Source organism: Pseudomonas sp. Cab53, from assembly GCF_018325965.1.
Taxonomy (GTDB): domain Bacteria; phylum Pseudomonadota; class Gammaproteobacteria; order Pseudomonadales; family Pseudomonadaceae; genus Aquipseudomonas; species Aquipseudomonas chlororaphis_E.
Genome location: NZ_AP021902.1, coordinates 2,323,550 through 2,379,296, shown reverse-complemented (window position 1 = coordinate 2,379,296; position 55,747 = coordinate 2,323,550). Strand labels below are relative to the sequence as shown.

59 protein-coding genes and 1 pseudogene (2 of these 60 cut by a window edge) are annotated in these 55,747 nt (G+C 62.2%); 38 read left to right on the top strand and 22 right to left on the bottom strand.

What is annotated here, in order from left to right; genetic code table 11:
- From KI241_RS10545 to KI241_RS10510, 8 genes are all read left to right on the top strand, one after another.
- On the top strand, positions 1-709 hold the 3' portion of the coding sequence (locus tag KI241_RS10545) for an anthranilate synthase component I family protein (RefSeq protein ID WP_244868269.1). It extends 707 nt beyond the left edge of the window; the window shows 709 of its 1,416 coding nt (coding positions 708-1,416); the start codon falls outside the window, past its left edge; it ends in the stop codon at positions 707-709.
- Positions 706-1,290 carry an aminodeoxychorismate/anthranilate synthase component II gene (locus tag KI241_RS10540; RefSeq protein WP_042728858.1) on the top strand — a complete coding sequence of 195 codons (585 nt, stop codon included), beginning with the start codon at positions 706-708 and terminating at the stop codon, positions 1,288-1,290. The genes KI241_RS10545 and KI241_RS10540 overlap by 4 nt, the downstream gene beginning before the upstream one ends.
- Before the next feature lie 77 nt (positions 1,291-1,367).
- Positions 1,368-2,168, top strand: a complete 801-nt coding sequence (locus KI241_RS10535; protein ID WP_212803660.1) for a LuxR family transcriptional regulator — start codon at positions 1,368-1,370, stop codon at positions 2,166-2,168.
- A 179-nt stretch (positions 2,169-2,347) separates the two neighbouring features.
- The gene (locus KI241_RS10530) at positions 2,348-3,763 is read left to right on the top strand and encodes an ATPase domain-containing protein (protein WP_042728860.1); all 1,416 of its coding nucleotides are present in this window, start codon (positions 2,348-2,350) and stop codon (positions 3,761-3,763) included.
- Between the two features lie 83 nt (positions 3,764-3,846).
- On the top strand, positions 3,847-4,209 hold the full coding sequence (locus KI241_RS10525; RefSeq protein WP_047735571.1) for a response regulator: 363 nt from the start codon (positions 3,847-3,849) through the stop codon (positions 4,207-4,209).
- Positions 4,206-4,877: a hypothetical protein gene (locus KI241_RS10520; protein WP_123578832.1), complete on the top strand. Its 672-nt coding sequence runs from the start codon at positions 4,206-4,208 to the stop codon at positions 4,875-4,877. The genes KI241_RS10525 and KI241_RS10520 overlap by 4 nt, the downstream gene beginning before the upstream one ends.
- A gap of 467 nt (positions 4,878-5,344) precedes the next feature.
- Entirely contained in the window at positions 5,345-5,842 is a 498-nt protein-coding gene (locus KI241_RS10515; protein WP_080922032.1) for a hypothetical protein, read from the top strand.
- Between the two features lie 259 nt (positions 5,843-6,101).
- On the top strand, positions 6,102-7,727 hold the full coding sequence (locus KI241_RS10510; protein WP_042728863.1) for a hybrid sensor histidine kinase/response regulator: 1,626 nt from the start codon (positions 6,102-6,104) through the stop codon (positions 7,725-7,727).
- 64 nt (positions 7,728-7,791) lie between these two features.
- Here the strand turns inward: KI241_RS10510 and KI241_RS10505 are convergent, their stop codons facing one another.
- The 4 genes from KI241_RS10505 to KI241_RS10490 all read right to left on the bottom strand — a co-directional run bounded on the left by KI241_RS10505 (position 7,792) and on the right by KI241_RS10490 (position 10,901).
- Entirely contained in the window at positions 7,792-8,424 is a 633-nt protein-coding gene (locus KI241_RS10505) for a response regulator transcription factor (RefSeq protein WP_042728864.1), read from the bottom strand.
- 318 nt (positions 8,425-8,742) lie between these two features.
- Positions 8,743-9,558 (bottom strand): hypothetical protein, encoded by an 816-nt coding sequence (locus tag KI241_RS10500; RefSeq protein ID WP_237614131.1) that lies wholly within the window; start codon positions 9,556-9,558, stop codon positions 8,743-8,745.
- Positions 9,525-9,740, bottom strand: coding sequence for a hypothetical protein (locus KI241_RS10495; protein WP_202595564.1), 216 nt, complete (start codon positions 9,738-9,740; stop codon positions 9,525-9,527). Before KI241_RS10495 ends, KI241_RS10500 begins: the two co-directional genes overlap by 34 nt.
- Before the next feature lie 156 nt (positions 9,741-9,896).
- Positions 9,897-10,901: a hypothetical protein gene (locus tag KI241_RS10490; RefSeq protein ID WP_042728865.1), complete on the bottom strand. Its 1,005-nt coding sequence runs from the start codon at positions 10,899-10,901 to the stop codon at positions 9,897-9,899.
- A 109-nt stretch (positions 10,902-11,010) separates the two neighbouring features.
- On the opposite strand from KI241_RS10490, the gene KI241_RS10485 reads away from it, so the two are divergent.
- Positions 11,011-11,622 (top strand): TetR/AcrR family transcriptional regulator, encoded by a 612-nt coding sequence (locus tag KI241_RS10485; protein WP_234407960.1) that lies wholly within the window; start codon positions 11,011-11,013, stop codon positions 11,620-11,622.
- A 42-nt stretch (positions 11,623-11,664) separates the two neighbouring features.
- Here the strand turns inward: KI241_RS10485 and KI241_RS10480 are convergent, their stop codons facing one another.
- The 4 genes from KI241_RS10480 to KI241_RS10465 form a co-directional block, all read right to left on the bottom strand.
- Complete coding sequence (locus tag KI241_RS10480; protein ID WP_042728866.1) at positions 11,665-12,918, bottom strand: OprD family porin; 1,254 nt, start codon at positions 12,916-12,918, stop codon at positions 11,665-11,667.
- An 88-nt stretch (positions 12,919-13,006) separates the two neighbouring features.
- A complete protein-coding gene (locus KI241_RS10475; RefSeq protein ID WP_047735584.1) occupies positions 13,007-14,311 on the bottom strand; it encodes a citrate:proton symporter in 1,305 nt (434 codons plus the stop codon).
- 131 nt (positions 14,312-14,442) lie between these two features.
- A complete protein-coding gene (dctA, locus tag KI241_RS10470; protein ID WP_212803659.1) occupies positions 14,443-15,768 on the bottom strand; it encodes a C4-dicarboxylate transporter DctA in 1,326 nt (441 codons plus the stop codon).
- A 44-nt stretch (positions 15,769-15,812) separates the two neighbouring features.
- Positions 15,813-16,895: a 4-oxalomesaconate tautomerase gene (locus KI241_RS10465; protein ID WP_123578827.1), complete on the bottom strand. Its 1,083-nt coding sequence runs from the start codon at positions 16,893-16,895 to the stop codon at positions 15,813-15,815.
- Positions 16,896-17,062: 167 nt separating this feature from the next.
- Between KI241_RS10465 and KI241_RS10460 the strand changes: the two genes are divergently transcribed.
- Complete coding sequence (locus KI241_RS10460; RefSeq protein WP_042732875.1) at positions 17,063-17,953, top strand: LysR family transcriptional regulator; 891 nt, start codon at positions 17,063-17,065, stop codon at positions 17,951-17,953.
- Positions 17,954-17,968: 15 nt separating this feature from the next.
- Here KI241_RS10460 and KI241_RS10455 read toward each other — a convergent pair whose 3' ends face one another.
- Both KI241_RS10455 and KI241_RS10450 read right to left on the bottom strand, forming a co-directional pair.
- Positions 17,969-18,634: an HAD family hydrolase gene (locus tag KI241_RS10455; protein WP_042732876.1), complete on the bottom strand. Its 666-nt coding sequence runs from the start codon at positions 18,632-18,634 to the stop codon at positions 17,969-17,971.
- Between the two features lie 67 nt (positions 18,635-18,701).
- Complete coding sequence (locus KI241_RS10450) at positions 18,702-20,051, bottom strand: MATE family efflux transporter (protein WP_123578826.1); 1,350 nt, start codon at positions 20,049-20,051, stop codon at positions 18,702-18,704.
- 396 nt (positions 20,052-20,447) lie between these two features.
- Between KI241_RS10450 and KI241_RS10445 the strand changes: the two genes are divergently transcribed.
- The 9 genes from KI241_RS10445 to KI241_RS10405 are packed head-to-tail and all read left to right on the top strand — an operon-like array spanning position 20,448 to position 29,152.
- Positions 20,448-21,665, top strand: coding sequence for a methyl-accepting chemotaxis protein (locus KI241_RS10445; RefSeq protein ID WP_042730628.1), 1,218 nt, complete (start codon positions 20,448-20,450; stop codon positions 21,663-21,665).
- A gap of 11 nt (positions 21,666-21,676) precedes the next feature.
- Positions 21,677-22,045, top strand: a complete 369-nt coding sequence (locus KI241_RS10440) for a response regulator (protein WP_042730627.1) — start codon at positions 21,677-21,679, stop codon at positions 22,043-22,045.
- 15 nt (positions 22,046-22,060) lie between these two features.
- A complete protein-coding gene (locus tag KI241_RS10435; RefSeq protein ID WP_042730626.1) occupies positions 22,061-22,345 on the top strand; it encodes an STAS domain-containing protein in 285 nt (94 codons plus the stop codon).
- A 39-nt stretch (positions 22,346-22,384) separates the two neighbouring features.
- Positions 22,385-24,481 (top strand): chemotaxis protein CheA, encoded by a 2,097-nt coding sequence (locus KI241_RS10430; RefSeq protein WP_042730630.1) that lies wholly within the window; start codon positions 22,385-22,387, stop codon positions 24,479-24,481.
- A 33-nt stretch (positions 24,482-24,514) separates the two neighbouring features.
- Positions 24,515-26,173, top strand: a complete 1,659-nt coding sequence (locus KI241_RS10425; protein WP_212803658.1) for a methyl-accepting chemotaxis protein — start codon at positions 24,515-24,517, stop codon at positions 26,171-26,173.
- A gap of 39 nt (positions 26,174-26,212) precedes the next feature.
- Positions 26,213-26,749: a chemotaxis protein CheW gene (locus KI241_RS10420; protein ID WP_212803657.1), complete on the top strand. Its 537-nt coding sequence runs from the start codon at positions 26,213-26,215 to the stop codon at positions 26,747-26,749.
- Positions 26,746-27,582 carry a protein-glutamate O-methyltransferase CheR gene (locus tag KI241_RS10415; RefSeq protein WP_042730623.1) on the top strand — a complete coding sequence of 279 codons (837 nt, stop codon included), beginning with the start codon at positions 26,746-26,748 and terminating at the stop codon, positions 27,580-27,582. Before KI241_RS10420 ends, KI241_RS10415 begins: the two co-directional genes overlap by 4 nt.
- The gene (cheD, locus tag KI241_RS10410) at positions 27,579-28,076 is read left to right on the top strand and encodes a chemoreceptor glutamine deamidase CheD (protein ID WP_080922096.1); all 498 of its coding nucleotides are present in this window, start codon (positions 27,579-27,581) and stop codon (positions 28,074-28,076) included. The genes KI241_RS10415 and cheD overlap by 4 nt, the downstream gene beginning before the upstream one ends.
- A 2-nt stretch (positions 28,077-28,078) precedes the next feature.
- The gene (locus tag KI241_RS10405; protein ID WP_042730621.1) at positions 28,079-29,152 is read left to right on the top strand and encodes a chemotaxis response regulator protein-glutamate methylesterase; all 1,074 of its coding nucleotides are present in this window, start codon (positions 28,079-28,081) and stop codon (positions 29,150-29,152) included.
- Positions 29,153-29,178: 26 nt separating this feature from the next.
- Here KI241_RS10405 and KI241_RS10400 read toward each other — a convergent pair whose 3' ends face one another.
- Positions 29,179-29,349 carry a hypothetical protein gene (locus KI241_RS10400; protein ID WP_160310715.1) on the bottom strand — a complete coding sequence of 57 codons (171 nt, stop codon included), beginning with the start codon at positions 29,347-29,349 and terminating at the stop codon, positions 29,179-29,181.
- Between the two features lie 159 nt (positions 29,350-29,508).
- Between KI241_RS10400 and KI241_RS10395 the strand changes: the two genes are divergently transcribed.
- The 5 genes from KI241_RS10395 to KI241_RS10375 all read left to right on the top strand — a co-directional run bounded on the left by KI241_RS10395 (position 29,509) and on the right by KI241_RS10375 (position 34,931).
- The gene (locus tag KI241_RS10395) at positions 29,509-31,251 is read left to right on the top strand and encodes an ABC transporter permease subunit (protein ID WP_212803656.1); all 1,743 of its coding nucleotides are present in this window, start codon (positions 29,509-29,511) and stop codon (positions 31,249-31,251) included.
- Between the two features lie 10 nt (positions 31,252-31,261).
- A complete protein-coding gene (locus KI241_RS10390; protein ID WP_212803655.1) occupies positions 31,262-32,566 on the top strand; it encodes a nitrate/sulfonate/bicarbonate ABC transporter ATP-binding protein in 1,305 nt (434 codons plus the stop codon).
- Between the two features lie 70 nt (positions 32,567-32,636).
- The gene (locus tag KI241_RS10385; RefSeq protein ID WP_047735605.1) at positions 32,637-33,695 is read left to right on the top strand and encodes a HAMP domain-containing sensor histidine kinase; all 1,059 of its coding nucleotides are present in this window, start codon (positions 32,637-32,639) and stop codon (positions 33,693-33,695) included.
- Entirely contained in the window at positions 33,682-34,320 is a 639-nt protein-coding gene (locus tag KI241_RS10380; RefSeq protein WP_212803654.1) for a response regulator, read from the top strand. Before KI241_RS10385 ends, KI241_RS10380 begins: the two co-directional genes overlap by 14 nt.
- 71 nt (positions 34,321-34,391) lie before the next feature.
- The gene (locus KI241_RS10375) at positions 34,392-34,931 is read left to right on the top strand and encodes a hypothetical protein (protein ID WP_047735609.1); all 540 of its coding nucleotides are present in this window, start codon (positions 34,392-34,394) and stop codon (positions 34,929-34,931) included.
- A 39-nt stretch (positions 34,932-34,970) separates the two neighbouring features.
- Here the strand turns inward: KI241_RS10375 and KI241_RS10370 are convergent, their stop codons facing one another.
- The 3 genes from KI241_RS10370 to KI241_RS10360 all read right to left on the bottom strand — a co-directional run bounded on the left by KI241_RS10370 (position 34,971) and on the right by KI241_RS10360 (position 37,071).
- Positions 34,971-35,459 (bottom strand): RES family NAD+ phosphorylase, encoded by a 489-nt coding sequence (locus KI241_RS10370; protein WP_047735610.1) that lies wholly within the window; start codon positions 35,457-35,459, stop codon positions 34,971-34,973.
- On the bottom strand, positions 35,456-35,947 hold the full coding sequence (locus tag KI241_RS10365) for an antitoxin Xre/MbcA/ParS toxin-binding domain-containing protein (protein ID WP_047735612.1): 492 nt from the start codon (positions 35,945-35,947) through the stop codon (positions 35,456-35,458). The genes KI241_RS10370 and KI241_RS10365 overlap by 4 nt, the downstream gene beginning before the upstream one ends.
- Before the next feature lie 194 nt (positions 35,948-36,141).
- Positions 36,142-37,071 carry a DMT family transporter gene (locus tag KI241_RS10360; protein ID WP_212803653.1) on the bottom strand — a complete coding sequence of 310 codons (930 nt, stop codon included), beginning with the start codon at positions 37,069-37,071 and terminating at the stop codon, positions 36,142-36,144.
- 102 nt (positions 37,072-37,173) lie between these two features.
- Here KI241_RS10360 and KI241_RS10355 point away from each other — a divergent pair, with 102 nt between their 5' ends.
- Positions 37,174-38,040 carry a LysR substrate-binding domain-containing protein gene (locus KI241_RS10355; protein WP_212803652.1) on the top strand — a complete coding sequence of 289 codons (867 nt, stop codon included), beginning with the start codon at positions 37,174-37,176 and terminating at the stop codon, positions 38,038-38,040.
- Positions 38,041-38,086: 46 nt separating this feature from the next.
- On the opposite strand, the gene KI241_RS10350 is transcribed toward KI241_RS10355, so the two are convergent.
- From KI241_RS10350 to KI241_RS10335, 4 genes and pseudogenes are all read right to left on the bottom strand, one after another.
- A complete protein-coding gene (locus KI241_RS10350) occupies positions 38,087-38,767 on the bottom strand; it encodes a phytanoyl-CoA dioxygenase family protein (RefSeq protein ID WP_212803651.1) in 681 nt (226 codons plus the stop codon).
- 230 nt (positions 38,768-38,997) lie between these two features.
- Positions 38,998-39,453 carry a hypothetical protein gene (locus KI241_RS10345; RefSeq protein WP_212803650.1) on the bottom strand — a complete coding sequence of 152 codons (456 nt, stop codon included), beginning with the start codon at positions 39,451-39,453 and terminating at the stop codon, positions 38,998-39,000.
- Between the two features lie 330 nt (positions 39,454-39,783).
- Positions 39,784-41,015, bottom strand: a pseudogene (locus tag KI241_RS10340) (NADH:flavin oxidoreductase/NADH oxidase family protein).
- Between the two features lie 76 nt (positions 41,016-41,091).
- A complete protein-coding gene (locus tag KI241_RS10335; protein ID WP_042728491.1) occupies positions 41,092-41,562 on the bottom strand; it encodes a MerR family transcriptional regulator in 471 nt (156 codons plus the stop codon).
- Positions 41,563-41,764: 202 nt separating this feature from the next.
- Between KI241_RS10335 and KI241_RS10330 the strand changes: the two genes are divergently transcribed.
- Positions 41,765-42,430 (top strand): M24 family metallopeptidase, encoded by a 666-nt coding sequence (locus tag KI241_RS10330; protein WP_042728490.1) that lies wholly within the window; start codon positions 41,765-41,767, stop codon positions 42,428-42,430.
- Between the two features lie 48 nt (positions 42,431-42,478).
- Here the strand turns inward: KI241_RS10330 and KI241_RS10325 are convergent, their stop codons facing one another.
- Together KI241_RS10325 and KI241_RS10320 are read right to left on the bottom strand one after the other, a co-directional pair.
- Positions 42,479-43,894 (bottom strand): ATP-binding protein, encoded by a 1,416-nt coding sequence (locus tag KI241_RS10325; RefSeq protein ID WP_042728489.1) that lies wholly within the window; start codon positions 43,892-43,894, stop codon positions 42,479-42,481.
- Positions 43,891-44,553, bottom strand: coding sequence for a response regulator (locus tag KI241_RS10320; protein WP_047735622.1), 663 nt, complete (start codon positions 44,551-44,553; stop codon positions 43,891-43,893). Before KI241_RS10320 ends, KI241_RS10325 begins: the two co-directional genes overlap by 4 nt.
- A gap of 148 nt (positions 44,554-44,701) precedes the next feature.
- On the opposite strand from KI241_RS10320, the gene KI241_RS10315 reads away from it, so the two are divergent.
- The 8 genes from KI241_RS10315 to KI241_RS10280 all read left to right on the top strand — a co-directional run bounded on the left by KI241_RS10315 (position 44,702) and on the right by KI241_RS10280 (position 51,735).
- Positions 44,702-44,968 carry a PepSY domain-containing protein gene (locus KI241_RS10315; protein ID WP_042728488.1) on the top strand — a complete coding sequence of 89 codons (267 nt, stop codon included), beginning with the start codon at positions 44,702-44,704 and terminating at the stop codon, positions 44,966-44,968.
- The gene (locus KI241_RS10310; protein WP_042728487.1) at positions 44,968-45,513 is read left to right on the top strand and encodes a cytochrome b/b6 domain-containing protein; all 546 of its coding nucleotides are present in this window, start codon (positions 44,968-44,970) and stop codon (positions 45,511-45,513) included. Before KI241_RS10315 ends, KI241_RS10310 begins: the two co-directional genes overlap by 1 nt.
- Before the next feature lie 22 nt (positions 45,514-45,535).
- A complete protein-coding gene (locus tag KI241_RS10305; protein WP_042728486.1) occupies positions 45,536-46,804 on the top strand; it encodes a sialidase family protein in 1,269 nt (422 codons plus the stop codon).
- Entirely contained in the window at positions 46,804-47,403 is a 600-nt protein-coding gene (locus KI241_RS10300) for a hypothetical protein (protein ID WP_042728485.1), read from the top strand. Before KI241_RS10305 ends, KI241_RS10300 begins: the two co-directional genes overlap by 1 nt.
- A complete protein-coding gene (locus KI241_RS10295; RefSeq protein WP_042728484.1) occupies positions 47,403-49,421 on the top strand; it encodes an alkaline phosphatase family protein in 2,019 nt (672 codons plus the stop codon). Before KI241_RS10300 ends, KI241_RS10295 begins: the two co-directional genes overlap by 1 nt.
- A gap of 327 nt (positions 49,422-49,748) precedes the next feature.
- On the top strand, positions 49,749-50,168 hold the full coding sequence (locus KI241_RS10290; protein WP_042728483.1) for an organic hydroperoxide resistance protein: 420 nt from the start codon (positions 49,749-49,751) through the stop codon (positions 50,166-50,168).
- A gap of 76 nt (positions 50,169-50,244) precedes the next feature.
- Positions 50,245-51,015 carry an alpha/beta hydrolase gene (locus KI241_RS10285; RefSeq protein WP_042728482.1) on the top strand — a complete coding sequence of 257 codons (771 nt, stop codon included), beginning with the start codon at positions 50,245-50,247 and terminating at the stop codon, positions 51,013-51,015.
- A gap of 174 nt (positions 51,016-51,189) precedes the next feature.
- Positions 51,190-51,735 carry a hypothetical protein gene (locus KI241_RS10280; RefSeq protein WP_042728481.1) on the top strand — a complete coding sequence of 182 codons (546 nt, stop codon included), beginning with the start codon at positions 51,190-51,192 and terminating at the stop codon, positions 51,733-51,735.
- A gap of 44 nt (positions 51,736-51,779) precedes the next feature.
- Here the strand turns inward: KI241_RS10280 and KI241_RS10275 are convergent, their stop codons facing one another.
- The gene (locus KI241_RS10275) at positions 51,780-52,415 is read right to left on the bottom strand and encodes a hypothetical protein (protein ID WP_042728480.1); all 636 of its coding nucleotides are present in this window, start codon (positions 52,413-52,415) and stop codon (positions 51,780-51,782) included.
- Between the two features lie 132 nt (positions 52,416-52,547).
- The gene (locus KI241_RS10270) at positions 52,548-53,435 is read right to left on the bottom strand and encodes a MerR family transcriptional regulator (protein ID WP_042728479.1); all 888 of its coding nucleotides are present in this window, start codon (positions 53,433-53,435) and stop codon (positions 52,548-52,550) included.
- A gap of 147 nt (positions 53,436-53,582) precedes the next feature.
- Here KI241_RS10270 and KI241_RS10265 point away from each other — a divergent pair, with 147 nt between their 5' ends.
- The 4 genes from KI241_RS10265 to KI241_RS10250 form a co-directional block, all read left to right on the top strand.
- Complete coding sequence (locus tag KI241_RS10265) at positions 53,583-54,029, top strand: PAS domain S-box protein (protein WP_042728478.1); 447 nt, start codon at positions 53,583-53,585, stop codon at positions 54,027-54,029.
- Positions 54,030-54,132: 103 nt separating this feature from the next.
- On the top strand, positions 54,133-54,555 hold the full coding sequence (locus tag KI241_RS10260) for a nuclear transport factor 2 family protein (RefSeq protein ID WP_042728477.1): 423 nt from the start codon (positions 54,133-54,135) through the stop codon (positions 54,553-54,555).
- A complete protein-coding gene (locus KI241_RS10255; RefSeq protein ID WP_047735633.1) occupies positions 54,552-55,304 on the top strand; it encodes an SDR family NAD(P)-dependent oxidoreductase in 753 nt (250 codons plus the stop codon). Before KI241_RS10260 ends, KI241_RS10255 begins: the two co-directional genes overlap by 4 nt.
- A 6-nt stretch (positions 55,305-55,310) precedes the next feature.
- Positions 55,311-55,747: the 5' portion of an FAD-dependent oxidoreductase gene (locus KI241_RS10250; RefSeq protein WP_042728475.1), read on the top strand. It continues 811 nt past the right edge of the window; the window shows 437 of its 1,248 coding nt (coding positions 1-437); the start codon lies at positions 55,311-55,313; its stop codon lies off the right edge, out of view.

Sequence of the window (55,747 nt, the reverse complement as noted above, 5' to 3'; positions counted from 1 at the left end):
GCAGGTCACGCCGTTCGAGGTGTACCAGAACCTGAGGCTTCGCAACCCCTCGCCCTACATGTACCTGGCCCACGTGGGCGGTATCGACCTGATCGGCGCCAGCCCCGAGCTGTTCGTCCGGATCAGGGACGACCTGATCGAGATGCGCCCGATCGCCGGCACCGTCGGCAAGAAACCCGGCGTGGACCCCACCGAACTGGTCCTGGAGCTGACGCGCTCGGAGAAGGAGCGCGCCGAGCACCTGATGCTCATCGACCTGTGCCGCAACGACATCGGCCGCGTCTGCCAGGCCGGCTCGCTGGAGGTCGATGAGTTCATGCTGGTGGAAGAGTATTCGCACCTCTATCACATGGTCTCGAACGTCCGCGGCCTGTTGCGTCCCGGGCTCGACGCCTACGACGTGATCAAGGCTTCGTTCCCCGCCGGCACCATGTCCGGCGCGCCCAAGGTCCGGGCGATGGAACTGATCGAGGGCATGGAAAGCAACCGCCGTGGCATCTACGCCGGGGCCCTGGGCCTGGTCGGTTTCGACGGCAGCGTCAACACCGCCTTGTGCATCCGCTCGACGGTCTTCGATGAAGGCACCTACCACCTGCGGGCCTCCGCCGGCGTGGTCGCCGACTCGGTCCCCGAGATGGAATGGAAAGAAACGTTGTACAAAATGGGTTCCGTGTACCGAGCGGTAACCGGACAGGAGATCGGACTGTGAAAGTATTCCTCATCGACGCCTATGACAGCTTCGTCTTCATCATCAGCCAATACCTGGAACAATTGGGGCTGGAAACCCGCGTCGAGCGTCACGACGTGCCAGACCTTCTCCAGCGCATCGAGGCGTTCTCCCCGGATTTCTGCGTGCTGGGCCCTGGCCCTGGGCATCCGGCCGATGTCGGCTACATAGAGGTGATCAATCATTTCCAGGGCCGCCTGCCGCTGCTGGGCGTCTGCCTGGGCCACCAGGCCATCGGCCTGGCCTTCGGCGCCCAGGTGTGCAGGGCCCCGCACGTGATGCACGGCAAGGTGAGCACGATCGAGAACGACGGCAAGGGCGTTTATGACCACACCGACGCACGTGCCATACAAGCCACTCGTTATCATTCGTTGATGATCAGCGACCAACAACTGCCCGATTGCCTGGAAGTGACGTCCAGGTCCACGGACGATGGCTATGTCATGGGCGTGCGCCATCGTCACCTGCCGGTGGAAGGGGTGCAGTTCCACCCGGAGAGCATCCTGACCGAAAACGGCCTGGACCTGTTCCGCAGCTTCATCAAGTGTTACGTGCGCCAGTGATCCGCTCGAAGGGGCACGCGCCCCTTCTTCCCGTGCCGCAGCCGTTTCATTCCCGCTATGACAAGAGCGACTCGTTTATGGACAAACACAACTCCCCCCGGCCGCCGGCCGGGCGTACCGCACCGCTGGCCGCCTTCATGAATCTCGCCAAGGATGCCCACCGTTGCGATTGGGAGCGCCAGTTGAACAAAGTGCTGCGCCAACTCGGCTTCAGCAGCTACCTCATCAGCCTGGGCCCGGCGACGCCGAGGGACACCGACCCGCTCGCCGGCCTCATTACCACCTTTCCCAAACGCTGGCTTGACCAGTATCGCGGCGACGGGCTGATCGACATCGACCCGATACTCAGGCATTGCCGACGCGAGCTGGTGCCGTTTTTCTGGGACCGCGAACGCCGGCGCGCCCGGGGGCGCTCCCGGCACTTCTGGCAGCAGCGCGAGCTCTATGGCCTGCGCAGCGGCCTGAGCATTCCGCTGCGCTACGAACTGCTCAGGGGGACATTGAGCGTGGCCCTCGATGACACCGACATCACCGAGCCGGACGCGTTTTCCAACCCCGCCGTCTACCAACTGTTCATGCTCATCCCCTACCTGCTCGCCGGGATGAGCCATCAGTTGCGCGGGCCGGCCCCTCCCCGCCAGGACCTGACGCCCAAGGAACTGGACTGTCTGTATTGGGCCAGCGCCGGCAAGACCACCTGGGAAATCAGCCACATCCTGACGTGTTCGGAACGGACCATCGACTTCCACCTGCTCAACGCCCGACGCAAGCTCGGCTCGGTGAACCGCCAACAGGCCGTCGGTGCAGCGGCGGCCTTCGGACTGGTCATGCCGACGGTTACCCCAGCGGTGCACGCGTTGAAAAAAACCACTCACTGAGTGGTTTTTTCCGAACCTGCACGTTGAAACCTCCCCTCGCTTTCCGCGAACTCTTCACAGTCCCGGCAGTCTCCATGCATATCCATAAACATTGAGCCGTAAATCCGTGTGGCAGGGTTACACTACAACCTTTGCATACGAGACGCGCCGTGAATGAGCGGCGCACCATCCGAATCTCGATGAAGATCAGCGCAGAGGGACCAGAGTTGAAACAGCTTAAACGCCTTGAGAGCGGGATTGATGGCCTCGATACGCTGTTGAAGGGAGGCCTCATCGCCGGCTCGTCCTACATCATTCAAGGGCGGCCAGGGTCGGGCAAGACCATCCTGGCAAACCAGATCGGCTTCAACCATATCGACCATGGCGGCCGCGTGCTTTTCGCCACGTTGCTGGCCGAACCCCATGACCGGCTCTTCCAGTTCCTGTCCACGCTGACCTTCTACAAAAAGGAAGAGGTCAACCAAAACATCCAGTTCGTCAGCGCGTTCGATACGCTGGAAAACGAAGGGCTGGACGAAGTGGTCAAGCTGTTGCGCCGGGAAATCAGCCGGCAGAAATCCAGCCTGCTGATCCTCGATGGCTTGCTCAACGCCCGCTCGAAAGCGGAAACGCCATTGGACACCAAGCAGTTCATCTCCGAGCTGCAAGGGCATGCAGCCTTTGCCGGCTGCACCGTACTGTTCCTCACCAGTTCCCAGCTCGACGACGGCAGCCCCGAACACACCATGGTCGACGGTGTCATCGAAATGGGCGAAGAGATCATCGACTGCAAATCCGTTCGCCGGATAAAACTGCGCAAGACCCGCGGCAGCGGCGCGATCACCGGTCCCCACGAATTCGAGATCACCGAGAAAGGCATCACCATCTACCCTCGCATCGAAAGTGTCCTGACCCACCCCGCCCTCAGGGACAGCGACCACATGGAGACGATCAGCAGCGGAATTCCATCGCTGGACACGCAGATCGGCGGTGGGCTGATGACGTCGTCGGTCACGCTGATCATGGGCCCGTCCGGTGCGGGCAAAACCTCCGTCGGCGCGCAATTCCTGGCCGGCTCCACCCCCCAGGAACCAGGCCTGTATTTTGGCTTCCACGAATCTCCGCAACGCATGCGCATGAAGGCCAGGGCGCTCGGCCACGATTTTGCCGGGATGGAAGAAACCGGGGCATTGCACCTGGTGTGGAACTCCGCTTCGACGGGCCTGATCGACCGCGTGGCGTACGAACTGCTCGCCCTCGTCGAGCAGAAGCGAATCAGGCGTGTGTTCCTCGACAGCCTGGTGGCCATGGGCAGGGTCGCCGTCGATCAAACACGCGTGCTCGAAGTCTTCACCGCCGTGCTGGGCGAATTGCGCTCTCGCGGGGTGACGGTCATCGCGTCGTGGGAAATCCAGCGCATGTTCAGTGATCAGTTCGTCCTGGCAGTGCCCGAACTTTCCAGCGTGATGGATAACCTGTTACTCATCCAGTTCGGACGCAACGGTACTGAACTTCAACGGCAACTCTCGATTCTCAAGATCAGGGATAACCCCTATGACCTCTCGTTGCTTGAGGTGGTCATGGGCAATGCCGGAATCGTCGTCAGAAAGGTCTGAAAAATGCGAGTGGCAACGAGCTGGCGATCAACGCATGTGTTTCGCTCCAGGTTTCGAGGGTGGCCTTGGCGCGTGGTTGAAAAATGAAGACGATCCTGATTATCGATGATGAGTACTTGATCGCCGACATCCTCAGCTTTGCCCTTGAGGACGAAGGGTTTGCTGCGATTACCGCGGGTAGCGCGGTCAAGGCACTGGAAATCCTGGAAAGGGAACGGCCGGACTTGATCATCACGGACTTCATGATGCCGGCCATGACCGGGATCGAGTTTGCCGAGTCCGTTAAAAACAGAGCGCACCTCACCGCCATACCGATCATATTGATGAGCGGTGCACAGGCTCACCTGGGGTTGGAGCGTGCCGATCTGTTTGCCCGTGTCGTCGCCAAGCCTTTTGAGATCGACGGCATCATCTCCATCGTAAAATCCCTGGTGACACTGGATTGAAGCCGCCATCGACTTCTGGTCAGGCAAGCGCCGAGCCCGACGTGTCCGAGCGTTTGGGTTTTGCCGCCTGGGCCCGTGTCTGGGCGCAGCTTGGGGTCGAATGCGCGTCGCGCCAGACGCACGAAGCGCTCATTCGCCACTACCGCGAACCGCACCGCGCGTACCACAGTTGCCAGCATCTGGAGGAATGCCTTCAAGTGCGCGATTGCGTGGACGCGGCCTGTCAGGCCCCTGCCGAGGTTGACCTCGCCTTGTGGTTCCACGACGCGATCTACGACCCTCTTCGCCACGACAACGAACTGCGCAGCGCGCAATGGCTGGACACGGTGGCACGCGATAGCGGTCTGGACGAAGCCACCCGACGCAGGCTTCATGACCTGATCATGGTGACGCGACACGACGGCGCTCCCGCGACGGTCGACGAAGCGGTGCTGGTGGACACGGACCTGGCGATCCTTGGCGCCCCGTTCGAGCGCTTCGAGGAATACGACCAACAAGTGCGGCGCGAATACCGCCATGTGCCCTCGTTTTTATACCGCCGGAAGCGGCGTCAGGTCCTGGAAGGGTTTCTGGCGCGCGAGCGCATCTACACCAACGCGGCGTACTTCGATGCGTTCGAGCAGCAGGCACGGGCCAATCTGGCGCGCGCCATCGGCCGTCTCGCTTGAGGGTTGTCCCACGGACAGCAGCGCCGCGGCAAGACGAAGATACCGGTGCGACGCCAACACGCTTTGTCTTTGATCGCCAGCATGCTCACGCTCCATGCTTACTGGATTACTCACACAACAACCTGATAACTAGCACTTTAATGGCCATGCAACTTCAAGCGTGAAAGACGCTTGGCCAGGATATTGATTTCCCTCCCCCTGCCTCGTTCCATAGCACACTTGTACTATGGCGCCAGGCCTATCTCCCCCCCTAAGCTGTAAAGGCTCCGCAACGCGCTGCCAAACAGTCAACCGCGTATAAAAACCAATCAACGCACTGATGATCGTGGCGCGCGGTGCTGCGCGATTAAAACGTTAGGTCGGGCAAATTCGATTAATCACAATCGATGCCAGGTTCGCACGCCTGGCGTAACTTGAACGCCTACCCGGTTCAAATGGAAAGGCTGGCAATCACTAAGGTAAGTATTATGTCCCTCACGTATGGAAAAACATTAAAGAACGGAATAGCCCTGTGCGTGTTGGTCGGCGCCCTCCACGGTTGCGCCAACACCGGTGACTTGATGAGTTCGATGAACTCCTTGAACTCGGGCGCTAATAAATATGACATTGCTTACCTCAAGCAAAAGATCACGCCGGGCAAGACAACAAAAAATCAGATCAATCAAATGTTTGGCGCTCCGAGCAGTGAAGAGCTCAACTCGACCAGTACCAGCAACGAGTCGAACTGGACATACGAAAAGAGCGAAGAGGGTCTGGATAAGTACATGAAGCTGGCCCATAAATACGTTTCCACCGAAACCAGCTTGAAAATGTACGACACCTCGGCGCAGCTCTCGAAAGCCCAAGGCGTGGCCAATGATGTCACCAGCGTGACCGGCAACAAGAAGCCACAGAGCCAAAGCCAAGGTTCGACCTTGATCATCTACTTCATCGACGATGTCGTGAAGTACTACCGGGTCTATTAAGGAGTGACCTGTTCGGGCCCCGCCCCCGAACGACCGGTATCCGTCAGCACCCTCATCGAACGTTGGGGACGGCGAACCTGCCGTCTCCAACCGCACATCTGGCAGCCGAACCACTGGCCAGCCTCCCCCGACCAGTCCGGGTCATGACGCCGGCTGTCCATCCGCGGCCCCGTGCGCCTACCTGCATCGACCATGGCTAAACCATAATGCCGAGCATCGCCGAACGCACCTGTCGATGTTCATGAGGGGATCAAGGCCAATGGAAAAAAACAGCGAACTCGACCAAGCCACGCTCCGCCTGGTCGTCAGTGCCTGCGCCTGGTTGTACATCGTCGTCCTGGAGGGACTGGATGGCGGAGGGAATGCGCGCTACATCCCCATCATCATCTACATCTCGACGTTCTTCGTCGTCTCGATCTTCCTGCGCATGATCATCAAGCGCTGGCCGGGGCACTTCTTCTGGCGGCGCCTTTTCACGATGCTGCACGATTACGCCGGCATCGCCTTCGCCATGGTGCTGGGCGGCGAAGGCGCCTTGCCTATTTATGCGGCACTGCTCTGGGTGACCCTGGGCAACGGCATGCGCTTCGGCTCCCGCTACCTGGCGCTCGCCACGGCCATCGCGCTGTTGACCCTGGTGTTGATTTTCTGGCTCAACGCCTTCTGGCGCACCCAGCCGTACATGTTCCTGATGTTGATCGTGACCACCATCGTGGTACCCGCCTATGCGCACATCCTGCTCAAGCGCACGCGCATCGCCTCGGAGGAGGCGATCACAGCCAACCAGGAAAAATCCCGATTCCTGGCCCAGGCCAGCCATGACCTGCGCCAGCCGATCCACTCGATCGGCCTGTTCACCGCCTGCCTGCGCGACGCCAAACTGGGGCTGGAAGAGCTGCGCCTGGTCGATAACATCGACCGCTCATTGCATACCGTGTCGCAGCTGTTTCGTTCGATCCTGGACATCTACACCCTGGATCACGGCAAGTTGGTGCCCCAGGCGGACACCGTCCACCTGGGAGCGTTGTTGCAGGATGTCGTCAAGCAGAACACCGAAGCCGCACGCTGGGCGGGCGTCGAGTTGCGGTTGCGCCCCTGCCCTTACTGGGTCGCGGTGAATCCCGGGCTGCTCACGACGATGGTCCAGAACGTCTTGTCCAACGCCCTCAAATATGCCCCCGGCCAGCCCGTATTGATCGGCGTGCGACGCCAGGCCAGCCGCCTGGCGGTGGTCATCTACGACAAGGGGCGCGGCATCGCCAGCGAGCACCTGGCCCACGTGTTCGACGAGTTCTATCGCGTGCGCCATGTCCGCGACAAGGACGTCGAAGGCCTCGGCCTGGGCCTGTCCATCGTCAAACGGATCAGCCAATTGCTCGATGTCGACATCCACATCCGTTCCCGCGTGGGACAAGGCACCAGGGTGACCATCGGCGGCCTGGAGCCCGCCACGCCCAAGACCCCGAACACACCCAGGGCGGCCCCCTTCCATGAGCGCCTGAATGGATTGCGGGTCTGCCTGGTGGAGGATGACGCCAACGTCCTGATGGCGACCTCGGCGCTGCTGGAGAAATGGGGCTGCCAGGTGGAAAGCCACAGCGATGGCGAGGGGCTGACCAGTGACTGCGACATCATCATTGCCGACTTTGACCTCGGGACGAAAATCTCCGGCTCAGAATGCATCGCCGCCATACGCGAGCAGCGCGGCTGGGAAGTCCCGGCACTGGTCATCACCGGGCATGAGATCGAGCGGATACGCCAGTCGCTGCACAACTTGAACATCTCGGTGATGGCCAAGCCCGTGCGCCCGCCGGAGCTGCGCGGTGTCTTGCTCGAACTGGTCAAGCTCATGGATCGCCAGGACGGGAGTCCGATGCGCCCCTAGTCAGCTGGCCGGTGGCGGCCCCGGGCTTGTGGGCGCCAAAGACGACTCAAGGCCTACCCCTCGGCTAAGGCGAAGCGTCCTGCGTCTGGCGCCCGGCATAACGGGCGGCGGCCACCGCCCGGTTGGGAACGTTCAACGCACGGATAAGGGACGAAACGTGGATTCGCACCGTGAAAGGCGAGATTTCAAGCAGCGCGGCGATCTGCTTGTTGGTCTTGCCTTGGGCGATCAGCCGCCAGACTTCCCTCTGCCGGGAGGTCAGTCGGCTCATATCATCGTTCACATCCAGGGGCAGCAGGCTGGAGGACTCGTACTTGACCAACACTTTGCCTTCCAGGATGTCGACAATGGCCTTGCCCACCTCTTCCGAAGAGAGGCTCTTGCCAACAAACCCATCTACGCCGGCATCCATGACTTGGCCAACGACATCACCGTCATCAATGGTCGACACCACTATTAATTTGACATGTCTCAACTCCTGACGCAGTTGAGCCAACTCACTAATGGCGTTTAATCCGGGAAGACGAATTTCAAGAATTAATGTATCGACGGGACGCCCTTGCGCGATCAACGTTCGTACTTCTTCCAGATTACCTGCTTGCTCGATCATTGCAGCGGGTATCAAACGTTCAAGCAATACCATCAGGCCTTCGCGAAACAGCGGATGCTCATCTGCCACGATAATTCGGCAATTCATATCACACAACACACGACATCCATTCGAATAGAAAAACGATCCGATGATGTCCGAGTCTTGTGACTTAAGATATAGAACACCTGAACTAGCACACTTGTACTAGTCAGGCTTTCAATTAGTGAAACGACATGAACTTAAAGTGCCATCATGCCGTCCAGACAATTGATTATCCGCTCGCATTATTGCCCTATCATTGCGCAGACCGGGGGCATTCCTTTTACCGGTTGTTGTTCAGTTCACAACACCCGATCGTGGCGAATAGCGTTGTTAATCCAGTGAAGCGAGCGTTAGATAATTCAGCCTTGGGGCAAGCCAAAGTCATTGCGCTCGATACTGCATCTTTACTACTTCAGTGATCCGCTCCGGCACGCCATTGGCCGCGGGCGTAACAGCCCTGATCGATTGTCCTCGATAAGGCCCCTCGGCAGGAAACCAGTTATGGACGACGACCGGCGCGGGTTGTGCTCCCGCCCGCGAGCCCACCGAAATCCGATTGGTGAACTTACAGGTGTTGAACGTGCCGAGTGCCGTGGTAAGGGTCTCACGGCCGCTGTAGGTCAGTTGCTCCGTGACGTCATACTCAACCGTCGCGCCGGCACTGACTGCCTGGCTCTTGTAGCGAACGTCGACCGTCTGCCCGGGTTGCAGATCAATCGGCACGGCGGCTGCGGGATGGTAGGTGGTGGTCACCAGCGAGGCGCCCGCGCCATGCCGATCGCCATAGCGAATCAGCTGGCCGTCCCTGACTTCGGCAAATGTCGTCGTCAAGAAGAACGGCGCGCCGTTCAGGTATGACGTGTGTGAGGAAGCCACCGGCGTGACCCCGGCAAACGCTTGCGGCCCCAGCGTCTCGGTCTTGCTGCGGCTGAGCGCGGGCGACAGGTTGTCACGGCTTTCAGACTCCACCACCGTACCGGCACGAAAGTCTGCTTCGTTCACACACGCGGCCGAAGATGAATCAGTCGACGTCGCTGTCGCATCAGCCATGACGAGGCCAGGGATTCCCGCGCCGCAAACGGCAAGGGCGAAGCAGACCAATGCCGTCGAGGTACGCTTGGAGTGAGCAGCATCCAGATCAGATTGTTTGGCGGGTGAGTTTTTCAAGAACGTTTCCTTGTTGGGTTCAGCGTGCAAGCAGCCAACTCCAGGTCCGAGAATGCCTTGTCTGGTGCGGTGCTGATATGCGGCGACCAGACCCAGCCTTGCACGGGTTCCAGGCGCTGGCCGCTCCAGAATGGCACCTGGCCGAAATCGGCGATGTCCGGCGTGCTGCCATATCCTTGTCCTGACCTCAGGTCGAGAGATGGGCGCTCCATCAGGCCAGACCACTCCCAGTCCGGCAATAGTCCAACTGTACTATTGCCCCTGGGCAGCGTTAGCCGCCAACCCACGCTATCAGGCAGCACTGACAGCTTCATGGGGCGGCAAGCGGCCTCAAGGTGTCTCCAGGTTGCCCCGTCCCCAGACAGCCGTTACAAGGGCAACTCTCGCAGCGTTGCGCCCTCCTTCTCCAGGCGCTGCCGGTACGTCACGGCGTCCAGCAGTTGATAAGGGAAATAGAGGCCGGGCGCAGTGGGTGGTTGCCCATCGAGCCCCAACAGCCGTTCCAGGAGCAAGGCCACGCTGAGGCCAGTCAGCGGTGCAGTGCCCGCCGGGTGCACGAGCGCATGCCGGGTACGCAGCGCCTTGCCCTGCTGATCCTCGCCCGCCAGTTCGATGATGATTTCGGTCGACATCGGACCGCCCTGGTGCCGGGTCGAACTCGTGCCGATGGCCATGTTGAATTGCACATCGGCTGCGCCCGTGGCAGCCGCCAGACCGACGACGTCGATGGATGAAAAACCGCTGCCGTCGATCGCCCTGCCGTCCACCGCTTGAAAACGCGCCTTGGCCTTTTCGCCTTCACGCCAGACGTACACCCCTTCGCGCCGTGTCAGTGCGGCTGGCAGCATCCTGTTCAAGTGTTCGAAGTCGGTTGCCACCGTCGGGCCGCCAGTGTCCTGCTCATCGATCAACGCGCTGATCCTGATGTCGCGTACGCGGCTGAACCCCTTGGCGACACTCAAGGTCGACACTGTCGTGGCGCCGGCCATCCACTCGTATCCGAGGACGATGGGCGCGGCATCAGGCCTGTGCATGTAGGTGGCTATTTCCGGGGCGATCTCGAAGATGCCGGACGATATGCTCAGGTGCGGCACACCCCGTTGCTGGGCGAAGCGCAACCCCGCAAGGGCATGATCCATGTAGAACACCACGACCGCGCTCACGGGACGATCGCCGAGTCCCAGGTCATCCGCAGCAGCGTCGATCAGCACGCCCTGGGCCCCGCCGATCTGCTCTGCGGCCCGCTGGGCCCTGCCCAGGTCGCGCCCTCCGATCAGCAGCGGTACGCCGGGATGGGCCGCGCGCAGTGCTTGGGCAGAATGATGGCCGATGGCGCCAGAGCCGCCCATAAACAGAATAGGATCAATAGACATGGTATGTTCTCCTAGCGTTGGGAACCAAACCTACCATTGGTAGGCGAACAACCATGACCTTACACCTCACCACCTACCATTGGTAGGTTTTTTCACCTGGAGCGACGAAGTGCAAACAGACATCGAGCCCCCGGCCACGTCTTCCACCCGCCGGCTTTCGAAGGCCGAACGACGGCGACAGTTGCTGGATACCGCCTTACTGATCGTGCGCGAGGAAGGCGCCGACCGCCTGACCCTGGGGCATCTGGCGGTGCGTGCGGGGGTGTCGAAACCGGTGGTCTACGATCATTTCAGTACCCGTTCGCTCCTGCTGATCGAACTCTATAAATGGATCGATACCGAACGGGTCAATGCATTCCGTGACGCCATGGCCGGTTCCGCCCGGACGCTGGAAGACACTGCCCAACTGCTGGCCAGTGCCTACATCCAGTGCGCGGCTGACAACACTGACGAATTTTATGCCGTGGGCGCGGCGCTGGCAGGCAGCGACGAAAAGGCAGCGGTTTTCCAGGAGCTGCTGGATAACTGCGTGCAGATGTTCACGAGCGTGCTCAAGCCCCACGCCGCGCTGTCAGCCGTTGAGCTGGAGCGTCGCTGCACCGGGCTGGTCGGCGCGGGCGAAGCGCTGGCGGGGGCCCTGGTACGAGGACGGCATGACAAGGATGACGTGACGCAGGCATTCGCTTCGCTTATCCGAGGGGCGTTGCGGGAGGCCGAATGACAGCGTAATCACGGCCCGCCGGCGTCGCGGGCCGCAACGCATTCACCAGAGTGCAATGTCGTAGGTGAAGTAGATCCGGTTGCTGTCTCGTCCACGGGCGTAGTCGGCGTGGTAGACGTAATTGCGCAACCGCACGCCCAGGCCTTTGAACGTACCTTGCTGCACGACATAAGCCAGTTCGGCGTCTCGTTCCCACTCTTTGATCGCCGTGTCGGACTGGCCGTCGTTGCCACTCAGGTAGCGTGTCGAAAAGGTCAGGCCAGGGACGCCGAGGGCGGCGAAGTTGTAGCCGTAGTTGAGCATCCAGGTCTTTTCATCCTCTTCGATGAACTTCCCGATGCCTGCGTTGCTGAACGAATAGACCGTGGCACCGCTGATGTATGGCAGGCCGGCATCGCCATTGAGCACCTGGTAGCCGCCGCCCACGGTATGGCCTGCGATCGCATAGGACAATTGCCCGCTCAGCATCGTGTTGTCGATCTTGCCGCCGTAGGCAGAACCGCTGTCGACACTGTTGAAATAGCGCAGGTCGCTGGTCAGCACACCGCACCCCAAGGGCAGGTCGTGCTGGATCCCGGCGAAGTGCTGTCGGTAGAAGTTTTCCAGCTCACCGTAGAAGTAACTCAGGCGAACGTTCTTCCCGAGCTTGTATTCGGCGCCGGCGTAGCTGAAGTCGCCCGATTTGTCGCCGCTATAGCCGTCGGGGACGATCGGCATGCTGTCGCTGGAATCACGCAACTTGAATCGATCCAGGTAGCCGCCAGTGAGCGTCAGGTCCTGGATGTCGACGCTGCTGACCTGGGTGCCCCGGTAGGTCTGCGGCAACAGGCGCGCATCGTTGTAGATCAGCACTGGCGTCTTCGGCAACAGCGTGCCGTACTTGATCGTGGTCTTGGCCAGGCGCGCTTTGGCCGTCAGGCCGAGGCTGGCGAATTCGTCAGCCGCGCGGCCATCGTCATGCACGGGCAACAAGCCGGTGCCGCTGCGGCCGCGACCGGAATCCAGCTTGACCCCGAGCAGCCCCAAAGCATCAACACCCACCCCGAGGGTGCCAGGGGTGAACCCTGACTGGTAGTCCAGCAAAAACCCCTGGGCCCATTCGGTTCGCTCGCTTTTCGCCGTCCTCGCCGCGCGCGCGCTCATGCCATGCTCGTCGCGAAAATTTTCATTGAAATAGACGTTGCGCAATTGCAGCTTGAGCTTGCTGTCATCGATCAATCCTTCGGCGCTGGCGCTCGCCAGCGGCAACAGGCCAAGAAGGGAAAACAACGCCCGTTGGGTATGCAAAGTGCTCATGGTTCACTACTCATTGTTGTTATTTGGGGTGCAGGACAGCGCGCGCCTGCCCGGGCAGGCGCGTGGGAAACACAGGAGGTTGGGTGAATCAGGTGAAGAGGCTGATCGCTCCGGTCAGCAGGGCCAGCGCGGTAATGACCAGCGAGGTCAGCACGGCCCACTTGACGGTGGCTTTCTGGAAGTCGCCGATGTCGCGGTCGACCATACCGACCAACAACAGGGTCGACGCCACCAGCGGGCTCATCAGGTGCACCGGTTGACCGAGGATCGAGGCCCGGGCGATTTCCACCGGATCGATGCCATAGGCCGCCGCCGCATTCGCCAGGATCGGCACCACACCGAAGTAATAGGCGTCGTTGGACAGCACAAAGGTCAACGGCATGCTGGTAATCGCCACCACCAGCGGGAACAGGTGACCCCAGGACGGTGGGATCCAGTCGACCAGGGTTTGTGCCAGGGAATCGACCATCTTGGTGCCGGAGAAGATGCCGGCGAAGATGCCTGCCGCAAACACCAGCAGCACCACGGTCATGGCATTGCCCGAATGGGCCAGGATGCGTTCTTTCTGAATATCCAGCTGCGGGTAGTTGATCATCAGCGTCAGCACGAAGCCGATCAGGAACAGGATCGCCGAATGCATGATCCCCATCACCAACGCCACCATCACCGCGATGACCAGCAGCAGGTTGACGTAGGCCAATTTCGGGCGCTTGTAAGGAGTGTCCTCGAGGATCGCCTTGATGTAGCAGTTACCGCCGCCGCTCTCCAACTGGATATTGCCGATGCGTTTGCGCTCGGCGCGCCCCAGCAGGAATGCGGTGAAGACCACCCACATCGCTCCGCCGATCATGGTGGGCAGCAAGGGCACGAAGTATTCGCCGGCATCCAGACCCAGCGCTGCAATCGCGCGGGTGGCAGGCCCACCCCAGGGCGTCATGCCGCTCATGATGCTCAGCGACAGCATGGCAATGGTCGCCAGGATCATCGGGTTCATCCCGATGCGCTTGTAGAGCGGCAGCATGGCCGCGCAGGTGATCATGTAGGTGGTGGTGCCATCGCCGTCCAGGGCCACCATCAACGACAGCAGCGCAGTGCCGACGGCAATTTTCATCGGGTCGCCGTTGACCCGCTTGAGGATCTTGCGGATCAGCGGATCGAACAGTCCGGCGTCGATCATCAGGCCGAAGAACAGAATCGCGAACAGCAGCAGCGCCGCCGACGGAGCGACCATTTTCAGGCCGTCGAGCATCATCTTGCCGGTGGTGCCGCCAAACCCACCCAGGACAGCGAAAACGATGGGCACCACGGTCAGGGCGACAATCGGTGACAGCCGTTTGGTCATGATCAAAACGGTGAAGACGACCACCATGGCCAAGCCAAGCAATGCGAGCATAGGTTTGATCTCTTGTTCTTATGAGTAGCGTGGCCGACGCCAAGGCGCACGGCCCCTAACCCGCCAGGCGGCACGATGAACGGCGCCTGGCGGAAGTTTTATGAGGCAGGGTGAAGGGCTAGCGGAAACGGCTAGACGGGTTTGGTGACCTTCGGCTGTTCCCAGGTGTGAGCCTGGACCTGGCCGACCGAGGCTCCCGGCTTACCGTCCAGCGTGCGAAGCAACCGGTCGCGATCGCAGGCGTTTTCGCTGATGGAGATGACCACCGTGGCGACCGCGTTGCTGGCCAGGCTGGTCAAAGCCCGGGCTTCCGACATGAAGCGATCGATGCCGATCAGCAAGGCCAGGCCCGCCAAGGGAATGTCGTGGATCACCGTCAGGGTCGACGCCAGGGCGACGAAACCGGAACCGGTCACGCCGGCCGCGCCCTTGGAGGACAACAGCATGATCGCGAGCATCGTCACGGTCTGCCCGAGCGTGAGGTCGATGTTGCAGGCCTGGGCAATGAACACCGCCGCCAGGGACAGGTAAATCGCCGTGCCGTCGAGGTTGAACGAGTACCCGGTTGGCAGCACCAGGCCCACCACGCCTTTCTTGCACCCCAGCGCCTGCAGTTTTTCCAGCATCCGCGGCATGACCGGTTCGGTGGAAGATGTCCCGAGCACCACCAGGAATTCTTCGCGCAAGTAGCGCAGCAGTTTCCAGAGAGTGAACCCGTGGGCGCGGCAGATGCCCCCCAGCACCACGATGACGAAGAACGCACAGGCGATGTACAGCGTCATGATCAGCTTGGCCAGGGAACCCAGCGAGGTGATGCCGTATTGGCCAACGGTGAACGCCAGCGCGCCGAAGGCACCTATCGGGGCGAAGCGCATCAGGTAGGAAAAAATCTTGAACACCATGTGCGAGGCGGATTCCAGCACGTCCAGTACCGGCTTGCCGCGCTCGCCGATGGCCGACAAGGCAAAACCCGAGAGCACCGCGATGAACAGCACCGGCAGCACTTCACCCTTGTTGAAGGCGCCGAGGAACGTGTCGGGAATGATGTGCATGAAAAACTCGACGACGCCCAGCTTCGCAGCGGAATCGGTGTACTGCGACAGACCCTTGGTGCTCAGTTGGGTCGGGTCGATGTTCATGCCCACGCCGGGCTTGAACAGGTACACCGCCACCAGGCCGATGATCAGGCTGATCACGGTCAGACCCAGGAACAGCAGCATGGTCTTGCTCAACAAGCGACCCAGGGAGCGTTTATCGCTCATGCCGGCGATGCCGGTGACGATCGTGCAGAACACCACGGGCGCGATCATCATCTTGATCAACTTGATGAAGGCATCCCCCAGCGGCTTCAGGGCGATCGCCTGCTGCGACCAGAAATGTCCGACCAGCACACCCAACAGCACGGCGAGCAGAATCTGGAAGTAGAGCGATTTTACAACTTTCATGGCATCACCCATTTTTAGAATTGTGCTGATGCAGGAAACGGCAACGATCGGGGAAGCTATCCGACGAGTCGTTGAGGCGCCGTGGCGTAGACATAACCGGAAAACAGCCTGCGTGACGTCCGCACCACCGAGGCACGAATCGTCTCACCCCGGGCGCCGGTGTAGGACAATACAACGTCGATACCGCCACTGGGGTGTTCAATGCGCACGTGCTTCAAGCGCGGCTCGCGGGCCTCGCCGAGCAACTGCGCAACCACGCTGCCCTCGGTGACGCAAGCGGTGGCCAGGCCAATGGAGCCCGTGATCGCCAGCGCCCGATGGCAGTTGTGTGGCATGAAGTAGCGCACCTGGACGGTGCCGCCCGCCTTGGCCGGCGAGACCAGCACCGGCTTGGGGATGACCTTGTCACTGACATCACCCAGACCCATCGCCAGACCCGCTTGCAGGCGCAGGGACTCCAGGCGGCGCAGGAACTCCTTGTCGGCATCCAGTTCTGCCGGGCTTTCGTCGCCGCGCTTACCCAATTGGCCCGCTTCGACAATCATCATCGGCATGGCCATGTCGATGCAGGTCACGGGGATACCGTCGATCACGTCCTGTTTGTTTCCGGTCGGGAACAACTTACCGGTCTTGCTGCCCGCCGCATCGAGGAACGTCAGCTGCACCGGCGCAGCCGTGCCAGGGACGCCGTCGATGGCGGTGTCGCCTTCGTAGCTGACTTTCCCGCCGGGGGTCAGCACTTCGGCGTTCACGAACGTGCCGGTGTTGAGGTTGCGAATGCGCACTTGGGTACGCTCCTGAGACGCCTTCACCAACCCCTGCTCCACAGCAAACGGGCCGACGGCGCACAGCATGTTGCCGCAGTTGGGCGCCGTGTCGACCCGCCGCTGGGAGACCATCACCTGGACGAACAGGTAATCGACATCGGCGTCAGGGTGAAGCGAGGGGCTGACGATGGCGACCTTGCTGGTTTGCGGGCTGCCACCGCCGATACCGTCGATCTCCAGCTCGTGGCCGGAGCCCATCAGATTGAGCAGCAGCTCGTCACGTTCTTCGATCGCCACGGGCAGATCCCAGGCAAGGAACACCGGGCCCTTGGAGGTACCACCGCGCATCAGCACACAGGGAATTCGTTGCATAACACAGACTCTTGTTGATCAATCGGAGCAATTGATGTCTTGATTGCAAGAGTCGCAGCCTTTAAAAATTGTTTCCAATGCAAATATCAGCGCCATTATTTCATTTCATGCATGACTACTGGCGATTCTCCCACGCGCGAACAAGTTCTTTTCAGCGGGACAAAACGATGCAATATGAACTCAACGACATTCGTTCTTTCGTAAAAATCGCCGAACTGGGAAGCTTTCATGAAGCCGCCGATGCGTTGCACCTGTCCCAGCCGGCGTTAAGCCGCCGGATGAAAAAACTCGAGGAAGGATTGGGCACCGCCCTGCTCGACCGCACCACAAGACGGGTCAGCCTCACCAGCGTGGGCCGGGACTTTTTGCCCAAGGCCCGGCGCTTGCTGGATGATTTCGACGACTCGATCCTCAACATCCGCGAACTCGCCGAGCGGCAGAGTGGCCGGGTTACCCTCGCCTGCATCCCGACCGCGGCCTTCTACTTCCTGCCCTCGGTCATCCGTCTCTACAACGAACGCTATCCGCAGATCCGCATCCGCCTGCTGGATCTCAGCGCCAACGAAGGGCTGGAGGCGGTCCTGCGGGGCGAAGCCGATTTCGGCATCAACATGATGAGCGGCCAGCACCCCGACATAGAGTTCGTGCCATTGGTCAACGAGCCCTTTGTCCTGGCGTGCCGCCGCGATCATGAATTGGCCAAGCGCAGCGCGGTGACCTGGTCGGAACTGAGTCATTACCGCCTTATCGGTGTCGGTCGCCTCAGCGGCAACCGGATGCTGCTGGACCACGCGCTATCGGGCTTGAGCTGGCGCCCGCAGTGGTTCTATGAGGTCCAGCACCTGTCGACATCGCTGGGCCTGGTGGAGGCCGGGCTCGGCGTCTCGGCCATGCCGAGCCTGGCGATGCCGGCCGAGGATCACCCCACGCTGGTCAGTGTCCCGCTGATCGAACCGGTGGTGAACCGGTCGCTGGGGCTGGTGTATCGACGGGGAGCATCGCTGTCACCGGCGGCGGAAAAATTCGTCTCGATCCTGCTCGAACAATGGGAACGATGATCCTGCCTCTGTGGGTTATGGGGTGGTGCTCAGGCGCATCGATCCGTTGTCCTCCAGGAGAACGCCCAGCCCGCGATAGTCGCGGATCTGCCCGTGGACAGTGTCCATCGGGTGCGTATGGGTCGCCGTCACCACCATCACGTTCGCTCCCGCCGCCTCGCCCGCGCGAATGCCGGCCTCGGCGTCCTCGAACACCAGGCACTCCCCTGGCTTCACCTGGAGCCGTTCTGCGGCCAGTCGGTAGCAGGTGGGGTCGGGCTTGCCATCGCTTACGTCTTCGGCGGTGACCATCACCGCCGGACGCGGTATCCCGGCCGCTTCCATGCGGCGCAAGGCCAACGCCATGGGCGCCGAAGTGACGATTGCCCATTGCGCCGGCGGCAGGCTTTGCAGGAACGCCAGCGCACCGGGCACGGGCACCACGCCCTCGACGTCCTCGATTTCCTCCCGGGTGATCTGCTCGGCCTCGGCCGCCGCGTCCACGCCCGGCAGGTGCTGGCGGGCGATGGTGTCGACGGCGCGCACCCCATGGATCGTCGGCAGGAACGTGGCCACGTCCACACCGTGACGTTGGGCCCAGCGGGTCCAGATCCGCTCGGCGGCGGCAATAGAATTGAGCAGCGTGCCATCCATGTCGAAAAGGAATGCGCGGTAGGCCGTGGATGAGTGCTGTACAGACATGGGAATCCTTGGGTTATCAAACTGCAAAAAAAAGCGCCGCCCTTGTGGGGGCCTTGGGTTGCCTGGGCTATACCAGCCGCTCGATTCGCTGATGCTGCCAGACCCGCTTGTAGTACACCGTTTGCAGCAACAGCATGCTCAGGTAAGCCACCGGAAATGCCATCCATACGCCTTGCAGGCCGAAGTGTGCGTCCAGCAGGTAAGCCACCGGCACCTCCACCCCGACGATGCAGAAGATCGAGATCGCCACGGGCACCAGCACCGTGCCGCTGGCGCGCATGATGCCGCCGACCACCGCCTGGAAGCCGAACACCAGCAAACTCCAAAGCATGATGTGCAACAGGTGTTCGGCCTGGACCCGCGCCGCCGGATCGGTGATGAACAACCCCAGCAGCCAATGGGACAACAGATACCCCAGCACCACCAGCCCGCCGGTGAGCCAGACGTTGACCAGCAGCCCCGTGCGCAGGATCGGCCCAAGCCGCTCCAGCCGACCGGCGCCGATGGCCTGGGCGCCCAGGATCGTCGCGGTGATGGCGATCGACAGCGCCGGGAACTGCACGTAATTGACGATCTGCGTCACCGCGCCATACGCCGCCGTGGCCTGGGAACCGTGGCGATTGACCAGCGCCAGGATCACCAGCTCCGACACCGAGATCACCACCATCTGCAACCCGGTGGGCAAACCGATGCCCAACACTTTGCCGAGGATCTCGCGGTCCAGGCGCATTGCCGCGAACAACGCGCGATCCGGCGCCAAAGGGTGCTCACGGCGGTTCAGGCGCCAGGCCAGCATGACCATGGCCGAGGCCGTGCCCACCAGGCCCGCCAGGGCCGCACTCTGGATGCCCATCTGTGGCAACCCCAGCCAACCGCGGATCAACGCCGGGGTCAACAGCAGGCCGACGCCAGTGGACACCAGCAACGCCAACAGTGGCGACAGCGTATCGCTCACGCCGCGCAGTAACTGGGTGAACAGCACGAACACCAGCAGGATCGGCAACAGCCACATCATCACCCGGGCATAGGAAACGGCATCGTCCAGCACATCCGCCGGAGTCCCCAACCCCTGTAACGCCTGGCGCGCGAAAACACTGCCAAGCACCGCCGCCACCAGCCCGATGATCGCCCCCAGCAGCAGTGTCGAACCGGCCACCGCCTTGACCGTTCCGGTTTCGCCAGCGCCATAGGCCTGCCCGATCAGCACCCCTGCCCCCGCACCCAGGCCAATCACCAGCGCAATGAAGAAAAACACGATGGGGAACATCCCCGACACCGCCGCCAGGGACTGGGTGCCCAGCATCTGGCCGATGTAGATGCTGTTGAACGTGCCGGACATCGATTGCAGGAAGTTGGACAGGACCATGGGGGCCAGGAACAGCAGGTAGGTTTTCCAGAGGGGCGGGGTTGGCAGCATGGGAACTCATGAGGGCAGGTTCAAAATCCAATGCCAGGTAATTTAGCGCAATCGGCACTTGTGGCGAGGGGATTTATCCCCGTTGGGTTGCGAAGCGACCCTGACAAGCTGAAATCAATACATCTCTCGTACCGAGTCGTCAGGTGTGGGGCCGCTTCGCAGCCCATCGGGGATAAATCCCCTCGCCACAGGGGATCGCGTGCACAAATGGCTTCGTCGGTCCGACTCGACAATTGGGAGACAGCGTCTAGTCTGAGATAGCACAGTGCCACGCGCTGCGTAGGTCATTGCCTACAGCGGTCGGAATCGGACGACTGGTCTTCAAGTCTGACCAGGGGTCGCAGATAACCAGTTATTCGCCAATAACCTGTAGCAACACTGTTCAAGGACCGAACCATGACGTCGTATTCACACGGTCATTCCTTTACCTCTATCCAACCACGCCTGCTCTGGAACCCCGTGCTCGTGGCCGCCGTCGCAAGCATCGGCGTGCTGCTGCTCAATGGCCTGAGCGGGCAGAACATTGCGTTGAGCGCGGTGATCCTGGCCTTGGGTATTGCCGCGGGCGTGTGGGGCGCGCGGACGCAGCGCCGGCAGTTCGACCGTGCATTCGCCGCGGCCACTGCCCAGCATGAACGGCACGCCAGCGAGCAGCGCTCCCACCACTCCAACACGCAACTCAACGAAGTGGTCCTGGGCGCCATGCCGATCTGGGCCAAGCAAGTGGAGAGCTCCCGGCAGCAGACCGAAACCGCGATCGTCTCGCTGACCAGCCGCTTCACCGGTATCTCCTCCCGCCTGGAAGACACCGTGCAAGCCTCGCAGCAAGCCGCCGGCGAACTGGCCGGCAGTGGCAGCGGCGGTGCCGTGCAGGTGCTCGCCCAAAGTGAAAGCGAGCTGGTCCAGCTCATCGACATCTTGAGAACAGCCCAGACCAGCCGCGATGAAACCCTGGCCCAGGTGCGCAACCTGACCGCCTACACTGGCGAGCTGCGGACCATGGCCGCCGACGTCGCGGCGATTGCCGCCCAGACCAACCTGCTGGCCCTCAACGCCGCCATCGAAGCCGCCCGTGCCGGTGAAGCCGGGCGTGGTTTTGCGGTGGTGGCCGACGCCGTGCGCAGCCTGTCGAGCAAGTCCAGCGAGACCGGCCAGCAGATGTCGGCCAAGGTCGACATCATCAACACCGCCATTACCCAACTGGTCCAGGCCGCCTCCAGCGGCGCAGACCAGGACAGTCATTCGGTCAGCGCCTCCGAGCAAAGCATCCAGCGCGTGCTGGAGCGCTTCAAGAGCGTGACCGGGCGCCTGGCCGATTCGGCCGAGCTGCTGCAACAGGAAAGCTTCGGGATCCGCGACGAACTCACCGAAGTGCTGGTCAGCCTGCAATTCCAGGATCGGGTCAGCCAGATCCTCAGCCACGTGCGCGACAACATCGAAGACCTGCATGTGCACTTGCAGCAGGCCAGCCAGTCGCCCGACCAAGCCGTCGCCATCGATGCCCGCCAATGGCTGGCGCGCATGGAAACCACTTATGCCACCGACGAGCAACGCCGCAACCACCACGGCGACTCGAGCGTGCAGCAAGCTTCACAGGAAATAACCTTCTTCTAGGAGAGCCGTTCATGGCTAAAAGTGTATTGGTTGTCGACGACTCGGCGAGCGTTCGGCAGGTTGTCGGCATCGCGTTGAAAAGTGCCGGCTACGACGTGATCGAGGCCAGCGATGGCAAGGACGCGCTGGGCAAGCTGACCGGTCAGAAAGTCCACCTGATCATCAGCGACGTGAACATGCCGAACATGGACGGCATCACCTTCGTCAAGGAGGTCAAGAAGCTGGCCAGCTACAAGTTCACGCCGATCATCATGCTGACCACCGAGTCCCAGGAATCGAAGAAGCAGGAAGGCCAGGCGGCCGGGGCCAAGGCCTGGGTGGTCAAGCCGTTCCAACCGGCGCAGATGCTGGCGGCGGTGTCCAAACTGATTCTGCCCTGAGGGCCGGAGGCTGCAATGCCGTTGTTGTACGAAACCGTCGATGACACCGCGCAGGTGCAGATCGACGGTGAGCTGACGATCTACACCGCCGCCGACCTGTCCGCACAGTGGCTGCCCCACCTGGGGGCCACGCCGCGCATGGAGGTGGATCTGTCACAGGTCACTGAAATGGACGGCGCCGGTCTGCAACTGCTGCTGATGGTGCTGCGCGAGGCGCCCAAGGCCGGCACCCACCTGACCCTCACCGGTCGCAGCAAAGCCGTCACCGAAACACTCGAGCTGTGCAACCTGCCGGCCTAGGCCCCTGCATTGCGGCCCGACACGACAAAGGATATGAGCGTGAGCATCAATCTCGATCAGGCACAACAGACCTTCATCGTCGAGGCACGGGAACAGTTGCAGGCGATGGAAGAGTCGTTGCTGCAACTGGAAACCAACCCGGGCGACGATGACGCCATCGGCGCGATCTTTCGCGCAGCCCACACCATCAAGGGCTCGGCCGGGCTGTTTGGCCTGGAACCGATCGTCAGCTTCACCCACATCGTCGAAGACGTGCTCGATCGCCTGCGCAATGGCAGCGTCGAGGTGGACACCGGCCTGATCGCCGTGTTGCTCAAGTCCAGCGATCACATGCTGGAGCTGATCAACGTGGTGGCCAACCAGGGCGGGACACTGACGCCCCCAGCGTTGAAACGCGAGATGGAGCTGTGCCAGGTGCTGCAGGAATACCAGGCGCCTCCCTCCACCGACACACCCACGGCAGCCAGCAGCAGCGCCGCGCACGCCCCCGGCGAACTGCGCCTCTGGCACATTTCCCTGCGCTTCGGCCAGGAGGTATTTCGCAATGGCATGGACCCGCTGTCGTTCCTGCGTTATCTGCAAACCCTCGGTGAAGTCGTCGAGATCAGCACCCTGACGGACGCCCTGCCCGCCATCGAAGCCTGGGACGCCGAATCCTGCTACCTGGGCTTCGACATCGAATTCAGCTCGGCGGCCAGCCATCAGGCGATCAACGAAGTCTTCGATTTTGTCCGCGAAGATTGCGTCATCGAAATCATCGCCCTTGAAGATGCCGCGCCTGCGGCGAATACCGGCCTGGTCACGACCCAGCCGGAACAGCCCGAGGAAAACACCGCGCTGGTCACCACCGGCGAGCTGTTGCCGGACCAGCGCAAGACCCCGCGGACGGCCTCCCGGGTCGCCCTCGACAAACAACCGACGACAACCGACAACAAGGCCAAGGACGGCGCCTATGTGCGGGTCAACGCCGACAAGCTGGACGAGTTGATCAACCTGGTGGGCGAACTGGTCATCGCCAGCGCCGGCGCAAGCCTGCTGGCGCGCACCTGCCATAACGCACCGTTGCAGGAATCCACCTCCAGCGTGTCCGCCCTGGTGGAGGAGATCCTCGACGGTGCCCTGCGCCTGCGCATGATCCCCATTGGCGAGACCTTCAACCGCTTCCGCCGGGTGGTGCGCGACGTCAGCCAGGAACTGGGCAAGGACATCGACCTGATCATCAACGGCGCCGAAACCGAGCTGGACAAGACCGTGGTGGAAAAGATCGGCGACCCGCTCATGCACCTGTTGCGCAACGCCATGGACCACGGCATCGAAACCGCCGAGGCGCGGTTGGCGGCCGGCAAGCCGGCCAAGGGGCACTTGCACCTCAACGCCTACCACGACTCGGGCAACATCGTGCTGGAAATCGCCGACGACGGTGCAGGCCTGAACCGCGACCGAATCCTGGAAAAAGCCCAGGAACGCGGGCTGGTGTCCCCCGGCGCCAACCCCACCGACCAGGAGATCTACAACCTGATCTTCGAACCGGGCTTCTCCACCGCCCAGGCCGTTACCAGCCTGTCGGGACGGGGCGTGGGCATGGACGTGGTCAAGCGCAACATCACCCTGCTGCGCGGCACCGTCGACCTGGACAGCCAGCCAGGCCAAGGCACCGTGGTGCGCATCCGCCTGCCGCTGACCCTGGCAATCATCAACGGCTTTCTGGTGGGCATCGACCAGTCCACCTACGTCATCCCGCTGGACATGGTCCAGGAGTGCGTCGAACTGAGCGAGGACGACGGGATCGCCAGCCGCGAGCAGGGTTACCTGGACCTGCGCGGTGAAGTCCTGCCGCTGGTCTACCTGCGCGACCACTTCAACCACGAAGGCCCGGCTTCGCGCCGGCAGAACGTGGTGGTGGTGCGCTACGCCGAACTCAAGGCCGGGCTGGTGGTGGATGACCTGCTGGGTGAATTCCAGACCGTCATCAAGCCCTTGGGCAAGCTGTTCGGCGCCCTGCGCGGCATCAGCGGCTCGACCATCCTGGGCAGCGGCGCCGTGGCGTTGATTCTCGACATTCCCGCGCTGCTGACCCAGATCGCCCAGATAGAAAACCGCTACACCACTCAATTTCAACAAGCCACTGCTCGCTGACGCTTTAGCAATTCCATGGAGAGGTACTTCCCGATGAAATGGTTCTACGATCTTAGAATCGCCACCAAACTGATCACGTCATTTCTGATGGTGCTGGCCCTGACCGCTGCCATGGGTGTGTTCTCGATCATCCAGCTGGGCGAGGTGAACGGCACCACCCAGGAGATCCGCGACAACTGGATGCCGTCGATGCGCGCCGCTTCGGGCATGCGGTTCTTCGCGGCGAACTATCGCCTCAAGGAAAACCGTCACATCACCGCCGATTCCGAGCAGGAACGCAACACCGTCGAACAGGAAGCCGAAGAATCCAAAAAGGCCTTCGAGACCCGTCTGGCGACATACGAAAAACTGCTCTCCAACGCCGAAGACCGCCAGCTGTTCGAGACCACCCGCTCTGACTGGGTCGCTTACCTGGCGGTCAGCAAGGACCTGATGGCACTGTCCCGGCAGAACCTGTCGGACCAAGCCCATGCCCTGCTGCGGGGCGAGTCCAAGCGTCGCTTCGATTTGGTGACCGCCGACCTGCAGAAACTGGTGGACCTCAATGACACCGGTGCCGGGGCGGCCAGCGAACGCGGCACCGCGCTGTTCGAGAAATCGCGCCTGTCGATCATTGTCGTGCTGGCGGCTGCCCTGCTGACCGGCCTGGGCCTGGCGCTGTTCATCTCGCGGATCATTTCCCGCCCCCTGAAGCAAGCCGCATCGGTGGCCGAACAACTGGCCGAAGGCAACCTGAACGCGAAAATCGAAGCCGGCTCCAAGGACGAAACCGGCATGGTGCTCAACGCCATGCAGAACATGGTGGGCAAGCTCTCCCATATCATCGGTGAAGTGCGCAACGCGGCGGACAACCTGGCCAGCGCCTCCGAAGAGGTCAGTGCCACGGCCCAATCCATGAGCCAGGCCACCAGCGAACAAGCGGCCAGCGTCGAGGAAACCAGCGCGTCCATCGAACAGATGAGCGCCAGCATCAACCAGAACACCGAGAACGCCAAGGTCACCGATGGCATGGCCAGCAAGGCCGCCAAGGAAGCCACCGAAGGCGGCGACTCGGTGCAGCAGACCGTGGTGGCGATGAAGAAAATCGCCCAGCGCATCAGCATCATCGACGACATTGCCTACCAGACCAACCTGCTGGCCCTCAACGCCGCCATCGAAGCCGCTCGCGCCGGCGAACACGGCAAGGGCTTTGCCGTCGTCGCCGCCGAGGTGCGCAAACTGGCCGAACGCAGCCAGGTGGCGGCCCAGGAAATCGGCGAGCTGTCCTCCAGCAGCGTCGACATGGCCGAGACTGCCGGGCACTTGCTCAACGAGATGGTCCCGTCCATCAACAAGACCTCGGACCTGGTGCAGGAAATCAGCGCGGCCTCCGAGGAACAAGCCGCTGGCGTGGCGCAGATCAACACCGCCATGACCCAACTCAACCAGGTGACCCAACAGAACGCGTCCAGCAGCGAAGAGCTGGCCGCCACCGCCGAGGAGATGAGTAGCCAGGCCGAACAACTGCAGCAGGCCATGAGCTTCTTCACCCTGGACACGCCGCCCAAGTCGGCCAGCCAGCCGCTGAAAGTCGACAACACCCCGGGCCCGTCCAGCCGCAAACCGGCGCGCGCCGCCGTGCCCGCCCTGCCCAAGGCCTTTGCCTACAGCATGGCGAGCGCTCCGGACGAATCCGAATTCACCCGGTTCTGACGGTCGGTTTTCACAAGCTCGCTTAAAGGAGATACAGGCATGGGCGCCATCGCTACGACACGTCAGACCGCCGCCGCGGTCGAGGAAGAAGCGCAGTACCTGACATTCATGCTCGGCACGGAGATGTTCGCCATCGGCATCCTGTGCATCAAGGAAATCATCGAGTACGGCAACCTCACGGTCGTGCCGATGATGCCGGCTTTCGTGCGCGGGGTGATCAACCTGCGCGGCGCGGTCGTGCCGGTGGTGGACCTGTCGGCGCGGTTCAGCCGGCAGAACTCGACGATCACCCGGCGCTCGTGCGTGGTGATCATCGAGGCCAACACCGAGGACGGCCACGCCCAGGACATCGGCCTGCTGGTGGACACGGTGTCGGCCGTCCTGGAAGTCCCGTCGTCGCAGATCGAACCGCCACCCAGCTTCGGGGCGAAGATCCGCGCCGACTTCATCAGCGGCATGGCCAAGGTCAATGGCAAGTTCGTCATCGTGCTGGAGGTAGGGCGCGTGCTGTCCATCGACGAAATGTCGCAACTCGCCGAAGCCAGCCCGACCGCGCTGGAAGTCGAGGCCCCGTGAACGTCGACAGTTGCAAGGAACGCACCGTGAATTCAGTGGCCCTCAGCGATCGGGAGTTCAGCCAGTTCCAGTCCTGGTTGTACCAGGCCGCTGGCATCAACCTGTCCGAGGCCAAGAAAGCCCTGGTCGCCGGGCGCCTGTTCAAGCGCCTCAAGCATTATGAGCTGGACAGCTACGGCGACTATTTCAAGCTGATCATGAACGGCCAGCGCACCGATGAATTGCAGGTGGCGCTGGACCTGCTCACCACCAACGAAACCTACTTCTTCCGCGAGCCCAAGCATTTCGACTTCCTGCGCCAGCAGGTGCTGCCCAACGCCACGCCGGGCAAGACGTTCCGCCTGTGGAGCGCCGCCAGTTCGTCGGGAGAAGAACCCTACAGCCTGGCGATGACCCTGGCCGAAGGGCTGGGGACCACGCCTTGGGAAGTCATCGGTTCGGACATCAGCAGCCAAGTACTGGCCAAGGCCCGTTCCGGGCATTACCCGATGGAACGGGCACGCACCCTGCCCCATCCACTGCTGGTGAAATATTGCCTCAAGGGCACCGGCAGCCAGCAAGGCACGTTCCTCATCGACAGGACGTTGCGCAGCCGGGTCCACTTCATCCAGGTCAACCTCAACGACACGTTGCCCGACCTGGGAGAGTTCGACGTGATCTTCCTGCGCAACGTCATGATCTATTTCGATCAAGCCACCAAGAGCAAGGTCGTCGCCCGCCTGATTCCCCGACTCAAGCCCGGCGGCTACTTCATCATCAGCCATTCGGAAAGCCTCAACGGCGTGTCCGATGCGTTGAAACTGGTGGCCCCCTCGATCTATCGCAAGCCATGAGCGCCTTGATGAGGGAAGTGCAGGAGGTGTACCTGGCGCCGGGGGAATTCCGCTTCGCCACCTGCCCGACCCGGCTGCGCACGATCCTCGGTTCCTGCGTGGCAATCACCCTGTGGCACCCCGTACGCAAAATCGGCGCCATGTGCCATTTCATGTTGCCCAGCCGCTCACGCTGCTCCACGGCCCTCAACGGCCTGTACGCCGACGAGGCCATCGAGCTGTTCATTCGCCAGGCGCGGGCCCACCGGACCGACCCCGAAGACTACCAACTGAAGCTGTTCGGCGGCGGCGAGATGTTCCCCGAACTGCAACGCCACATTCCCTACGGTGATGTGGCACGGCTGAACATCAACGCCGCCCTGGAAATGACCGCCCTCTACCGCCTCGACCTGATTGCCCAGGACATGGGCAGCACCGGCTACCGAAGCATCATCTTCGACCTGTGCAATGGCGATGTGTGGGTCAGGCACCAACCGATAAGGACTCGGCATTAACCATGTCAAAAAAGATCAATGTACTGCTGGTGGATGACTCGGCCGTGGTCCGCCAGGTGTTGCTGGCGATCCTCAGCGACACCCCGGATATCCACGTCATGGGCGCCGCGTCCGACCCGATTTTTGCCATGGACAAACTGGCCCGTGAGTGGCCCGATGTGATCGTACTGGACGTGGAAATGCCACGCATGGACGGCATCACCTTCCTCAAGAAAATCATGAGCGAACGCCCCACGCCCGTGGTGATCTGCTCGTCCCTGACCCCCAGGGGCGCGGAAACCACCTTGCAGGCGATGGCCGCCGGGGCAGTGGAAATCATCACCAAGCCCACCACCGGCCTGAAGAATTTCCTGCTGGAATCGGCACCGGAACTGGTGGCGGCGATCCGCGCCGCCGCCCAGGTCAATGTACGCAACCTGGGCAAGCGCGCCGCCCCGGTCGCACTAACGCCCGCCACAAAACTCACGGCCGACGCCATGCTGCCCGCCGCCAATGGCCACGCCATGGCGCAGACCACCGAGCGCATCGTCGCCCTCGGCACCTCCACCGGCGGCACCCAGGCCCTGGAAGCGGTGCTCACCGCCCTGCCTCGCGTGTGCCCGGGCATCGTGATCGTCCAGCACATGCCGGAAAAGTTCACCGCTTCGTTCGCCGCCCGGCTCAACAGCCTGTGCCAGATCGAAGTGCGCGAGGCGCGCAACAACGACCGCATCCACCCGGGCCTGGCGTTGATCGCTCCGGGCGGCAAACACATGATGGTGACCCGCAGCGGCGCGTTCTATCACGTGCAGGTGGTGGACGGCCCGCTGGTCAACCGTCACCGGCCGTCGGTGGACGTGTTGTTTCGCTCCGTGGCCAAGTTCGCCGGACGCAACGCCACCGGCGTGATCATGACCGGCATGGGCGACGACGGCGCCCGCGGCCTGAAGGAAATGCTCGACGCCGGCAGCAGCACCGTGGCCCAGGACGAAGCCAGTTGCGTGGTCTTCGGCATGCCCAAGGAAGCCATCAAGCTCAACGCCGCCCAGCGCATCATCGGCTTGCAGGATATCGCCCAGGTGATCCTGCACCGCTAGCCACGGCAGCCCTTACCCTCGCCGGCTCACACCGGCGAAATCGTCGCAAGCACACCGATCAACAAGGTCAGTGCCAAAAAACCACCCAAGAACATCGCCATCTTCGCCATGAGCCCTCCTGAAAGAATTGCAACCAATGAACGTGTGAATTGGGCACCGCGTGCCTGCCCTATTCTGGCGTGGGCCTGCCGTTGCATGACAGGGCCACCTGCCGGCAAAAAAACCGGATCAGAACGCAGGCCTTCGCCACGGCTATACCAAGGTATCGTTTCGCGCCCTTAATCTCAGTGGTCATCGCCCGGGCCCCGCCTTAACCTCAGCGCACGTCAATACCGACACCCTGAACGAGGTGCTCGATGCGCTCTTCATTCCGTGCCCCCGCATTGCCCTCCCTGAACGACAACGAGCACGCATCCTGGTGGGCCGACGTCACCCTGCTCAGCCTCATCGCCTTGCTGGCGGCGTTCATTTTCTATGGCGTCGAACAGATGAACCAGCCTCTCGGCGCCCTGGTTTCATCGCCGTTGTCCCTGGACCTGAGCCACCTGCCGGCCTACACCTTGCGCACCACCCTGCGCATGTTCATCGCCCTCTTCGCCTCGCTGGTCTTTTCCCTGGTCGTCGCCACGTTGGCCGCCAAGAGCCGCAAGGCGGCCCTCGTTATCCTGCCGGCGCTGGACATCCTTCAGTCAGTGCCGGTGCTGGGTTTCCTGACCTTTACCGTGGTGTTCTTCATGGGCCTGTTTCCGGGCAAGGAAACGGGCGTGGAATGCGCGGCGATCTTTGCCATCTTCACCAGCCAGGTCTGGAACATGACGTTCAGCGTCTATCAGTCGCTGAGAACCGTGCCCCACGACCTCCAGGAAGTCAGCCGGCAGTTCGCGCTTTCACCCTGGCAACGCTTTGTCAGGCTCGAGTTGCCTTTCGCCACGCCTGGCCTGGTGTGGAACATGATGATGTCCATGTCCGGCGGCTGGTTTTTCGTGGTCGCGTCCGAAGCCATCACCGTCGGAGACACCACCGTCAGCTTGCCGGGTATCGGCTCATGGCTGGCCTTGGCGATCGCGCAGAAAAACACCGTGGCCATCGCCTGGGCGGTATTCGCCATGGCCGGGGTGATCATCCTCTATGACCTGCTGTTCTTCCGCCCCATCGTCGCCTGGGCGGACCGCTTTCGCTTCGAACAGACCGCCTCGCAAAAACGCCCACGCTCCAGGGTCTACGACCTGCTGCGCGCGACCCGACTGGTGCCGTGGGTGTTGCTCGTGCTGGAAGACCTCATGGCTGCGTTGCCACTGGACAGGCTTGCGCGGTTTGCCCGCCGCCTCCGCTTCCACACCGGCGCCCGCTTCAACCGCCTGGTCGACCTGGCCTGGAGGAGCCTGGTGGCGGTCGCTTGCCTGGTCGGCGCGGTGCAACTGTCGCGCTTCATTGGCAGCACCCTGGGCCTGGGCGACGTGATCGAGGTCTTCGGCCTGGGCCTGGCGACCCTGTTGCGCGTCGCCGTACTCATCGTGCTTGCCAGCGTGGTCTGGGTGCCCATCGGCGTCTGGATCGGCCTGAACCCGCGCTGGGCCGAGCGCTTGCAACCCATCGCACAGTTGCTGGCGGCGTTCCCGGCCAACGTGCTGTTCCCGTTCGCGGTGGTCGCCATTGTTGCCCTGAAGCTCAACCCCAATGTCTGGCTGTCGCCGCTGATGGTCCTGGGCACGCAGTGGTACATCCTGTTCAACGTGATCGCCGGCGCCAGCGCCTTGCCGACCGACCTGCGGGAAGCGGCGCGCAGCTTCCAGGTGCGCGGTTGGCAATGGTGGCGTCAGGTCGCGCTGCCGGGGGTATTCCCCTACTACGTCACCGGCGCCTTGACGGCGGCAGGCGGATCCTGGAACGCCAGCATCGTCGCCGAAGCCGTGTCCTGGGGTCATGAGCACCTGTATGCCTCGGGCCTGGGGTCGTTCATCGCCCTGGCCACCTCGGCGGGGGATTTGCAGCGCGTGGCCCTGGGGGTGTCGGTCATGGCGATGTTCGTGGTGGGTTTCAACCGGCTGCTGTGGCGCCCCTTGTACGGCTACGCCGAACGCCGGCTTCGAATTGATTGAGGAGAGAGCAATGCATGTGATCGACAAACGTTGCCTCGTCGATGTGCGGCAACTGGGGCACGTATACGGTACGGCAGGCAGTGCCGAGCGACTGGTGCTGGACGACGTCTGCCTGCGCCTGGACGAAGGGGAGATCGTCGGCCTGCTGGGGCGCTCGGGGTCCGGGAAGTCGACCTTGCTGCGCGCCATCGCCGGGTTGATTGCCCCCACCGCGGGCGTGGTCGACTTCCCGGCGGATGCGCAAGGGGATGCGAGTTCGGTGCGCATGGTGTTCCAAAGCTTTGCCCTGTTCCCCTGGCTGACGGTGTTGCAAAACGTCGAGATCGGCCTCGAAGCCTTGCACGTGGCGGCCCCTGAGCGACGGCGCCGGGCCCTGGCCGCCATCGACCTGATTGGCCTCGACGGGTTCGAAAGCGCTTTCCCAAAAGAGCTGTCAGGCGGCATGCGCCAGCGCGTCGGCCTGGCGCGTGCATTGGTGGTGGCGCCGGATGTGCTGTTGATGGACGAGCCGTTTTCCGCCCTGGACGTGCTGACGGCTGAGACCCTGCGCACCGACCTGCTGGACCTGTGGCGGGAAAGGCGCATGCCGATCAAATCGATACTGATGGTCACCCACAACATCGAAGAAGCGGTGCTGATGTGTGATCGGATCCTGATCTTTTCCTCCAACCCGGGGCGGGTGATGACGCACATCAACGTGGACCTCAGCCAACCACGCAACCGCAGCGACCCGGCCTTCCAGGCGCTGGTCGAGCACATCTACGTGCAAATGGCCGGCGGCGGCGCGACAGGTTCCGCGCGCCGGGACGTGTTTGCGGGCAGCGGAGTGGGCATGGTCCTGCCGTCGATTTCCACCAACGCGTTGGCCGGGTTGATGGAGGCGGTCCAGGATCACCCTTACGACGGCCAGGCGGATTTGCGTGAACTGGCCAAGGCGTTGCGCTACAACGCCAGCGATCTTTTCCCGGTGGCCGAGGTGCTGCAACTGATGCGCTTCGCCAACATGCACGACGGCCACATCACCCTGCTGCCGGCCGGGCACCGCTATGCAGACTCGACCGTCGATGAGCGCAAGCAATTGTTCGCCCAGCACCTGCTCCGGTATGTGCCGCTGGCGGGGCACGTGCGCCGGGTGCTGGATGACCGGCCCACCCGTACCGCACCGGCCCGGCGCTTCCGTGACCAGTTGGAGGACTTCATGTCCGAGCACGACGCCGTCCATACCCTGGACTGTGTCACCCAATGGGGACGCTACGCCGAGCTGTTCGCCTACGATGAAGTGGCCGACCAGTTCAGCCTGGACAACCCCTCCTGAAGCGTTTTGGGCGGTATACACTGCGTCACTGAAGCCTTGGCAGCCGACACAACCGTGGGATGAACCGTTAATGAGAAGAACCCAGCTGACGCTTCGCTTGCTGCTGTTGCTGGGCCTGGCGCTCGGCATCGCCGCGATAGACACCGTCACCGACCTGGAAATCGCGGTGGGCGTGTTCCAGATCGTGGTGGTGCTGATCGCCGTGAGGCTCCTGCCGGCGCGGGCGGTGGCAGGCGTGTCAGTCGCCTGCATGGTGCTGACGATCTTAAGCTACCGATACACCCGCTTCGGTGACTCGGAAGCCGGCCTGATCAACGTGCTGATCAGCCTCGCGGCCATCGCCGGCACGACCTACCTGGCGCTGCGCCTGTCGGCCGCCATCGGCACCGTGCATCGGACCCGAGCGCACCTGGCGCACATTGCCCGCGTGAACATGCTCGGCGAACTGGCGGCCTCCATCGCCCACGAAGTGAACCAGCCACTGGCCGCCGTCGCCAACAGCAGCAGCGCGTGCCTGCGCTGGATGGCCAATGACCCGCCCAACCTGCCCAAGGCCCGACAAGCCGTGGAACGCATCCTCGCCGACACCCATCGGGCCAGTGACATCATTGCCCGGTTGCGCGGCATGGCCCGTCACCAGGCGCCGACCAAGCAGTGGTTGAACGTGGCCGACACGGTGAACGCCGCGCTGCGGCTGTTGGCCGGCGAGTTGAATGAGCAGAACATCCATTTGCGCGTGCAGATCCAGGAAGGACTGCCGCCGATGCTGGTGGACGAGGTGCAGATCCAGCAAGTGCTCCTGAACCTGGCAATGAACGCCATCGACGCCCTGCGCCAGGTCGATGACGACGATCGCCGGACCCTCGACGTTCGTGCCGGGCTGGAAGCGGGGCAACTGCATTTTTCCGTGTCCGACCAGGGCAAGGGCCTCGCCGGCAACGACCACGAACGGGTGTTCGACGCTTTCTACAGCACCAAGCCGGACGGCATGGGGATGGGCCTGGCCATCAGTCGCTCCATCATCGAGGCCCATGACGGACGGATCTGGGTCGCCAGCAACCCGCAATCAGGCGCGACCTTTCATTTCACCCTGCCTGCCGTGACACGGGAGCCCGATGAGCAGAACTGACGCCCACGACACCGCCGAACCGATGGTCTACATCGTCGACGACGACAGCTCGGTGCGTGCTTCGCTGCAAGACCTGCTGGCCTCGGTGGGCCTGGCAAGCATGGCCTTCGGCTCGGCCCGCGAGTTCATGCAAGCCCGGTTGCCGGACGCACCGGCCTGCCTGGTCCTCGACGTGCGCATGCCGGGCGTGAGCGGGCTGGATTTCCAGCAAGACATGGCCCGTTTGAACATCCTGGTCCCGGTGATCTTCATCACCGCCCACGGCGACATCCCGATGTCGGTCAAAGCCATGAAGGCTGGCGCGCTGGAGTTCCTGACCAAGCCCTTTCGCGAGCAGGACCTGCTCGACGCGATCAGCCTGGGGCTGGACCGTGATCAGCTACGACGCCAGACGGCGGCGACCTTGGACGAACTCAGGCGCCGCCATGGCACCCTGAATGACGGGGAACGCGAGGTCATGGCGTTGGTGGTATCAGGTTTGTTGAACAAGCAGGTGGCCGCCCGGCTGGGCGTGAGCGAGGTGACCGTGAAAGTGCGGCGTGGCGCCCTGATGCGCAAGATGAATGCGGATTCGTTGGCAACCCTGGTCAAAATGTCGGAAAAACTCAAGGACGTGGATCGCTAGCCGCACCTGTCGCGGCTATCATGCCTTTCGCCCTGCTCACGGGCGTTGCAGACCACCTCAAGGACCCAGGTATGACCCTTCCACCGTCACGCGCCACCCTCCTCGTCTCCAGTCTCCTGTTCAGCTCGCTGTGCCTGGCCGAAGGCGAGTCGACGGACAGCGTCATCAAGGACTCCACCAAGTCCGCCGTCTCGACGTTCATCACGGCGGGAAAGAACCTGTTGGGCGGTGTCAGCGAAGGCGTGCTCGATGGTCGAGAATCGGTCCAGGGCACTGACGGCGCGGCGATCGTTGCCTCTGGCGAGCAGATGAAGGACCGTATTCAGGTGGAGGTGCTGAAACTGGAATCCAGCGAAGACATCTACACCATTACCCTCGGTTTCAAGAACAGCACCGACACCCAGCTGCGCCTGATCAATCTCGGCCAGACCGGTGTGCTGCTGGCCATCGACCAGGCCGGTTACGCCAACAAGCTCACTGGCCTGGACAACCCGGACGAAGTCACCATCCCGCCGAAAACCGCCGTGCGGCAGAAGTTCGTGTTCGAAGGCATGAACGAAGCGATGACCACCGTGCGGTTGTGGGGCAAGGATTATCCCCTCAAGAAATGAGCAAGGACGCACCGTCCCCCCATCGAACAGGGCCGGTGCTCACTTGACCAAGCGAGTATCCAGGCCGAACCGCTCCTGCGAGACCAGCCTGAACTGATCCGCCGCCAGGTCGCAGCTCACCAGCAGGTTCCAGGAATGCTGGGTCACCGCCGAAGGAATCAGCACGAAGGGGTGCTGCGCCAGCAACGCGTCAGCGAACTGCTGCTGATTGGGCGAGGGGCGAGCCGGAGCCAGCCAGTTCGGGTTGGGCACGTCTTCGGCCTGGACCACTTTGATGAGCGCCGGATCCAGCACCTCGAAGCAGGTCAGCAGATGGGGCACCGTGTCCAGGGCATCGAACCCCAGGTGCGCCGCCACCTCCAGAATGGCCGTGGCCGGGTCAGCCGAAGCGTAGATGACCCGTCGTCCGGGCGGGTTCCAACGGCCACCGCTTCGTTGCGCACCAATGCCGCTGTCCCACGTCTGCCTGTAGACCTCGCGATCAAGGCGCCAAGCGTGCCATCGCCCCTCCCAGGGCAAAGGATTCACTGGTAAACCCCGTGTTCGATCCGGGTCAGGTAATCCTCCACCACCTGGAAGCCCAGCGCGTTGTCGATCAGTTCCAGTGGCACGTGGCCGTCCAGGTACTTGCAGGGCTTTCTCAACCAGTCCTCCGCCAACGACTGGCTGCCAAAGACATTGATGGCCTGTTCCAGGACCTGGGCGTACTGGAAAGCCACCGTGCTCTGCTGCGGGTTCAGGCGAATGGGCTGGGTCTCCTTCGCCAGGCGCTGGACGGTCCTGACGGACTTGCCGGTAATGCGCTGAACCAGATCATGCTCCAGGTACAACGTGGACGTGGACAGCATCTCCTTGACGTCGCTCAGGTAAAAACCTTCTTGCGCGTAGCGGATGATCAACAAGCGCTCATCCCCCTTGCGGCCCTGTAACAACACTTCGGTAGGCTTCCTGCTGGCCTTCTTCGCCCTCGCCGTGGTTTTGACGATTGAAGCGTCTGCTTGCTTGGCTACGGACATGGCATTGACCTTTCTGCGACATTTGTCGCCATGTTAACGCCAAATGTCGCAAGCGCGGTAACTCCGTTCGTCGGTCTTGGCGAATACGGTTTCAGGCATCGAACTGTCCTCACGATAGAGACTGGGCATCGGATGCCCGAGGGGGGCGCCGTGGCAGAGTCAGATCGTAAGGGGAGCACTTCCGAGGGCCAACCCTAAAAAGCTGTCGGAGACTTCTTCGTTTTCGGCTCGAAATTCAACGCAAGCACACTCACCAACACGATGACGGTTCCTGTCATGACCATTATCGAGGGACGCTCGGCCAACACCAGGGCGGCCATCGACATCGCGGTGGGCGGTATCAGGTAAAGCGCCATTGTTGCTCGACTCACGTTGCTGTGCGCCAGCACATAGGCCCAGGCGAGATAAGCCAACGCGCTGGGGAAAACGCCGAGGGTCAGCACCGCCAGGTTCACCGATGCCGAGGCCTGGCGCGCCGCGTCCGCCAAGCCCGGTGCAAACACGAACAACAGGAGGGTGCCTGACCACAGGGTGTAGCACACCATGGTCAATCCGTCGTAACGATGGGCGTGGCGTTTTTGCAAAGAGAAATACAGGCTCCAGGACAGCGCCGCCAACAGGATCAACAGCCCATGGGCGTCCACCGCTCCCCAGCCATGATCCCCCGCGACCACCACGGCGGCGCCCAATAGCCCGCACAACACACAGCCCCAGCGCCAACCACAGACGCGTTCCTTGAAGACCCATTGCGCCAGCAACGTGCTGAACAGCGGCGTGGATTGAGCCAGCACGCTGGCCGCACCGGCACTGACACCCCGCTGTCCGTAATTGAGCGCAATGTGGTGCAGACTCACGGCCAAAAAACCCAACACCGCCAGCAGCGGAAAATCCCTGAGCCGCGGCCGGGCAATCCCCTTCACCGTCGCCACGAGGGTCATGAACAGCGAAGCGATAAGGAATCGCATCAACGCCAGTTGACCGGGCGCGTAGGCCTGCAAGCCAATGTGGATACCAATCGGTGAATAGGCCCAGCAGACAATCACGAACAGCGTCGCCAGTAGAACCTTCACGTTCGGTTTGCGCAGGCTCTTGGCGCCTTCGAACGACATGCCACGGGTTTGCATCCTGAGTTCCTGCACAGGGCCTATTTGCCTGGGAGTATCGAAACCTCTCCCACCTCAGCACAAGTGACTTAAACTCAATCCATCATTCACTTTGGGTGAGCCATGGAACTGTCCCAACTGCGCATGCTCAAGACGGTCTGCGACACCGGCAGCATTGCCCGTGCGGCCGAAGTGCTGCACTGCGTACCGTCCAACATCACTGCGCGCCTCAAGTCCTTGGAGCGGGAACTGGGCACCGCGTTGTTTTTTCGTGAAGGTCGCGGCCTGCGGATCAGCCCGGCGGGCGAAGTGTTCCTGGACTATGCGAAAAAAATCCTGAGCTTGACGGAACAGGCGCGCCACGCGGTTGGCCCTGACAGTACGCCGAGCGGGCCCCTGCGCATTGGCGCCATTGAGTCCAGCGCCAGCGGGCGCCTGCCGCAACTGCTGGCGAAATACCACGCCCGATACCCGCAAATGTCCCTGGAACTGAGCACGGGAACCTGGTCCCAACTGCTGGATGATAGTCAGCGCCACCGCCTCGACGGCGTGATCGTCGCCGTCGACATCGAGCGGCCTGGGCTCAAACGGGTGGTGACGTATCGCGAAGACCTGGTGCTGATCGCGTCCGAATCCCACGGACCGTTGCGCAGCGCCGCAGACCTTCGAGGCAAGGCGATCTTCATGTGGCCTTCGGGCTGCCCTTATCGCCTGGCGCTGGAGCAATGGCTGCTGCGTCACGGTCAAGTGCAACCCATCGTCAGCATCGCCAGCTATGGCGCCATCGTCGGGTGTGTCAGTGCGGGTGCCGGCGTCTCGCTGGTGCCGCGCGGGATCTATGAACAATACCGCCAGGGCGCCGGCTGCAGCGGGTATGAGTTCGCCGAACTGACGGGCATCGACAACCTGTTCTACTGGCCTGAAAACGCCGGCCAGCACCCTGCCAGGGAAGCATTCCTGGCCATGCTACAAACGGAGTTCGAGCCATGAGCCGAGCGGCCGGACAGCCTTCCCGCCGCGTTGGGCAGAAGTCGTGCTACAGCGGGCCCAAGGCAACCCCGGAAGGTTCGAATCGCTCGCTCGTGTCCATCTGGATGCTGCGCAGCGCGGCGGTCTCCAGGTGCGAGGCATAGAGCTGCTCTGAAAAGTACCCGATCAGGATGGAGCGACGACGCGCACCGTTCACATTCAGGCTGGCGGCGTGAACCAGTTCGGCGTCAAAAACCAGAATGTCACCGGCGCAACCCGACAGTTGGACGGAGCGGGACTCGTCAGTGAAATCGAAGGAGGGGGCTTGCGGGTCGGGGCGATGGCTGCCGGGCACGAGGCGTGTCGCACCGTTCTCGGGGCCATAGTCGTCGAAGAACGCCAGGGCGACGGCCGTATCGCCGGGGCGCTGGGCCGACAGGTCGCGGTGCAACTGCTGGTGGCCGCCGCCCGCCAGAGGCTCGCGCCCTTCCACTTGGGCCAGGAAGAACCGTTCGCCGATCACTTCGCCCACCGCTGCCAGCAACGGCGGCAAGCGGCACACCGCCTGAATCTGCGCATCACCCTCCAGCAGCGAATGCTGCCAGTCCCAGCCCCGCGGTGTCGGCCATTGATCCGAGGGCCGGACACCCGCATCGAACACGACGCGCAGGCCTGCCAGCCATTCGGCCGGGATCGCCCGGCGCAGCAGGACATAGCCATCCAGGTGGAGCCGTTCGCGGTCTGTCATGGTGACGCCCATTTCCTTATGTTCAGGGGGCCTTCTCCAGGCTAGCCCGACACGAGACTTTTCGCCTCGTGACATCCAAGTTCAGCCGGCCATGGACTCGCGGCTGATGGCTTGCACCGCTTGCACCAGGCCCTGAATCGTCCCCGGGAAGCCAAGATGGTGCTGCGCCACGCCGATTCTGCCTCTCTCTCTGGAAAGGTTCGTCCCGCGGGCGTGTGGATGCAGAGCGCTTACCGTATCTGATACAGCACAGCAGCCCCTGGCTTGGGTTCGAAAGCCGGCACCGTGCGCTGCTGGAGGGGCGTCCCCGTTGCGTCCCAAACCAAGGTGTCCGAGGGGTACTCGTCCTTGCGGGTCATGGCGTCGATCTGCTTGGCGATCACTTGCGAGCTTGCAGGCACTTCGGGGTTCCATTCGAATACGCCGACCCTGCCGTAGAACACCGCCGGCGCATCGGTATCGAGACGCCGATCGGGACACATGACCAAGCCGCGATCGAGCATCACCCGCAACGCGCCGACAGGCACCGCCTTCACCGTGGGCGTGGTGCGCTCGGTGCTATGGCCAGGGCAGACATTGGCCGAGCGAGTCACCATGTCCTCGACCACTTGATTATCGGATTGGGCCTGCGCCGAAAAGGCAACGGCAGACAGGGCAAGCACTACAAGGTTTGACTTCCAGGGCACTCGAAACCTCCTATGGAAAAAAGACTCCAGCGTTGCGGGCCGCTACCCTGCCAAGAACAGTTCGTTGTCAGGGGGCACACTTGAAGACTACCACGACGTTAGTTTGTTCCACTTCTCGATTGAGGTGCTGATTCAATAGCCAAGGCCGCTAGAAAAGGACGGTATCGATGAAAGCTGCAACATTGGAAGAGGTCGGCGAGGCACTAAAAATTCCGAACAACTGATTCTCGAAACCAACGGCGTGTCATCCAGGCGGATCGGGAAATCCGGTTCAGGGCCCCCAGCAAGACACCGGCACAGTCGCCAGCGGTCACGAAAAGCCCCGACACCTCACACCAGACGCTTCTGTACCCAACGCCGATATTGCCGGGTGCGCCAGAGCACCGCGAGCTGCTGCAAGATCAGCGCGCGCAATGGCGACACCGTCGGGTCGGGCTGCTTGTCGCGGCTGAGTTTACTCAGCTGGAACTTGACCACCGCCATGTTGGCCAGGGCCGCGAAGGCTTTGTTCTTCCAGGTGATCGGCGGCAGTTGAGGGGCGCTGTCCTTGCCCTGGCGCCAATCACGAGGCAGGCCCGGGTCGATGGCCAGCGCCGTCCCGATGCCCACCATGTCCACCCCACTGGCCACGACACTCTCAGCCACCGGGCGTCGGCGCACACCGCCGGTGACCATCACGGGCATCCTGGCGACGGTCTGGATGTCGCGGGCAAACTCGACGAAATAGGCCTCACGCGCCAGGGTACGCCCATCGCGCGCATCACCCTGCATGGCGGGAGCTTCGTAACTGCCGCCCGACAGCTCCACCAGGTCCACCCCCAGATCGTTGAGCCACTCGACGACCTTCCTGGCGTCGTCGGCCGTGAACCCTCCGCGCTGGAAGTCAGCGGAATTCAGTTTGACCGCCACCGCAAATTCCGCGGACACCACCGCCCGGACGGCCTTGACGATGTCGAGCAACAGGCGCGCGCGGTTTTCCAGGGAGCCGCCCCACTCGTCCGTCCTCTGGTTGGTCAGCGGTGAAAGGAACTGGCTCAACAAGTAACCATGGGCAGCGTGGATCTGCACCCCGTTGAAACCGGCCAGCTCGCCAAGGCGCGCGCTGCGGGTAAATCGCTGGATGACCTCTTCAATCACCGCCGGGGTCATGGCGTGAGGCGTTGAGAAAAGCTTGGACATGGAGCCCAGGTCCAGCGGCACAGCAGATGGTGCCCAGGCCTTTTGCCCGAGATTGGCCTGCATCTGGCGACCTGGGTGGTTGATCTGCAACCAGAATTGCGCACCGCCGGATCGACCCACACGTGCCCAGCGCTTGAACTTGTCCAGTTGCTGGTCATCCTGCAACACCACGCCCCCGGACCGGTCATGGCACGGCCGTCGACCATGACGTTGCCTGTGATGATCAGGCCGGCTCCGCCATCGGCCCACGCCTGATACAGCCGCATCAGGGCTTCGGAGGGCGCCTGGTCGGCGTCCGCCATGTTCTCTTCCATGGCGGCTTTGGCAATTCGGTTCTGGATGGTCGAGCCGTTGGGAAGGATCAGGGGGTCGAACACACTCATGGGGCAGTCCTCAGCGGGGGGAGGCAGCCACCTTAAGATTGAAGTCAACTTTAAGGTCAACAGATTTTTTTCAGCTTCAAACCCTGCGTGCTTTTTTCCCCTTGGACGTCACCCCGTCCTGACGGGCTGGGGCTGCCCTCGCCCCTTCTTCACGCAGGCGGTGCAACAACAATTGCGCGTTGTCGGCACACGCCACGCCCTCGGGCTTGCCCTCGATGCCCTTGATGACCAGCAGCAGCTGGGCCTTGTTCTGGGCCAGTCGCTGCTGCAGGATTTCGATTTCCTCGACCTTTTGCCTGAGCCCGCCAAGCAGCTCTTCCTCCTGCCAGCCGTTGGCGTCCACCGGCATCAATTGCCGGATCTGCTCCAATGAAAACCCTGCCGCTTGGGCACCCGTGATGATCTGCAGGATCCACTCGGTCTCAGGCGCATAGTCACGATAACCGTTGGCCTTGCGCTCGACCGACCGGATCAGACCGCTCGCCTCGTAGAAGCGGATGCGCGAGGGCGCCAACCCGCTGATTTTCGCCAGTTCACCAATCCTCATCGCCGCTCCAGAACACCCATTGACCTTGAAGTTGACTTTAACCCTGCAGGCACCGGGCAGCCAAGTGACTCACGGTTTCGGCGACGGCCGCTGCAACCCTGCAAGGGAGCGAAACCGGAAACTTTATTTTTGATATCGACTACCGCAATATATGGAAATATATAGCGCTTGAGCCGCGCCTTTCATGCCAAGGGAATGAACGATGAATGCTGTCTCCAACAACAAAGAAGCGGTCGGTGAGCGCTATCAGCTTGAAACGATGCGCCATGCACAGCAGATGACCTGGAAGGCCATCGATCAGATCGCCCGCGCCATCACCCCCGGCATGCGCGAATCCGAGGCGCAGGCACAAGGCAAGACGATCCTGGCGCAAATGGGCATGGACCGGATCTGGCACCCCTTGCTGGTGCGCTTCGGCGCCAACACGCTCAAGACGTTCAAACAGCGCTCCGAGGGCGATCCCGAGCTGGGAACCGACGATATTTTCTTCATCGACATGGGCGTCGTCTGGCAAGGCCATGAGGGTGACGCCGGGGCGACCTTCACCACGGGCTCCGACCCGCAGATGATTGCCTGTGCCGCAGCCGCCAAGACACTGTTCGACCAGGTCGAGGGCTTCTGGCGCAGTGAACAGGTATCCGGGGTGGCGCTTTACGACTTCGCAGCCGCCCAGGCGAAAGCCATGGGCTGGACGCTCAACCTCGACATCAAGGGCCACCGGGTCAGCGACTTCCCCCATGCGATTCATCGCGGCGGCGACCTCGGGAACCTGGCGCAATACCCCAATACCGGCCTGTGGATCCTGGAAATCCAATTGGCCCATCCTGAGCGCCCGTTTGGTGCGTTTTATGAGGACTTGTTGATCTGAGCGAACCCGATGCTCGAAGAATGCCCGTGTGAACAGCAGCCACGGGCTTCAGCCGACCGGTTCATCCATCGCTTCCGAACGCGCAACCCTCACTGGGCCATCCATCCGAGGGGCGACCCGATTCAAGGTCAGCTCTGCGCATAAACCGCCTCCAGGCTTGTTGTAGAGCCTTAAGTCGCAACCAATCTTGTTGGCGATCATCTCTACAATCGACAGCCCCAACCCGGCGCCCTTCGCATTGCCCCGGCTGTAGAAGCGCTCGAACAGTCGGCCCATTTCCTCTTCATCGATCCCCGGCCCCTGGTCTTCCACGCTCAGGCAATGGGCGCTGATCACCACCTTCACTTCGCTGCCGGGCGGGGAAAAGTTGAGTGCATTGGTCACCAGGTTCTGAAGTGCAATGGCCAACGCCACGGGTTCGCTCTCTACCCAGCATTCCTCATTGCCTTCCAGCACCAGCTCCACGTCTTTTTCCATGGCCAGCGGCGTCAGTTCGGCCAGTTCTTCGCGCACCAGTTCGGTCAGTTGCACACGGCTGCGCTTGGGGTTTTTCAGTTGTGGCTCGATGCGGGCCATGGTCAGTAGTTGGCTGCCGATGCGCGTGGCGCGATCTACACCGTTTACCAGGAAGTCCAGCGCCTCGTACCGCTGTTCAGGCGTGTCGGCGTTCTGGGCGTTCTGGGCATGGATGCGCAGGATCGCCAGGGGCGTGCGCAATTCATGGGCGGCATCGGCGATGAAGCGACGTTCGCGTTCGAGCAACTCGTCCACCTGCACCAGCAACCGGTTGAGCGCGGTCTGCATGGGTTCCAGGTCGCTGGGAAGTGGCTTCAGATGAAGCGGCTGCAAGGTTTCAGCCGTGCGCCCACGAATGGAGCGGGCCATGGCGCGCAGAGGCTTGAGCCCCCAGCCGATGACCAGCCAGATCAGCACGGTCAGCAGCGGCACGCCAATCAGGGTGGGCCAGAGGGTGTGGCGCACGATGCGCTGGATCAGGTCCTGGCGGATGTCATCGCGCTCGCCCACCCAGATCAGCAGGCCCTGTTGCGGGTCGGCCAGGAGGAAGGCGCACCAGTCGTTGCCATTGAGCAGCAGATCGTGGGAGCCGAGGGTCGTCGGGGGTGCCGCGAGCGCAGGGGCCTGCGCGGAACGCACCAGCAACTCACCTTCGCTGCTCCAGACCTGGAAGGTCAACCGGGTTTCATAAGGATGGGCCACGCCGTCCTCGCCCACGCGGCTCATGGCCTGGTCGAAGGCCTGGTACAAGCGGTCCCAATCCGCTTCGCCAGGGTCGCGCTGGCGCAGCACGCCTTGCAGCAGGCGCGCGCTTTGGGCCAGTTGGGCGTCATAGACCTCCTCGATTTCGTGGTGGCTGTCGCGCAGCACCAGCCAACTGATCAAGGCGTCTCCGAGCAGGATCAGCACCAGCACCGGAACGAGGATGCGCGCTCGTACGGAATTCATGGTTTGAGCGCCAGCACATAGCCAACACCGCGCACGGTGCGGATCAGTTCGGTGGACAGCTTTCTACGCAGGTTGTGGATCAACACTTCCAGCGTGTTGCTCTCCACCCGTTCCTGCCAGCCGTACAGCGCGCGGGACAAGCGCTCGCGGGTCACCACTTTGCCGGGGCGCACCATCAATTGGTGCAACAACTGGTACTCCATGGGGGTGACGATGATGTCGGCGTCCTGGTAGCGCACCTGCTGGGTGGCCGGATCGAGGCTGACGCCGGCGTGTTCGAGCATCGGTTGCGCGCGGCCCTGGCTGCGGCGCAACAGGGCTCGGACGCGGGCCTTGAGTTCCTCCACGTCGAAAGGTTTGACCAGGTAGTCGTCGGCACCGGCGTCGAGGCCGGCGATGCGCTCGGCGGTGCCGTCGCGAGCGGTGAGAATCAGCACCGGCAAGTCATGCTGTCCGGCGCGCAGTTGTTGCAGCAGGTCAATCCCGTCGAGCCGTGGCAGGCCGAGGTCGAGCAACAGCAAATCGAAGCTTTCGCTGCGCAAGGCGTGCAAGGCCGCGGCGCCATCCTGCAACCAGTCCAGGGTGTAGCCTTCGGCAGCCAAAGCCACGCGAATCCCTTGGCCGAGGGCACGGTCATCTTCGACAAGCAGTAGGCGCATGGCAAAAGTCTCTGGAGGAATCGGCGGCATCATGCCGGGTTCTGATCGGGGTTATTTCGGCAAAGATGTTACGGCTCGTTGCAAACTAAGATTGTCCTAAGGTTGGTTTTGCATTGTGAAATCTCCCACATCTGCTGAGAGCTTTTCCATGCGCAAAATTCTCCTGCTGTCCCTGATCATCGCCAGCCCTCTGGCCTTCGCCGGCCCGCAATGCACCACCGCCGAGCGCTCGCAATGGCAAGACGAAAAAGCCTTCCAGGACAAACTCAAGGCTGACGGCTACACCATCAGCAAATTCAAGGTCACTGACGGCAACTGCTACGAGATCTACGGTTTCGACAAGGACAAGCGCAAGGTCGAAATCTACCACGACCCGGTCACCGGCAAGGCGGTGAAGACGGAGATCAAAGGCTGATGCCCGGCGAATCCCTGCGCTTGTGGGACCCCTTGGTGAGGCTGTTCCATGCCTCCATTGCCGGGGTCTTTGTCGCCAACTACTTCTTCAACGAAGCCGGCGACGATTGGCATGTCTGGCTGGGCTACTACGCCATGGCCTGGCTGCTGGTACGAACCGTGTGGGGATTTGTCGGACCGCGCAGTGCACGTTGGGCGGACTTCTGGCCTACCCCCAGAAGGCTCAATGCCCACGTGCGCTCGTTGCTCAACGGTCGCCCGCAACATCGCCTGGGCCACTCGCCCATTGGCGCGCTGGTGATGCTGTCGATGTTGCTGGCGTTGCTGCTGATCGGCGTCAGCGGTTTCCTGATGCAGGAAGTCGACGCCTTGTGGGGCGCCGATTGGCCGCTCCAGGTCCATGAAACGGCCGCCAATGGGCTGCTGGCCCTGGTGTGTATCCACGTGCTGGCGGCGCTGTTTGAAAGTGTCCTGGTGCGGGACAACCTGCCGTTATCCATGCTCACCGGTCGCAGGAAGCGCCTGCCGGATGAACGTGGGCAGTAATTTCTCTTGCCACGGGTTCCCTATGCGCTCCACCTTATTGATTGGCCTCTTGCTGGGAGTGTTCTTCGCGGCCTGGCAAAGCCATCCGCCCCATGTGTTGGCGCCGTTTGCCCAGGTCGCTTCGAACACCGCAAACGTCGATGCACCGACGCAGTACAGCAGCCGATTCGTGTCCACCCAGCTCACGGATTTCGTGCATTCCTCATCGGTCACGGCCCTGCCCGGCGGCGACCTGATGGCCGTGTGGTTCGCCGGTTCGCGCGAAGGCGCCGCCGATGTGCAGGTGCGCACCGCCCGCTTTGATGCGCGCAGCGGCGAATGGGGCGCCGAACAGGTACTGGCCACGCGGGAAAGCACCCGCGATGGCACCCAACGTCACATCCGCAAGCTCGGCAACCCGGTGATCGCCCTGGCGCCGGATAATCGCCTGTGGATGTTCTACGTATCGGTCTCGGTAGGCGGCTGGGCCACCAGCGCGATCAACGTGATGGTCTCTGATGACCTTGGTGCCAGCTGGACAGCGCCCCGGCAATTGGTGACGTCGCCGTTCTTCAACATCAGCACCCTGGTCCGCGCCGCCCCGGTGTTCCACGCCGACGGCTCCATCGGCCTGCCGGTGTACCACGAGTTCATGGGCAAGTTTGCCGAGTACCTGTACCTGAGCGCGGACGGCGCCGTGATCGACAAATTCCGCATCAGCCGTGGCAAGAACGCCCTGCAACCGACCATCGTGCCGCTGGACGGCCAGCGCGCCGTGGCGATGTTGCGCTATGCCGGCGACACCCATCACCGCGTGCTGGCCAGCCGCACCGCGGACGCCGGGCAAACCTGGAGCCCGCCGTACCCACTGGAGCCCGCCAACCCCAATTCGTCGCTGGCGGCGGTGGGCACCGCGGACGACGGTTTGCTGGTGGCCCTGAACGACCTGCAGGACGGCCGCTTCAAGCTCAGCCTCTACAGCACCGACGCCCAGCTCAGTCAGTGGCGCACCGTGGTGGAACTGGATCAGTCGCCCGACCCGCTCGGTCAGCCGTTTTCCCCCGAAGCCTATAAAGCAATCATTGGCGAAGGCTTTCGCGCCTCCAGCGGTGCGAAACGGTTACCGCTGGCGCAACGCTTCCTCAGCAACCTCGACTACCGCGTATGCAAGCCCCAAGGCTGCGATTTCGAATACGAGTACCCGTACTTCAGCCGCAGCCCGGACGGCATGTATCACCTGGTGTACTCGTGGAATAACACGTTCATCAAACATGTCAGCTTCAACGAAGCCTGGCTGGCGGAGCGTCTGTGATGGTTTCTCTGTGGCAGGCCCACTTGAGTTTCGTGCTGCTGGGGTTCGTGCTTTTGAGCACGCTCCGGTTCACCGCACCCTGGCGGCCATGGCTGTTGCCAATGCTGGCGGCGGTGAGTTTTGTGCAGGTCAATGAGCTGCCGTTGGCGGCGTACGTGCGCAGTTTTACCGATGACTTGGCCATCAGCACGCTGGTGCTGCTGGCGTGGGTCGTGCTCAACCGCCTGGGCGTGGTGCCGCCGCTCGCTCGACGGCACCAGGTGCAAATGTGGCTGCTGTTCGGTCTGTTGAGCCTGGTGCTCTACCCCGCCACGCTGGGCCTGACCTATTTCGACCCCTACCGCTGGGGCTTCAACCCTCGACCGATGATCGTGCTGGTGGCAGCGGCGACGCTGCTGATGCTGTGGCTGAGGCATGCGTTGGCGGTGGGGATGCTGGCGATCGGCACGTTGGCGTTCGCCTTGCGGCTCAAGGCCTCGGAAAACTATTGGGATTATCTGATGGACCCATTGCTGGCCGGCTACTGCCTGATCGCCGGTGCAGGGTTGTTGATCGGCATCGCCTGGCGTCCCCTTTTGAAATGGCACAGAGGTCAATGATGAGCGCGTTGCAATCACGCCGCTTGCGCTACGGCGTGGGCGCGATCGGGCTGGTATTTGCGTTGCTGGTGGCGCTGCGGCTGGTGTTCCTGCTGGGCTTTTCAGGTCTGGACTTGACCACCCCGGCGCTGCTGGAAACCCTGGGCATCGGCCTGCGCTTCGACCTGCGCCTGGCCGTGCTGCTCCTGCTGCCGCTGGCTGTGCTGGCGTGGCTACCGCGCTGGAACCTCAGCACCCTCCCGGCCCTGCGCTGGCTGGCGCGCGCGTATCTGGCTGTGGCCTTGGCGATGATCGGCCTGGTGTACATCATCGACTTCGGTCATTACGCCTACCTGGGCGTGCGCATCAATGCGACGGTACTGCGTTACCTGCAAGACGCGCAGATTTCACAACAGATGGTGTGGGAAACCTACCCGGTGCTATGGATCACCGCCGGCTGGCTGGCAGCGGTGGTGGCGTGGGTGTGGGCGTTGGTCCGCCTGGAGCGCTTGACCTTGGACCGCACGCCCACCTCCCACAACCGGTGGGCGCTGGCATCCGTCTCAGTGATGGGCGTGATCGCCGTGTTGCTGGCCCTGCTCGGCCGCGTCGCCAACCTCAACCTGGAAAACCCGGTGCCCCTGCGCTGGAGCGATGCATTCTTTTCCGGCAACAGCCAAGTGGCCGCCGTGGGGCTGAACCCGGTGCTGTTTCTGTACGACACCCTGAAAACTGGCCAATCGCAGTTCGATGAAGCCCTGGTGCGCCAGTATTATCCGCAAATCGCCAAGTACCTGGGGGTGGATCGGCCGGATGCCCGGCAGTTGGACTTCAAGCGCCATCAAGGCGTACAGCCCTATCGGCTGGCCGGCGAGCGCCCGCCGAACGTGATCTTTGTGATGCTCGAATCCCTCGGCACCAGCGCCGTCGGTGCCTACGGCAACCCACTCAATCCCACGCCGAACCTGGACAAACTCGCCACGCAGAGCTGGTTCTTCAAGCATTTCTACGTGCCGGTCACGGGCACCGCCAAGACCGTCTGGGCCAGCATCACGGGCGTACCCGACGTCACCCGCCAGGAAACGGCCACGCGCAACCCGCTGATCACCCGGCAGCACACACTGATCAACGCGTTCGAAGGCTATCGGAAGTTCTACATGATCGGCGGCAACGCCGGTTGGGCCAATATCAATGCATTGATCCGCCAGAGCATCGACGATGTGCAGCTGTTTGAAGAGAGCGACTGGCGATCGCCACGGGTGGATGTGTGGGGCATTTCCGACCTGGACCTGTTCAAGGAGAGTGACGAACGGCTGCGCGCCGTCCCCAAGGACCAGCCGTTCTTCGCTTACCTGCAAACCTCCGGCAACCATCGCCCCTTCACCATCCCCAAGCACAACGACGGCTTCCAGGTGAGTGATGTGACGCTGGAACAAGCCCAGGCCGCCGGTTCGCGCAGCGTCGAGCAATACAACGCGGTGCGCCTGCTGGACTACAACATCGGCCGTCTGATGGAGATCGCCAAGGCCGGCGGCTACTACGACAACAGCATCTTTGTGTTCTTTGGCGACCACAACACACGCATCAGCCAGATCCCGCACATGGCGCCCGCCTTCGAACAGCTGGGTCTGGAAAGCAACAACGTACCGTTGCTGATCCACGCCCCAGGCCTCGCGCCCCGCGTGATCGAAGAGGCCGTCGGCCTGGCCGACCTGTTGCCCACCGTGGCGGGCCTGGCAGGCATCCCCTTCACCAACGGCGCCATGGGCCGGGACATCCAGCAGCCCGCCCCCGAAGGCGAACGCGTGGTGCCGCTGGTGTTGCGCGAAGGCACCTTCCCGATCATCGGCGGCGTGACCCAACACTTCCTGCTGCAGATGCAACACGACGGCAGCTCACCTACCCTGCATGACCTGGCCTCGCCAACGCCCCGAGAAGACGTGGCCGCGCAACACCCTGAAGAGTTCCTGCGCTTGCAGGAACTGACGCGCGGCCTTCACGAAAGTGCGCGTCTGATGCTGCATCGCAACGTTCGTTAGCCGTGGCCAATAAGCGGTGATCTGAAGAACAGCGCGACCTCCGCCTTCGAGGTCGCGCGCAGCGTCAGCGAAAATCAGCACGTTTTCGATAGCAGTCCAGAAGCCAAGCCCACCCCTGTCGTCTCGCGAACGGGACAGACGTCTTCGTGCCTTAAAAAATATTCCCTTTAAAAACAATTAGCTAATGGAAATTTCAATGTATTTCCAAAAATTAGCTTGCGCGCTAAATTTCAATGCGATAATTTTCACTCAACTTCTTAGCGCGCAAACATTTAAGGCGCTAAAACCTAACCAGCACCGTCCGCATCTACTCTCAGGAGAAAGACCATGAAAGCACTCTACACCGCTGTAGCAACCGCCACTGGTGGCCGTGATGGCCGCGCTGTTTCGAACGACGGCATCCTCGACGTGAAGCTGACTACCCCCAAGGAACTTGGCGGCGCCGGCGGTGCGGCGACCAACCCTGAGCAACTGTTCGCCGCCGGTTACTCGGCCTGCTTCATCGGCGCGCTGAAATTCGTCGCCAGCCAGGGCAAGCGCAAGATCCCGGACGACGCCTCGATCACCGCCCACGTCGGCATCGGCCAGATCCCCGGCGGTTTCGGCCTCGACATCGACCTGCACATCAGCCTGCCGGGCCTTGATCAAGCCGATGCCCAGGCGCTGGTCGACGCGGCCCACCAGGTCTGCCCGTACTCCAACGCCACCCGCGGTAATGTCGATGTGCGCCTGCACGTCTCGGTCTGACGTCACGGGCCTTCCCGAACGTGCACACCGCCACAACAGGCAACCACCCGCTTCTTCTTTTTAAAGGTAATGACTCATGAAAAAGCTTCTTTCTGGCCTGGCCCTCGCCACCGCTTTCGCAGCTGCCGGTCTTGCAAACGCGGCCGACGTCAAACCCACTGTCGTGCTAGTGCATGGCGCTTTCGCCGACTCTTCGAGCTGGAACGGCGTGGTGAAAATTCTGGAAAAGGACGGCTATCCGGTCATTGCGGCGGCGAACCCTTTGCGGGGCGTCAGCAGTGATGCCCAGGCCGTGGCGAGCATCGTCAAGAACATCAAGACGCCGGTGGTCCTGGTCGGCCACTCCTACGGCGGCTCGGTGATCAGTGAGGCGGCGTACGGCAACCCCAACGTGAAGGGCCTGGTGTACGTGGCAGCGTTCACGCCCGAGACGGGCGAGACGGCGGCGCAACTGTCTGGACGGTTCCCGGGCGGTACCCTGGCTTCGGCCTTGGCGGCCCCGATGGACCTGGCCGACGGCGGCAAGGATCTGTACATCCAGCAGGACAAGTTCCACGACCAGTTCGCCGCCGATGTACCTGAGGCCGAAGCACGCCTGATGGCTGCCGGTCAGCGTCCGGTCACCGTCGCCGCGCTCAACGAAGCCGCGACCGACCCGGCCTGGAAAACCATTCCATCCTGGTTCGTGTACGGCGACAAGGACAAGAACATCCCGCCTCAAGCCATGGCGTTCATGGCAGAGCGTGCCCATTCCAAACAGACCGTCGTGGTGAAAGGCGCCTCACACGTGGTGATGGTTTCCAACCCGAAGGTGGTGGCCAACCTGATCGAGAAAGCGGCGCAATAACACGCCCTCTGGCAACCGGGGACCGCTGGCAACAGGCAGCGGTCCTTGCTCATCTGCTGCAAGCTGCAACGGCCCGGCAGGCATTCCATCGGCACTGCACACGTCTAATCCTTGATGGCTCATGGCTATCTGTCGATAATCACGCCTCTTTAAAAAAGCACATAAGGATTTGCTGTGAAGAAGCTCTACCTGGCTCTACCGTTCTGCGCCCTGCTGCTTCAAGGCTGCGGTGTGACCATGACCCGCTACGAACCCAACTTCCAGAACGTTCAACAGCTCAAGCAACAGGAGCCCGTGCAGCCCGTGCGTGAAGCCCAGGTCGATGCCGATTCCGGCCAAGGGTCGCTGATGGTGCGCATGAACCCGATCTCTTCGCCTGCCGGTAGCGTTCCGCTGCACATCCAGGCAGCGATCAACGACGAACTGCGCCAGGCGGGTCTGCTGGACCCTCGCGCTGACCGTCAGTTGCAAGTCCGGTTGATCAAGAACCAGCTCACGGCCGGCATGGGCAGCGGTCATGGCGAGTTGTCCGCACGCTTCACGCTGCGCAAGGGCGATCAGGTTCTCTACGAAGCCACCAAGGACGTGCAGCGCGAATGGGACAGCAGTTTCTTCGGCCCGATCGCCATCCCGGCGGCCGCGAACAACTACAACCCGATGGTGCAGGACTTGCTCAAAAACTTGTACAGCGACCCGCAGTTCACTCAAGCGTTGAAGTAAGCAAAAAAAAAGAGCCGCAATCGCGGCTCTTTTTTTCAGCGGTGTCAGCCCCGTGGAATGCGGGTGTCGACAGCGGAGTATTTCGTGTGGTTGTTGTCGACCCAGTTCTTCAACAGCGCATTGACCTGGCGGTTGAAGGTGTCAGTGACGGCTGCCTTGGGGGTATTGCCTGCCAGCGGCAGGAACCAGATGCCCATCCAGGTGTTGATCGCGTCATGGTTGTTGGCTTTGCCCAGTGGCTGGCCACGCTCATCCACGGTTTCCAGGCTCATGGTGTACTGGTCCGTTGCCAGTGCAGGAATAATCCCGAGCGAGAAACCACTGATGAACGCCAAGACCAACTGACCGCCGCCTGGCGCGTGGTTGTAGACCTTCAGGCGCAGGCTGTAGTCACCGGGTTGCTTCTGGAATTCGTCGAAAACCACGCGGCCAAACAGCCCCGATTCATCGATGGTACGTTTCAGTTCGGGCTTGAGCATGTCGCGGGCCTGCGGCACTTCGGTGGCCTTGGCACTGTCAGGTTCGCCCTGATAGAAATCGAAGTCGACATAGACGTTCGGCTTGTTCGAATAACCGGCCATCGAAGGCAGGTTCACTGGGGCGACTTCATCCTTGGTGAAGCTGGCGCAGCCAGTGAGGCTCAAGGCCAGGACAAGACCTATGGCTTTTGCAAATTGCATATCAACTTCCTTGCGTAATGTTCTAGTTGCCGCTCACGAAGAGGGGTGCGGATTCTAGCGGGATCCACCCGAAATCAAAAGGCCATCACTTGGCTGGCCTCAATGCCTGCATGCAATCGTGCAAACAAGCGGTCACAGATCCAGGGTGCCTCTGATCAAGGCGTTGAGCACGCCCTCGACATCGGCGTCCTGCTCGTTCAACAGGCACAGCGGAATGCCTTGCAGGGCGGCTTGCGAGCCAGCCAGCCCCACCCCCGTCAGGGCCAGTGGGCAAGCGATGTCCATTTGTAACGAACGCAGGCGCGTGGCCAGGAGGGGGTTGACCGGCGCTTGCAACGCAATCACCAGCGCCGCCGGCTGGATGGCCGCGCACACCAGGGCAAGCTCTTGCAAGGGTTGCCCGCAACCGAGCACGTCGATGCGTTGCTGCTTGCCGCCCAGCAGCACGGCGGCGCACAGCAACTGCAGTTCGGCATGCCCTTCGGTACCGGCCAGCAGTACGTGCGGCGCATCCACCTGATCCCTCTGCAGGCGCAGCATCAGGCGATTGCGCAGGAACGTGTCGAGAAACAGCCATTGGCTGCACGCCCCCAACGCACTGCCCGCCGCCAGGTCTTGCCAGACCGGCATCAACACCTTGCGCAGTACCACAGCCTTGGGCAATAGCGTGAACAACCGGTGATAGAGGTCTTCCAGCGCCCGGGCATCGAAGGCCTTGGTGGCGTGCACGACGGCGGCACGCCAATCGTCAAGCGCGTTGTCCTCGGGCGGGACCACCTCGTGCTGGCCTTCGAGCAGTTCGCCGACCTTGCTGATGGGCAGGCCACCGGCCGTCCAGCGCAGGATGTCGCGTATGCGCTGCACATCCTCGACCGTGTACAACCGATGACCACCGTCGGTGCGTTGCGGGCGGATCAACCCATGGCGTCGTTCCCAGGCACGCAATGTCACCGGATTGATGCCGGTCAGGCTGACCACGTCACGCATGGGCAGCAAATCGGGTGGGGTGGCTTCAGTCATACGAGGGGTTTATCCGAAAGGTGGCACATTCTAAACCCATACAGTCTTTCTGCGGCGAGCATCCGTAGGTCATCATGTGGCAAACCGCACCGAGGCTTCGCACAGGTGCGCTACGCAGACCGCTGCATTATTTCGTGGGTGGGCCCAATGATCGACGCAAAGCTGCTGCAATTGATGGTCGAAAACTCCAACGATGGCATCGTCGTCGCCGAGCAGGAGGGCAACGACAGCATCCTCATCTATACCAACCCGGCCTTCGAACGCCTCACCGGCTATAGCGCCGACGATATCCTCTACCAGGACTGCCGCTTTCTCCAGCGCCAGGATCATGATCAGGCGGGCATCGCCGCTATCCGCGAGGCGATCAGCCAGGGCCGGCCCTGCCGTCAGGTCCTGCGCAACTATCGCAAGGACGGCAGTCTGTTCTGGAATGAATTGTCCATCACGCCCGTGCACAACGAGGCGGACCAGTTGACGTACTACATCGGCATCCAACGCGACGTTACGGCGCAGATTGCCGCCGAGGAACAGGTTCGCGCGCTGGAAGCAGACGTCGCGGAACTGCGTCGGCAACTCGCCGAGATCAATCGTTGAAACAAAAACTGTACAAGAGGATTGACTTGTACAGATTTAACCGTACGCTTCAGCCATACCTGTACAACATTTCTTTTTTGTACAGGATTGCCTGGAGTGCCGTATGTCAGCCTACCTGCAGCAATTCGCCGAGGACTTTGCCAGTCTCACGGGAGACAACCTCGATGCACTGGAAAAGCTGTACAGCGAAGACATCATCTTCCGTGATCCCCTGCATCAGATCCAGGGCTTGAAGGACCTGCGAGCCTACTTCACCGAGCTGTACGCCAACGCCCACGACATCCGCTATGCCTTCACCAGCGCCGACGAAGTCCAGCCTGGGCAAGGTTACCTGCGCTGGACCTTGCAGTTCCGTCATCCACGCCTGGCCCGCGGCGAGCAGATCACCCTGCAAGGCTGCAGTCATTTGCAGTGGAGCGACCGGGTCCATTTCCACCAGGATTATTTCGACGCCGGCGCCCTGCTCTATGAACACATCCCGGTCATGGGCGGCGCCATCCGCTGGCTCAAGGGCCGGTTGGCATGAGCCGTTGCTGGCTGACCGGCGCCAGTAGCGGCATCGGGGCCGCGCTCGCGCAACACCTGCTGGAGCAAGGCCATCAGGTGGCATTGGGCGGTCGCCACGCAGATAGCCTCGCACCTCTGGCGGAGCGGTTTCCCGGCCAAGTATTGCTGGCCATCGGCGACCTCGACGACCCGGAGCAAGTGGCCGGGATCGCCACCCGGATCCAGCTTGCCTGGGGAGCGCTGGACATGGCGATCCTCAATGCCGGCACCTGCGAGTACCTGGAACCGGGCCATTTCGACCCCGCCGTGGTCGAGCGAGTGATGCGCACCAATCTCATGGGGGTCAGCCACTGCCTGGCGGCCGCCCTGCCCTTGCTGCGCAATGGCCAGCGACCCCACCTGGTGGTGATGGGCAGTTCGGTGACCTGGCTGGCCTTGCCCCGCGCCGGTGCCTACGGCGCGTCCAAGGCGGCCGTGCGGTATCTGGTGGAGTCGCAGCGTATCGACCTGGCCCGCGAGGGCATCGACGTCACCCTGGTCAACCCCGGCTTCGTCGACACGCCACTGACCCGTCGCAACGACTTCCCCATGCCGCAACTGTGGTCGGCGCAGCGCGCCGCACGGCATATCGCCAAGCGTCTGCCCCGACGGCCGCTGGAGATCAACTTCCCCGGCATTTTCACCCTGGTGTTGCGCCTGCTCGGGGCCATGCCCGCGTGCCTGCGCCTGAAGCTGGGCCAACGCCTGGCCCGCCATGAACAGGATTGACGATCGATGCGTATAGCAATCATCGGCAGCGGCATCGCGGGCCTGACCTGCGCCCACCTGCTGTCACGCAAACACGAAGTGACGGTGTTCGAGGCCGCCGAATGGATTGGCGGTCACACCCACACCGTCGATGTGGCCTGGCGTGGCGAGCACTATGCCATCGACACCGGCTTCATTGTCTTCAACGACTGGACCTATCCGAACTTCATCCGCTTGCTCGATCAGCTCAAGGTCGCCTCACGGCCGACCGAGATGAGCTTCTCGGTGCATAACCCGCTCACCGGCCTGGAATACAACGGTCACGACCTGAACACGTTGTTCGCCCAGCGTCGCAACCTGGTGTCGCCGGGATTCTGGGGAATGCTGCGCGATATCCTGCGCTTCAATCGTCAGGCGCTCGCCGACCTGGACGAGCAGCGTATCGACGCCAGCATCACGCTGGG

Excerpts from the sequence above, each read along its gene's own strand:
- KI241_RS10325 (WP_042728489.1), bottom strand. The coding sequence starts at position 43,894 with ATGAATTCCGTACGAGCGCGCATCCTCGTTCCGGTGCTGGTGCTGATC.
- KI241_RS10295 (WP_042728484.1), top strand. The coding sequence starts at position 47,403 with ATGAGCGCGTTGCAATCACGCCGCTTGCGCTACGGCGTGGGCGCGATC.
- KI241_RS10375 (WP_047735609.1), top strand. The coding sequence starts at position 34,392 with ATGACCCTTCCACCGTCACGCGCCACCCTCCTCGTCTCCAGTCTCCTG.
- KI241_RS10275 (WP_042728480.1), bottom strand. The coding sequence starts at position 52,415 with ATGCAATTTGCAAAAGCCATAGGTCTTGTCCTGGCCTTGAGCCTCACT.
- KI241_RS10465 (WP_123578827.1), bottom strand. The coding sequence starts at position 16,895 with ATGCAACGAATTCCCTGTGTGCTGATGCGCGGTGGTACCTCCAAGGGC.
- KI241_RS10335 (WP_042728491.1), bottom strand. The coding sequence starts at position 41,562 with ATGAGGATTGGTGAACTGGCGAAAATCAGCGGGTTGGCGCCCTCGCGC.
- KI241_RS10455 (WP_042732876.1), bottom strand. The coding sequence starts at position 18,634 with ATGTCTGTACAGCACTCATCCACGGCCTACCGCGCATTCCTTTTCGAC.
- KI241_RS10440 (WP_042730627.1), top strand. The coding sequence starts at position 21,677 with ATGGCTAAAAGTGTATTGGTTGTCGACGACTCGGCGAGCGTTCGGCAG.
- KI241_RS10460 (WP_042732875.1), top strand. The coding sequence starts at position 17,063 with ATGCAATATGAACTCAACGACATTCGTTCTTTCGTAAAAATCGCCGAA.
- KI241_RS10270 (WP_042728479.1), bottom strand. The coding sequence starts at position 53,435 with ATGACTGAAGCCACCCCACCCGATTTGCTGCCCATGCGTGACGTGGTC.
- KI241_RS10385 (WP_047735605.1), top strand. The coding sequence starts at position 32,637 with ATGAGAAGAACCCAGCTGACGCTTCGCTTGCTGCTGTTGCTGGGCCTG.
- KI241_RS10350 (WP_212803651.1), bottom strand. The coding sequence starts at position 38,767 with ATGACAGACCGCGAACGGCTCCACCTGGATGGCTATGTCCTGCTGCGC.
- KI241_RS10360 (WP_212803653.1), bottom strand. The coding sequence starts at position 37,071 with ATGCAAACCCGTGGCATGTCGTTCGAAGGCGCCAAGAGCCTGCGCAAA.
- KI241_RS10320 (WP_047735622.1), bottom strand. The coding sequence starts at position 44,553 with ATGCGCCTACTGCTTGTCGAAGATGACCGTGCCCTCGGCCAAGGGATT.
- KI241_RS10390 (WP_212803655.1), top strand. The coding sequence starts at position 31,262 with ATGCATGTGATCGACAAACGTTGCCTCGTCGATGTGCGGCAACTGGGG.
- KI241_RS10420 (WP_212803657.1), top strand. The coding sequence starts at position 26,213 with ATGGGCGCCATCGCTACGACACGTCAGACCGCCGCCGCGGTCGAGGAA.
- KI241_RS10305 (WP_042728486.1), top strand. The coding sequence starts at position 45,536 with ATGCGCTCCACCTTATTGATTGGCCTCTTGCTGGGAGTGTTCTTCGCG.
- KI241_RS10400 (WP_160310715.1), bottom strand. The coding sequence starts at position 29,349 with ATGCAACGGCAGGCCCACGCCAGAATAGGGCAGGCACGCGGTGCCCAA.
- KI241_RS10380 (WP_212803654.1), top strand. The coding sequence starts at position 33,682 with ATGAGCAGAACTGACGCCCACGACACCGCCGAACCGATGGTCTACATC.
- KI241_RS10300 (WP_042728485.1), top strand. The coding sequence starts at position 46,804 with ATGGTTTCTCTGTGGCAGGCCCACTTGAGTTTCGTGCTGCTGGGGTTC.
- KI241_RS10505 (WP_042728864.1), bottom strand. The coding sequence starts at position 8,424 with ATGAATTGCCGAATTATCGTGGCAGATGAGCATCCGCTGTTTCGCGAA.
- KI241_RS10260 (WP_042728477.1), top strand. The coding sequence starts at position 54,133 with ATGTCAGCCTACCTGCAGCAATTCGCCGAGGACTTTGCCAGTCTCACG.
- KI241_RS10355 (WP_212803652.1), top strand. The coding sequence starts at position 37,174 with ATGGAACTGTCCCAACTGCGCATGCTCAAGACGGTCTGCGACACCGGC.
- KI241_RS10435 (WP_042730626.1), top strand. The coding sequence starts at position 22,061 with ATGCCGTTGTTGTACGAAACCGTCGATGACACCGCGCAGGTGCAGATC.
- KI241_RS10405 (WP_042730621.1), top strand. The coding sequence starts at position 28,079 with ATGTCAAAAAAGATCAATGTACTGCTGGTGGATGACTCGGCCGTGGTC.
- KI241_RS10265 (WP_042728478.1), top strand. The coding sequence starts at position 53,583 with ATGATCGACGCAAAGCTGCTGCAATTGATGGTCGAAAACTCCAACGAT.
- KI241_RS10510 (WP_042728863.1), top strand. The coding sequence starts at position 6,102 with ATGGAAAAAAACAGCGAACTCGACCAAGCCACGCTCCGCCTGGTCGTC.
- KI241_RS10475 (WP_047735584.1), bottom strand. The coding sequence starts at position 14,311 with ATGCTCGCATTGCTTGGCTTGGCCATGGTGGTCGTCTTCACCGTTTTG.
- KI241_RS10490 (WP_042728865.1), bottom strand. The coding sequence starts at position 10,901 with ATGTCTATTGATCCTATTCTGTTTATGGGCGGCTCTGGCGCCATCGGC.
- KI241_RS10285 (WP_042728482.1), top strand. The coding sequence starts at position 50,245 with ATGAAAAAGCTTCTTTCTGGCCTGGCCCTCGCCACCGCTTTCGCAGCT.
- KI241_RS10330 (WP_042728490.1), top strand. The coding sequence starts at position 41,765 with ATGAATGCTGTCTCCAACAACAAAGAAGCGGTCGGTGAGCGCTATCAG.
- KI241_RS10525 (WP_047735571.1), top strand. The coding sequence starts at position 3,847 with ATGAAGACGATCCTGATTATCGATGATGAGTACTTGATCGCCGACATC.
- KI241_RS10445 (WP_042730628.1), top strand. The coding sequence starts at position 20,448 with ATGACGTCGTATTCACACGGTCATTCCTTTACCTCTATCCAACCACGC.
- KI241_RS10255 (WP_047735633.1), top strand. The coding sequence starts at position 54,552 with ATGAGCCGTTGCTGGCTGACCGGCGCCAGTAGCGGCATCGGGGCCGCG.
- KI241_RS10395 (WP_212803656.1), top strand. The coding sequence starts at position 29,509 with ATGCGCTCTTCATTCCGTGCCCCCGCATTGCCCTCCCTGAACGACAAC.
- KI241_RS10450 (WP_123578826.1), bottom strand. The coding sequence starts at position 20,051 with ATGCTGCCAACCCCGCCCCTCTGGAAAACCTACCTGCTGTTCCTGGCC.
- KI241_RS10290 (WP_042728483.1), top strand. The coding sequence starts at position 49,749 with ATGAAAGCACTCTACACCGCTGTAGCAACCGCCACTGGTGGCCGTGAT.
- dctA (WP_212803659.1), bottom strand. The coding sequence starts at position 15,768 with ATGGGTGATGCCATGAAAGTTGTAAAATCGCTCTACTTCCAGATTCTG.
- KI241_RS10315 (WP_042728488.1), top strand. The coding sequence starts at position 44,702 with ATGCGCAAAATTCTCCTGCTGTCCCTGATCATCGCCAGCCCTCTGGCC.
- KI241_RS10310 (WP_042728487.1), top strand. The coding sequence starts at position 44,968 with ATGCCCGGCGAATCCCTGCGCTTGTGGGACCCCTTGGTGAGGCTGTTC.
- KI241_RS10535 (WP_212803660.1), top strand. The coding sequence starts at position 1,368 with ATGGACAAACACAACTCCCCCCGGCCGCCGGCCGGGCGTACCGCACCG.
- cheD (WP_080922096.1), top strand. The coding sequence starts at position 27,579 with ATGAGCGCCTTGATGAGGGAAGTGCAGGAGGTGTACCTGGCGCCGGGG.
- KI241_RS10530 (WP_042728860.1), top strand. The coding sequence starts at position 2,348 with ATGAAGATCAGCGCAGAGGGACCAGAGTTGAAACAGCTTAAACGCCTT.
- KI241_RS10495 (WP_202595564.1), bottom strand. The coding sequence starts at position 9,740 with ATGGAGCGCCCATCTCTCGACCTGAGGTCAGGACAAGGATATGGCAGC.
- KI241_RS10515 (WP_080922032.1), top strand. The coding sequence starts at position 5,345 with ATGTCCCTCACGTATGGAAAAACATTAAAGAACGGAATAGCCCTGTGC.
- KI241_RS10365 (WP_047735612.1), bottom strand. The coding sequence starts at position 35,947 with ATGTCCGTAGCCAAGCAAGCAGACGCTTCAATCGTCAAAACCACGGCG.
- KI241_RS10480 (WP_042728866.1), bottom strand. The coding sequence starts at position 12,918 with ATGAGCACTTTGCATACCCAACGGGCGTTGTTTTCCCTTCTTGGCCTG.
- KI241_RS10425 (WP_212803658.1), top strand. The coding sequence starts at position 24,515 with ATGAAATGGTTCTACGATCTTAGAATCGCCACCAAACTGATCACGTCA.